Source organism: Streptomyces sp. NPDC002537 (genome assembly GCF_053594975.1).
Genome location: NZ_JBSFWT010000016.1, coordinates 1 through 56,680 on the forward strand (window position 1 = coordinate 1; position 56,680 = coordinate 56,680).

49 protein-coding genes, 1 tRNA gene, 1 other RNA gene and 5 pseudogenes (1 of these 56 cut by a window edge) are annotated in these 56,680 nt (G+C 70.6%); 16 read left to right on the forward strand and 40 right to left on the reverse strand.

What is annotated here, in order from left to right; genetic code table 11:
* Positions 1-48: 48 nt before the first annotated feature.
* On the reverse strand, positions 49-1,179 hold the full coding sequence (gene hppD / locus ACWD4A_RS10130) for a 4-hydroxyphenylpyruvate dioxygenase (RefSeq protein WP_451191848.1): 1,131 nt from the start codon (positions 1,177-1,179) through the stop codon (positions 49-51).
* 121 nt (positions 1,180-1,300) lie between these two features.
* Between hppD and ACWD4A_RS10135 the strand changes: the two genes are divergently transcribed.
* From ACWD4A_RS10135 to ACWD4A_RS10155, 5 genes are all read left to right on the forward strand, one after another.
* The gene (locus tag ACWD4A_RS10135) at positions 1,301-1,780 is read left to right on the forward strand and encodes an Lrp/AsnC family transcriptional regulator (RefSeq protein WP_451191851.1); all 480 of its coding nucleotides are present in this window, start codon (positions 1,301-1,303) and stop codon (positions 1,778-1,780) included.
* Between the two features lie 45 nt (positions 1,781-1,825).
* Positions 1,826-2,473, forward strand: a complete 648-nt coding sequence (locus tag ACWD4A_RS10140) for an ABC transporter permease (protein ID WP_451191854.1) — start codon at positions 1,826-1,828, stop codon at positions 2,471-2,473.
* A complete protein-coding gene (locus tag ACWD4A_RS10145; RefSeq protein ID WP_451191856.1) occupies positions 2,466-3,728 on the forward strand; it encodes an ABC transporter ATP-binding protein in 1,263 nt (420 codons plus the stop codon). The genes ACWD4A_RS10140 and ACWD4A_RS10145 overlap by 8 nt, the downstream gene beginning before the upstream one ends.
* 82 nt (positions 3,729-3,810) lie before the next feature.
* Positions 3,811-4,707 carry an ABC transporter permease gene (locus ACWD4A_RS10150; protein ID WP_451191859.1) on the forward strand — a complete coding sequence of 299 codons (897 nt, stop codon included), beginning with the start codon at positions 3,811-3,813 and terminating at the stop codon, positions 4,705-4,707.
* Between the two features lies 1 nt (position 4,708).
* Positions 4,709-5,683: a glycine betaine ABC transporter substrate-binding protein gene (locus ACWD4A_RS10155; protein WP_451191863.1), complete on the forward strand. Its 975-nt coding sequence runs from the start codon at positions 4,709-4,711 to the stop codon at positions 5,681-5,683.
* 291 nt (positions 5,684-5,974) lie between these two features.
* Here ACWD4A_RS10155 and ACWD4A_RS10160 read toward each other — a convergent pair whose 3' ends face one another.
* The 4 genes from ACWD4A_RS10160 to ACWD4A_RS10175 form a co-directional block, all read right to left on the reverse strand.
* Positions 5,975-6,769 carry a YlbL family protein gene (locus ACWD4A_RS10160; RefSeq protein ID WP_451191866.1) on the reverse strand — a complete coding sequence of 265 codons (795 nt, stop codon included), beginning with the start codon at positions 6,767-6,769 and terminating at the stop codon, positions 5,975-5,977.
* A gap of 69 nt (positions 6,770-6,838) precedes the next feature.
* Positions 6,839-7,480 carry an IclR family transcriptional regulator gene (locus ACWD4A_RS10165; RefSeq protein WP_451191869.1) on the reverse strand — a complete coding sequence of 214 codons (642 nt, stop codon included), beginning with the start codon at positions 7,478-7,480 and terminating at the stop codon, positions 6,839-6,841.
* 626 nt (positions 7,481-8,106) lie between these two features.
* Entirely contained in the window at positions 8,107-9,894 is a 1,788-nt protein-coding gene (locus ACWD4A_RS10170; protein ID WP_451191872.1) for a DEAD/DEAH box helicase, read from the reverse strand.
* 147 nt (positions 9,895-10,041) lie between these two features.
* Complete coding sequence (locus tag ACWD4A_RS10175; protein ID WP_451191874.1) at positions 10,042-11,448, reverse strand: MFS transporter; 1,407 nt, start codon at positions 11,446-11,448, stop codon at positions 10,042-10,044.
* Positions 11,449-11,652: 204 nt separating this feature from the next.
* Here ACWD4A_RS10175 and ACWD4A_RS10180 point away from each other — a divergent pair, with 204 nt between their 5' ends.
* Positions 11,653-12,261 (forward strand): hypothetical protein, encoded by a 609-nt coding sequence (locus ACWD4A_RS10180; protein ID WP_451191877.1) that lies wholly within the window; start codon positions 11,653-11,655, stop codon positions 12,259-12,261.
* Positions 12,262-12,340: 79 nt separating this feature from the next.
* On the opposite strand, the gene ACWD4A_RS10185 is transcribed toward ACWD4A_RS10180, so the two are convergent.
* From ACWD4A_RS10185 to ACWD4A_RS10195, 3 genes are all read right to left on the reverse strand, one after another.
* Positions 12,341-13,402: a YeiH family protein gene (locus tag ACWD4A_RS10185; protein WP_451191880.1), complete on the reverse strand. Its 1,062-nt coding sequence runs from the start codon at positions 13,400-13,402 to the stop codon at positions 12,341-12,343.
* The gene (locus ACWD4A_RS10190) at positions 13,402-13,956 is read right to left on the reverse strand and encodes a cysteine dioxygenase (RefSeq protein ID WP_451191883.1); all 555 of its coding nucleotides are present in this window, start codon (positions 13,954-13,956) and stop codon (positions 13,402-13,404) included. The genes ACWD4A_RS10185 and ACWD4A_RS10190 overlap by 1 nt, the downstream gene beginning before the upstream one ends.
* A gap of 343 nt (positions 13,957-14,299) precedes the next feature.
* Entirely contained in the window at positions 14,300-15,205 is a 906-nt protein-coding gene (locus tag ACWD4A_RS10195) for a LysR substrate-binding domain-containing protein (RefSeq protein ID WP_451191886.1), read from the reverse strand.
* Between the two features lie 88 nt (positions 15,206-15,293).
* Between ACWD4A_RS10195 and ACWD4A_RS10200 the strand changes: the two genes are divergently transcribed.
* Both ACWD4A_RS10200 and ACWD4A_RS10205 read left to right on the forward strand, forming a co-directional pair.
* The gene (locus ACWD4A_RS10200) at positions 15,294-16,202 is read left to right on the forward strand and encodes an alpha/beta fold hydrolase (RefSeq protein WP_451191889.1); all 909 of its coding nucleotides are present in this window, start codon (positions 15,294-15,296) and stop codon (positions 16,200-16,202) included.
* 76 nt (positions 16,203-16,278) lie between these two features.
* Positions 16,279-16,350: transfer RNA gene (locus ACWD4A_RS10205), tRNA-Cys, on the forward strand.
* A gap of 227 nt (positions 16,351-16,577) precedes the next feature.
* Here ACWD4A_RS10205 and ACWD4A_RS10210 read toward each other — a convergent pair.
* From ACWD4A_RS10210 to ACWD4A_RS10235, 6 genes and pseudogenes are all read right to left on the reverse strand, one after another.
* Positions 16,578-17,420 (reverse strand): hypothetical protein, encoded by an 843-nt coding sequence (locus ACWD4A_RS10210; protein WP_451191891.1) that lies wholly within the window; start codon positions 17,418-17,420, stop codon positions 16,578-16,580.
* Positions 17,421-17,667: 247 nt separating this feature from the next.
* Positions 17,668-18,935 (reverse strand): annotated as a pseudogene (locus tag ACWD4A_RS10215) (tyrosine-type recombinase/integrase).
* A 9-nt stretch (positions 18,936-18,944) separates the two neighbouring features.
* Positions 18,945-19,162: pseudogene (locus ACWD4A_RS10220) on the reverse strand (helix-turn-helix domain-containing protein).
* Positions 19,163-19,628: 466 nt separating this feature from the next.
* A pseudogene (locus ACWD4A_RS10225) lies at positions 19,629-21,103 on the reverse strand (ATP-binding protein).
* 2 nt (positions 21,104-21,105) lie between these two features.
* Positions 21,106-21,183 (reverse strand): annotated as a pseudogene (locus ACWD4A_RS10230) (DNA primase); the annotation flags it as partial.
* A gap of 201 nt (positions 21,184-21,384) precedes the next feature.
* A complete protein-coding gene (locus ACWD4A_RS10235) occupies positions 21,385-21,627 on the reverse strand; it encodes a hypothetical protein (protein ID WP_451191893.1) in 243 nt (80 codons plus the stop codon).
* A 178-nt stretch (positions 21,628-21,805) separates the two neighbouring features.
* Between ACWD4A_RS10235 and ACWD4A_RS10240 the strand changes: the two genes are divergently transcribed.
* From ACWD4A_RS10240 to ACWD4A_RS10265, 6 genes and pseudogenes are all read left to right on the forward strand, one after another.
* Positions 21,806-22,045 carry a chaplin gene (locus ACWD4A_RS10240; protein WP_451191896.1) on the forward strand — a complete coding sequence of 80 codons (240 nt, stop codon included), beginning with the start codon at positions 21,806-21,808 and terminating at the stop codon, positions 22,043-22,045.
* A 599-nt stretch (positions 22,046-22,644) separates the two neighbouring features.
* Positions 22,645-22,716, forward strand: a pseudogene (locus ACWD4A_RS10245) (hypothetical protein); the annotation flags it as partial.
* A 175-nt stretch (positions 22,717-22,891) separates the two neighbouring features.
* A complete protein-coding gene (locus ACWD4A_RS10250) occupies positions 22,892-23,386 on the forward strand; it encodes a DUF5753 domain-containing protein (protein ID WP_451191900.1) in 495 nt (164 codons plus the stop codon).
* Positions 23,383-23,565 carry a DUF397 domain-containing protein gene (locus ACWD4A_RS10255; RefSeq protein WP_451191903.1) on the forward strand — a complete coding sequence of 61 codons (183 nt, stop codon included), beginning with the start codon at positions 23,383-23,385 and terminating at the stop codon, positions 23,563-23,565. Before ACWD4A_RS10250 ends, ACWD4A_RS10255 begins: the two co-directional genes overlap by 4 nt.
* Positions 23,566-23,625: 60 nt before the next feature.
* Positions 23,626-23,982, forward strand: a complete 357-nt coding sequence (locus ACWD4A_RS10260; RefSeq protein WP_451191906.1) for a hypothetical protein — start codon at positions 23,626-23,628, stop codon at positions 23,980-23,982.
* Positions 23,983-24,052: 70 nt separating this feature from the next.
* A complete protein-coding gene (locus tag ACWD4A_RS10265; protein ID WP_451191909.1) occupies positions 24,053-25,054 on the forward strand; it encodes a hypothetical protein in 1,002 nt (333 codons plus the stop codon).
* A gap of 27 nt (positions 25,055-25,081) precedes the next feature.
* Here ACWD4A_RS10265 and ACWD4A_RS10270 read toward each other — a convergent pair whose 3' ends face one another.
* The 12 genes from ACWD4A_RS10270 to ACWD4A_RS10325 all read right to left on the reverse strand — a co-directional run bounded on the left by ACWD4A_RS10270 (position 25,082) and on the right by ACWD4A_RS10325 (position 39,897).
* Positions 25,082-25,666, reverse strand: coding sequence for a hypothetical protein (locus ACWD4A_RS10270; RefSeq protein WP_451191912.1), 585 nt, complete (start codon positions 25,664-25,666; stop codon positions 25,082-25,084).
* 20 nt (positions 25,667-25,686) lie between these two features.
* Positions 25,687-27,414, reverse strand: coding sequence for an alpha/beta hydrolase (locus ACWD4A_RS10275; protein ID WP_451191915.1), 1,728 nt, complete (start codon positions 27,412-27,414; stop codon positions 25,687-25,689).
* Positions 27,415-27,420: 6 nt separating this feature from the next.
* Complete coding sequence (locus ACWD4A_RS10280) at positions 27,421-27,801, reverse strand: hypothetical protein (RefSeq protein WP_451191917.1); 381 nt, start codon at positions 27,799-27,801, stop codon at positions 27,421-27,423.
* Between the two features lie 52 nt (positions 27,802-27,853).
* The gene (gene mycP, locus ACWD4A_RS10285) at positions 27,854-29,059 is read right to left on the reverse strand and encodes a type VII secretion-associated serine protease mycosin (protein ID WP_451191920.1); all 1,206 of its coding nucleotides are present in this window, start codon (positions 29,057-29,059) and stop codon (positions 27,854-27,856) included.
* Between the two features lie 809 nt (positions 29,060-29,868).
* Positions 29,869-30,597 (reverse strand): hypothetical protein, encoded by a 729-nt coding sequence (locus ACWD4A_RS10290; protein ID WP_451191922.1) that lies wholly within the window; start codon positions 30,595-30,597, stop codon positions 29,869-29,871.
* Positions 30,598-30,615: 18 nt separating this feature from the next.
* Positions 30,616-31,035 (reverse strand): hypothetical protein, encoded by a 420-nt coding sequence (locus tag ACWD4A_RS10295; protein ID WP_451191925.1) that lies wholly within the window; start codon positions 31,033-31,035, stop codon positions 30,616-30,618.
* Between the two features lie 103 nt (positions 31,036-31,138).
* Complete coding sequence (locus tag ACWD4A_RS10300; RefSeq protein WP_451192029.1) at positions 31,139-33,457, reverse strand: xanthine dehydrogenase family protein molybdopterin-binding subunit; 2,319 nt, start codon at positions 33,455-33,457, stop codon at positions 31,139-31,141.
* Positions 33,458-33,480: 23 nt separating this feature from the next.
* Positions 33,481-35,778 carry a 2Fe-2S iron-sulfur cluster-binding protein gene (locus ACWD4A_RS10305; protein ID WP_451191928.1) on the reverse strand — a complete coding sequence of 766 codons (2,298 nt, stop codon included), beginning with the start codon at positions 35,776-35,778 and terminating at the stop codon, positions 33,481-33,483.
* A complete protein-coding gene (locus tag ACWD4A_RS10310; protein ID WP_451191931.1) occupies positions 35,775-36,671 on the reverse strand; it encodes an FAD binding domain-containing protein in 897 nt (298 codons plus the stop codon). The genes ACWD4A_RS10305 and ACWD4A_RS10310 overlap by 4 nt, the downstream gene beginning before the upstream one ends.
* Positions 36,672-36,968: 297 nt before the next feature.
* Positions 36,969-38,618 (reverse strand): beta-N-acetylhexosaminidase, encoded by a 1,650-nt coding sequence (locus ACWD4A_RS10315; protein ID WP_451191934.1) that lies wholly within the window; start codon positions 38,616-38,618, stop codon positions 36,969-36,971.
* Between the two features lie 311 nt (positions 38,619-38,929).
* Positions 38,930-39,217 carry a DUF3039 domain-containing protein gene (locus ACWD4A_RS10320; protein WP_451191937.1) on the reverse strand — a complete coding sequence of 96 codons (288 nt, stop codon included), beginning with the start codon at positions 39,215-39,217 and terminating at the stop codon, positions 38,930-38,932.
* An 80-nt stretch (positions 39,218-39,297) separates the two neighbouring features.
* Entirely contained in the window at positions 39,298-39,897 is a 600-nt protein-coding gene (locus tag ACWD4A_RS10325; protein ID WP_451191939.1) for a YqgE/AlgH family protein, read from the reverse strand.
* Positions 39,898-40,116: 219 nt separating this feature from the next.
* On the opposite strand from ACWD4A_RS10325, the gene murA reads away from it, so the two are divergent.
* Positions 40,117-41,448, forward strand: coding sequence for a UDP-N-acetylglucosamine 1-carboxyvinyltransferase (murA, locus tag ACWD4A_RS10330; RefSeq protein WP_451191942.1), 1,332 nt, complete (start codon positions 40,117-40,119; stop codon positions 41,446-41,448).
* A gap of 176 nt (positions 41,449-41,624) precedes the next feature.
* Here murA and ACWD4A_RS10335 read toward each other — a convergent pair whose 3' ends face one another.
* The 13 genes from ACWD4A_RS10335 to ftsE form a co-directional block, all read right to left on the reverse strand.
* The gene (locus tag ACWD4A_RS10335; RefSeq protein WP_071961969.1) at positions 41,625-41,906 is read right to left on the reverse strand and encodes an HU family DNA-binding protein; all 282 of its coding nucleotides are present in this window, start codon (positions 41,904-41,906) and stop codon (positions 41,625-41,627) included.
* A 273-nt stretch (positions 41,907-42,179) separates the two neighbouring features.
* On the reverse strand, positions 42,180-43,613 hold the full coding sequence (locus tag ACWD4A_RS10340; RefSeq protein WP_451191945.1) for a malic enzyme-like NAD(P)-binding protein: 1,434 nt from the start codon (positions 43,611-43,613) through the stop codon (positions 42,180-42,182).
* 853 nt (positions 43,614-44,466) lie between these two features.
* On the reverse strand, positions 44,467-46,863 hold the full coding sequence (locus ACWD4A_RS10345; RefSeq protein ID WP_451191948.1) for a HelD family protein: 2,397 nt from the start codon (positions 46,861-46,863) through the stop codon (positions 44,467-44,469).
* A 100-nt stretch (positions 46,864-46,963) separates the two neighbouring features.
* Positions 46,964-47,698, reverse strand: coding sequence for an anti-sigma factor family protein (locus ACWD4A_RS10350; protein WP_451191951.1), 735 nt, complete (start codon positions 47,696-47,698; stop codon positions 46,964-46,966).
* Positions 47,695-48,234: a sigma-70 family RNA polymerase sigma factor gene (locus tag ACWD4A_RS10355; RefSeq protein WP_451191954.1), complete on the reverse strand. Its 540-nt coding sequence runs from the start codon at positions 48,232-48,234 to the stop codon at positions 47,695-47,697. Before ACWD4A_RS10355 ends, ACWD4A_RS10350 begins: the two co-directional genes overlap by 4 nt.
* A 42-nt stretch (positions 48,235-48,276) precedes the next feature.
* The gene (locus tag ACWD4A_RS10360; RefSeq protein ID WP_451191955.1) at positions 48,277-48,810 is read right to left on the reverse strand and encodes a hypothetical protein; all 534 of its coding nucleotides are present in this window, start codon (positions 48,808-48,810) and stop codon (positions 48,277-48,279) included.
* A 481-nt stretch (positions 48,811-49,291) separates the two neighbouring features.
* Positions 49,292-49,876 (reverse strand): CGNR zinc finger domain-containing protein, encoded by a 585-nt coding sequence (locus tag ACWD4A_RS10365; protein ID WP_451191957.1) that lies wholly within the window; start codon positions 49,874-49,876, stop codon positions 49,292-49,294.
* 132 nt (positions 49,877-50,008) lie between these two features.
* Positions 50,009-51,169, reverse strand: coding sequence for a hypothetical protein (locus tag ACWD4A_RS10370; RefSeq protein WP_451191959.1), 1,161 nt, complete (start codon positions 51,167-51,169; stop codon positions 50,009-50,011).
* Positions 51,170-51,345: 176 nt separating this feature from the next.
* Positions 51,346-51,716, reverse strand: a transfer-messenger RNA (tmRNA) gene (gene ssrA, locus ACWD4A_RS10375).
* A gap of 79 nt (positions 51,717-51,795) precedes the next feature.
* Positions 51,796-52,308: an SsrA-binding protein SmpB gene (smpB, locus tag ACWD4A_RS10380; RefSeq protein ID WP_451191961.1), complete on the reverse strand. Its 513-nt coding sequence runs from the start codon at positions 52,306-52,308 to the stop codon at positions 51,796-51,798.
* 18 nt (positions 52,309-52,326) lie between these two features.
* Complete coding sequence (locus tag ACWD4A_RS10385; RefSeq protein ID WP_451191963.1) at positions 52,327-53,577, reverse strand: S41 family peptidase; 1,251 nt, start codon at positions 53,575-53,577, stop codon at positions 52,327-52,329.
* Between the two features lie 67 nt (positions 53,578-53,644).
* Positions 53,645-54,559 carry a permease-like cell division protein FtsX gene (ftsX, locus tag ACWD4A_RS10390; protein ID WP_451191966.1) on the reverse strand — a complete coding sequence of 305 codons (915 nt, stop codon included), beginning with the start codon at positions 54,557-54,559 and terminating at the stop codon, positions 53,645-53,647.
* Positions 54,560-54,568: 9 nt separating this feature from the next.
* Positions 54,569-55,258 (reverse strand): cell division ATP-binding protein FtsE, encoded by a 690-nt coding sequence (gene ftsE / locus ACWD4A_RS10395; RefSeq protein WP_451191968.1) that lies wholly within the window; start codon positions 55,256-55,258, stop codon positions 54,569-54,571.
* A 277-nt stretch (positions 55,259-55,535) separates the two neighbouring features.
* Between ftsE and ACWD4A_RS10400 the strand changes: the two genes are divergently transcribed.
* On the forward strand, positions 55,536-55,730 hold the full coding sequence (locus ACWD4A_RS10400; protein ID WP_451191970.1) for a hypothetical protein: 195 nt from the start codon (positions 55,536-55,538) through the stop codon (positions 55,728-55,730).
* 118 nt (positions 55,731-55,848) lie between these two features.
* On the opposite strand, the gene ACWD4A_RS10405 is transcribed toward ACWD4A_RS10400, so the two are convergent.
* Positions 55,849-56,680, reverse strand: partial view of a hypothetical protein gene (locus ACWD4A_RS10405; RefSeq protein WP_451191972.1) — the 3' portion only. It continues 233 nt past the right edge of the window; 832 of the gene's 1,065 nt are visible here — the last part of the coding sequence; its start codon lies beyond the right edge, outside the window — the gene reads right to left on this strand; it ends in the stop codon at positions 55,849-55,851.

Below are 56,680 nucleotides of genomic sequence, written 5' to 3' on the forward strand. Positions count from 1 at the left end.
GTACTACAGCGACAAGTCGAAGAAGACCGCGCCCAACTTCAGCTACTTCTACGTCGACTCGGTCAAGGCGTGCCTGCAGGCGGCCGGCTGGAAGTTGCCCTTGCCGAAGCCCATCGAGCCGTGGCGCTCGATCATTTCGAAGAAGACCGTGGGACGGTCCTGCACCGGCTTGGTGAAGATCTGGAGCAGGTAGCCGTCCTCGTCGCGGTCGGCGAGGATCTTCAGTTCGCGGAGGGTGTCGACGGGGACGCGGGTCTCGCCGACCCACTCGCCGAGGGTGTCGTAGTAGGAGTCCGGGGTGTCCAGGAACTGCACGCCGGCCGCCCGCATGGCCCGTACGGTCGCGACGATGTCGTTGGTGGCGAGCGCGATGTGCTGGACGCCGGGCCCGTTGTAGAACTCCAGGTACTCGTCGATCTGCGACTTCTTCTTGGCGATCGCGGGCTCGTTGAGCGGGAACTTCACCTTGCGGGTGCCGTCCGCGACGACCTTGGACATGAGCGCGGAGTACTCGGTGGCGATGTCGTCGCCCACGAACTCCTTCATGTTGGTGAAGCCCATGACCCGGTTGTAGAAGCCGACCCACTCGTCCATCTTGCCGAGTTCGACGTTGCCGACGCAGTGGTCGATGGCCTGGAAGCGGCGCGGGCCGGGCTCGACGACCGGGTCGACGGCGACGAAGCCGGGGAGGTAGGGGCCGGTGTAGCCGGATCGGTCCACCAGGGTGTGGACGGTCTGCCCGTAGGTGGCGATCGTTGCGAGTACGACCGTGCCGTGCTCGTCGGTGAGTTCGTGCGGCTCCGTCACCCCGGTGGCGCCGTGCTCGACGGCGTGGGCGTACGCGGCGCGGGCGTCCGGGACCTCGATGGCGAGGTCCACGACGCCGTCGCCGTGCTCGGCGACGTGGTCGGCGAGGAAGCGGCCCCGGTCGGTGGTCGCCTTGACGACGGAGGTGAAGACGAAGCGGGCGTTGCCGGACTCCAGCACGTAACTCGCCGTCTCGCGGCTGCCGTTCTCCGGTCCGGAGTAGGCGACGCGCTTCATCCCGAAGGCGGTGGAGTAGTAGTGCGCGGCCTGCTTGGCGTTGCCGACCGCGAAGACCACCGCGTCCATCCCCTTGACCGGGAAGGGGTCGTCCTGCCGAGCGGTGTGAAGGGTGTGATCCGTGGTCTGTGTCATGGGCGCAGGTTCCCGCCGATCCACAAGGTGCGCAATAGTTTGCGTTTTCACTGGGCAAGGTGCATAGCGTATGCCCGGTGACTCCGGGCGATCTGTACAGGATGACCATTGGGAGGCGGCCATGGCGATCGATCGATTGGACGGCAGGCTCATCGAGCTGCTCGCCGAGGAACCCCGGATCGGTGTGCTGGAGGCCTCTCGCCGCCTGGGAGTGGCCCGCGGTACGGTGCAGGCGAGGCTCGACCGGCTGCAGGCCCAGGGGGTGATCAGGGGGTTCGGGCCCGAGGTCGATCCGGCGGCGCTGGGCTACCCGGTCACCGCCTTCGCGACGCTGGAGATCAAGCAGGGGCAGGGCGCGGACGTACGGACCCATCTGGCCACGGTTCCGGAGGTGCTGGAGCTGCACACCACGACCGGCCACGGCGACATGCTCTGCCGCCTGGTCGCACGCTCGAACGCCGACCTCCAACGTGTGATCGACCGGGTTGTGGGTTTTGATGGCATTGTCCGGGCCTCCACGGCGATCGTGATGGAGAACGCGGTCCCGCTGCGGATCATCCCCCTGGTGAAGCAGGCGGCGGAGGACGCGCACCGGCCCTGACGCGGCTTTTCGGCAAGGCTTCCGACGACGGCGGGAGGTACGCGGGTGAGCTTCTGGGAGTACGTGGGCAACCGGCACGACCAACTGCTGGCCGATACCTGGCAACACGCCAGCGCCGTCTTCCAGTGCATGGTCGTCGCCACCCTCGTGGGGGTGGCGATCGGCGTGCTCACCTACCGCAGCGGCTGGGCCGGGGACCTCGCCGTCACCGCGACCGCGACGCTCCTCACCATCCCCTCGCTCGCGCTGATCGGCCTGCTGATCCCGCTCACCGGGCTGGGTGTCGCGCCCACCGTCACCGCCCTGGTGCTGTACGGGCTGCTGCCGATCGTCCGCAACGCGGTCGTGGGGCTGCGCGGGGTGGACCCCTCGCTGGTCGACGCGGCGAAGGGCATCGGCATGTCCCGGCCCGCCCGGCTGTTCCGCGTCGAGCTGCCGCTCGCCTGGCCGCCGATCCTCACCGGCATCCGGGTCGCCACCCAGATGCTGATGGGGATCGCCGCGATCGCCGCGTACGCCTCCGGGCCCGGCCTCGGCAACGAGATCTTCCGCGGGATCTCCTCGCTGGGCAGCGCCAACGCGCTCAACCAGGTGCTGGCGGGCACGCTCGGCATCGTCGTCCTCGCCCTGCTCTTCGACGCCGCGTACGTACTGATCGGGCGGCTGACCATCCCGAGGGGGATCCGTGCCTGAGCCCTCGGCGGCCGCCGCGCCCTCGGGTGCCACCATCCAGCTGGAGAACCTCAGCAAGCGCTTCCCGGGCACCTCCGCGCCCGCCGTGGACTGCGTCAACATGGAGATCAAGGCCGGGGAACTGGTGGTCTTCGTCGGCCCGTCCGGCTGCGGCAAGACCACCACCATGAAGATGATCAACCGGCTGATCGAGCCGACGTCCGGCCGGATCAGGATCGACGACGAGGACGTCACCGACATGGACCCGGTCCGGCTGCGCCGCAAGATCGGCTACGCCATCCAGTCCTCGGGCCTGTTCCCGCACATGACCGTCGCGCAGAACATCGCACTCGTGCCGCGGATGACCGGCTGGTCCAAGGCCCGCACCGGTGCCCGGGTGGCGGAGATGCTGGACCTGGTGGGGCTGGACCCGGGCGAGTTCCGGGGCCGCTACCCGCGGCAGCTCTCCGGCGGGCAGCAGCAGCGCGTCGGGGTCGCCCGCGCGCTGGCCGCCGACCCGCCCGTCCTCCTGATGGACGAGCCCTTCGGGGCCGTCGACCCGATCACCCGCGACCACCTCCAGGACGAGCTGATCCGGCTCCAGCACGAGCTGCACAAGACGATCGTCTTCGTCACCCACGACTTCGACGAGGCCATCAAGCTCGGCGACCGGATCGCGGTGCTCCGCGAGCGTTCCCACATTGCCCAGTTCGACACCCCGGAGGCCATCCTCACCAACCCCGCCGACGACTTCGTGTCGGGTTTCGTCGGCGCGGGCGCCGCGCTCAAACGGCTCAACCTCACCCGCGTCCGGGACGTGGGCGTGTCCGCCTTCCCGACCGCGACGATCGACGACCCCCTCCAGTCGATCTTCGACAAGCTGCGCACCGGCACGACCAACGAGGTGCTGCTCCTCGACCGGCACCACCGCCCGTACAAGTGGCTGCGCCGCGGCGATCTGATGCGCGCCAAGGGCTCGTTGGCACGCGCCGGGACCCTGGTGCACGACACCGTCACCCGCGACGCCACGCTGCGCGACGCGCTGGAGGCGGTCCTCATCGACAACGCGGGCCGGGTCGCGGTGACCGGGCGGCGCGGGGAGTACGAGGGCGTGGTGGACATGGAGACGCTGATGAACTCCGTGCACGAACTCCTGGAGGAGGACCGCCTGGACGCGGTCGAGCACCAGCACCGCCTGGAGGAACAGCGCGCCCGGCAGACCCGGCAGGAGCAGGAGGGCGGCACGCCCGGCGAGCCGCCCTGGGGCGAGGAGTGAACACGACGCGGCGTACGTGTCCGGCCGGTCGCGCCCAGGCGGCGGAGCCGCGCCCCTGCCGGGGCGCCCTGCGGAGGCGGCCGTGAAGTGGCGCGTGCGCCGGCCGCCTCCACAGGGGGAGCGTCCTGCCGGTGAGCACGAGGTGCACGGGGTCGCCTTCCGCGACCCGGGCGCGCTCGACGACACCGAGCAGGCCGGGGAGCCGCCCCCGGCCGCGGTCCGGGCCACGGCCGCCGGCCTCCGCCGCGTCGGCCCGGCGAAGCTCACCGTCCTCCCCTCGTTCCTGCTCGTGCTGCTGCTCGGCACCTGGCTCTGGTTCCGGGGCGCCCACCTCGACTCCATCGCCCGGAACGCGATCGCCGACGGCAACGTCTGGCTGCGGCTGCGCCAGCACGTCGTCCTCACCGTCGTCTCGACCTTCTTCGTCCTGATCATCGCGATCCCGCTCGGCATCCTGCTCACCCGGCGCAGGCTGCGGCCGGCCGCGCCCCTCGTCATGGCCGTCGCCAACATCGGCCAGGCCACGCCCGCGATCGGCCTGCTGGCGCTGCTGGTGATCTGGATGGGGATCGGGATGCGGGCCGCGCTCGTCGGCATCGTCATCTACGCGGTGCTGCCCGTGCTCTCCAACACCATGGCGGGCCTGCGGGCCATCGACCCGACCCTGGTGGAGGCCGCGCGCGGGATCGGCATGTCCGCCCTCGGGGTGCTGGGCAAGGTCGAACTGCCGCTGGCCGTACCGCTGATCCTCGCGGGCGTACGGACCGCGCTCGTCCTCAACGTGGGCACGGCGACGCTCGCCTACTTCGGCGGGGGCGGCGGGCTCGGCGACCTGATCGCGTCCGGCATCACCAACCAGCGGATGCCGGTCCTGGTGCTGGGGTCCGTGCTGACCGTCGCGCTGGCACTGCTCGTGGACTGGCTGGCGTCCCTGGCCGAACTGCTGCTGCGGCCGCGCGGCCTGGAGGGGGGCGAGTGAGATGAGACGCCGAACGGGCCTGCCGGCCGCCGTCCTGCTGCTCCCCTTCGCACTGGGCGGCTGCGGCCTCACCAGCGGTTCCCCGATGGTCGACCACGTACGGCCCGGCTCGATCGGGCAGGGCCTGCCGCTCAGGGGCGCCGAACTGACCGTGGCCTCGAAGAACTTCAGCGAGAACATCGTCCTCGGACAGATCATGGGCCTCGCCTTCAAGGCGGCGGGGGCGGACGTGCTCGACCGCACCAACATCCAGGGCTCGATCGGCGCCCGCGAGGCGGTCAAGTCCGGTGGCGCGGACGGGATGTACGAGTACACCGGCACCGCCTGGATCACCTATCTGGGGCACGACACACCGATCGCCGACCCGCGCGCCCAGTGGCGGGCCGTCGCGGACGCCGACGCGCGGAACGGCCTGACCTGGCTGGCCCCGGCCGCGCTCAACAACACGTACGCGCTGGCGCTGAACCGCGCGAACGAGAAGCGGTACGGGACGCGGACCCTCTCCGACGTGGCCCGCCTGTCGAAGCGCGACCCCTCCGCCGTGACCCTGTGCGTGGAGAGCGAGTTCGCCGCCCGCAACGACGGGCTGCCCGGCATGGCGAAGACGTACGGCATGTCCGTCCCGGCCTCCCGGGTGCAGAAGATGGACGGCGGCATCGTCTACACCCAGGTCTCGGGCGGCGGCTCCTGCACCTTCGGCGAGGTCTTCACGACGGACGGCCGGATCAAGGCGATGAACCTTGTCGTGATGGAGGACGACAAGGGCTTCTTCCCCAACTACAACGCGGCCCCGGAGATCAACAGCGCGGCCATGCGGAAGTATCCGGCGATCAGGGACGTCCTCGACCCGATCACGGCCCGCCTGACGAACGATGTGGCGCGCGCGCTCAACGCGCGGGTCGATGTGGACGGGGAGGACCCGCACGACGTCGCGAAGGACTGGCTCCTTCGCGAGGGTTTCATCCAGAAGGGCTGAGCGCCGTTGCCTCCCCCAGCCTCCGGCCGGGGGGACCCCCAGCGGCGGGAGCGCCCTTCGGGCGCGTCCTCAATCGCCGGACAGGCTGGATGTGCCGGGCATGACCTTGAGCCTGCGGCCCGCGGGTTCGCTGCCACGGTCCGCGAAATCAGCCCGTCCGGCGATTGAGGACACCGCGCGAAGCGCGGTCGGGGGTCCGGGGGTCTCCCCCGCCACGCGGCGGAGCCGCACCATCGGATGCTGCGGGAAGGGGCGGGGCTGGGGAAAAATCCACCGGCCCGCAGCCGGGACTCAGCAGGTGGGAACCTTGTCCTCACGGCCCGAGGCCAGATCCTTCAGAGAAGCGACGGCATCCGGCAGCCGATCCACCGGCACCAGCCGAAGCCCCTTCGGCAGATCGGCCCGCGCATCACCGCACTCCCCCTTCGGCACCAGGAACACCGTCGCCCCGTCCCGCCGCGCCGCCTGCGTCTTCAGCGGCACGCCGCCGACCGCCCCCACCGTCCCGTCCGGCTCGATCGTCCCGGTCCCCGCGACCGTCAGTCCGCCCGTGAGGTCACCGCCGCGCCCGTCGCCGTCGAGCTTGTCGATGATGCCCAGCGTGAAGAGCAGGCCGGCGCTCGGTCCGCCGATGTCGGCGAGGCTGAGGTCCACCTTCACCTGGCCGGGGGACCTGTGGAGGTAGCGGAGGGCCGCCTCGGACGCGGCATCCTGCGACTTCTTCATCTCGGCGGCGTTGTGCTCCTCGGCCTCCTTGCCGGAGTTGCCGACCGGGTAGACGGAGTCGCGCGGCATCACCGCCTCGTCCTTGCGGAACCAGCCACTGATCACATCGCTCAGGCTGACCTCCGCATCCGGACCGGTCGCCTGGATCGTGGTCATCCGCAGCTGCCCGCTCGTCCGCCTGCTGTCGGCACCGTGGATGGTGATCACCTGCTTGCCCGCGTCCGCCCCGAGCACGTTCACGGTCGTGCCGGGCTGCGCGATGGAGAACGGCAGGGGGACGAACGCGGCCACGGCGAGCAGGGCCACGAAGGGCGCGGCGCAGAGGGCCAGGGTGCGGGTGCGGCGAGTCGGAGCTGGCATGTGACCGAATCTAGTTCACGCCGGGGCTCCGCCCCGGACCCGCACCCGGCGAACGCGCCGGTACGCGCGCTAGCGCAGCGCGTCCGCCACCTCCTTCGCGGCCTCCATCACCCGCGGGCCCACCCGGTCCGGGATGGAGTCCGAGAGCATCACCACACCGACGCTGCCCTCGATGCCGAGGACGCCGAGCAGCGGGGCGGCCGCCCCGCTCGCCCCGGCCTCCAGCTCGCCGTGGGTCAGCGCGTAGCCCGGGTTGTCGGTCTCGCCGCGGCGGGCGGCGAGTATGGCCCGGCCCGCCGCGCCGCGGTCCAGGGGGTGGCGGAAGCCCGCGCGGTAGGCCACGTGGTAGTCCGTCCAGGTCGGCTCGACGACGGCCACCGCGAGCGCCTCGGTGCCGTCGACCAGCGTCAGGTGGGCCGTGGCACCGATGTCCTCGGCCAGTGACCGCAGGGCGGGCAGCGCGGCTTCCCGTACCAGCGGATGGACTTGGCGGCCCAGGCGCAGCACGCCGAGGCCGACCCGTGCGCGGCCGCCGATGTCGCGGCGCACGAGCGCGTGCTGTTCCAGGGTGGCGAGCAGTCGATAGACCACCGTCCGGTTGACGCCGAGTCTGGTGGAGAGCTCGGTGACGGTCAGCCCGTGATCGGTGTCGGCGAGCAGTTTCAGGACCCTCAGTCCCCTGTCGAGCGTCTGCGAGGTTTCCGCGGTCACGACGCCCCTCCTCCGATGAGTGGCGGCCCTCATCACGGTGGGATGCGCCACCGGTCCCGTCCGGCAGCGCGCGAGGAGAGGCCGCCGGCCGTTGGTCGCATGGCACCGGCTGCGCTCCGCGGCGGCGCTGCCACGGGGCGTGTGCGTGACCGGAACCGTAGCGCCGCCGGTCCGCTCAGCGGAAGAGTCTGCCCAACATCCGGGCAGGGTGCGCCGGTTTTACGAATATCGGTGGTCGAGTCCCAGCATTCGGACACGTGCGCACTGCGCGTGCGGCGCATTCTCGAGTGCGGATCCGTCGCCGCCTGCGGCGGGAGCGGGCTCCCTGCGGGGCGTACTCCCGAACCTCCGACTGCGGGTCGTTTGCCTCCCCCAGACTCCGTCCGGGGGGACCCCCAGCGGCGGGAGCGGCCTGCGGCCGCGTCCTCAAACGCCGGACGGGCTGATTTTGCGGGCGTAGCCCGCAGCCTGCGGGCCGCAAGCCTGCGGGCCGCAGGCCAAAGAGCCACGGTCCGGAAAATCCAGCCCGTCCGGCGTTTGAGGACAACGCGGCGAAGCCGTGTTGCGGGGTCCGGGGCGCAGCCCCGTGCGAACGGCGGGGCACCCGGCAGCGGGCGGCGCGACCCCTACTTCATGCGGGTCGCCCACTCGCGCACCTTGCGGATGCGCTCGTGGAGCTGCCCCGCCGTCGCCTCCGCACTCGGCGGGCCGCCGCAGGTGCGGCGGAGTTCCGTGTGGATCACACCGTGCGGCTTGCCGCTCTGGTGGACGTAGGCGCCGACGAGCGTGTTGAGCTGCTTGCGGAGTTCCAGGAGTTCCTTGTGGGTGATCACCGGCCGCCGCTCGGCGGGGATCTCCAGCAGGTCGGCCTGCTCGTCCGGCTTCCGGCGGCTGTGCGCGATCTGGCGTGCCTGCCGCTTCTGGAGCAGCATCTGCACCTGGTCGGGTTCGAGCAGCCCGGGGATGCCGAGGTAGTCCTGCTCCTCCTCGCTGCCGGGGTGGGCCTGCATGCCGAACTCGGCGCCGTCGTAGAGCACCCGGTCGAAGACGGCGTCGGACTCCAGCGCCTCGAAGGGCAGCATGTCCTGCTCGCCGGTGTCCTCGTCCTGCTGCTTCTCGGCCTCGGCGAGGAGCTTGTCCTCCTCCGCGTAGGGGTCCTCCTCGCCCTCCTTCTTGGGCTTGTCGAGGACGTGGTCCCGCTCGACCTCCATCTCGTTGGCGAAGGTCAGCAGCGTCGGGATGGTCGGCACGAAGACGGACGCGGTCTCGCCGCGCCGCCGGGACCGCACGAAGCGGCCGACGGCCTGGGCGAAGAACAGCGGGGTGGAGATCGTCGTGGCGTAGACGCCGACCGCGAGCCGGGGCACGTCGACGCCCTCGGACACCATGCGGACGGCGACCATCCAGCGCGACTCGTCCTGCGAGAAGTCGTCGATGCGCTGCGAGGCGCCGGAGTCGTCGGACAGGACGACCGTCGGGCCCTCGCCGGTGATCTCGCGGAGCAGCTTGGCGTAGGCGCGCGCCGAGTCCTGGTCGGAGGCGATGACGAGCGCGCCCGCGTCCGGGATGGACTTGCGGACCTCGCTCAGCCGCCGGTCGGCGGCGCGCAGCACGTTCGGCATCCAGTCGCCGCGCGGGTCCAGGGCGGTGCGCCACGCCTGCGAGATCGCGTCCTTGGTCATCGGCTCGCCGAGCCGGGCCTCCAGCTCGTCGCCCGCCTTGGTGCGCCAGCGCATGTTGCCGCTGTAGGAGAGGAATATGACCGGGCGGACGACGCCGTCGGAGAGGGCGTTGCCGTAGCCGTAGGTGTAGTCGGCGGAGGACCGCCGGATCCCGTCGTTGCCCTCTTCGTAGACGACGAAGGGGATGGGGTTGGTGTCGGAGCGGAAGGGCGTGCCGGTCAGGCACAGGCGGCGGGTGGCCGGTTCGAAGGCCTCCAGGCAGGCCTCGCCCCAGGACCGGGAGTCGCCGGCGTGGTGGATCTCGTCGAGGATGACGAGGGTCTTGCGCTGCTCGCAGCGGTTGCGGTGGAGCATGGGCCGGACGCCGACACCGGCGTAGGTCACGGCGACGCCGTGGTACTCGCGTCCGAGCGGTCCGGCGCTGTATCCGGGGTCGAGCTTGATGCCCACCCGGGCGGCGGCCTCCGCCCACTGCTTCTTGAGGTGCTCGGTGGGGGCGACGACGGTCACCTGCTGCACCACGTGGTGGTGCAGCAGCCAGGAGGCGAGGGTGAGCGCGAAGGTCGTCTTCCCGGCGCCCGGGGTGGCGACGGCGAGGAAGTCGCGGGGCTGCGTCTGGATGTACCTCTCCATCGCGCCCTGCTGCCAGGCACGCAGCTTGTTCGCGGTACCCCAGGGGGCCCTGCCGGGGAAGGCGGGCGAGAGGTGATGGTTGGCGGTGGTGGTAGTCACGGTCTCCGTCTGGGGGTCGGCGATCGGCAACCGCGTCAGCCTACCCGCGTCCGCGGCGGAACCCGGGGGAGACGGCCCGTCCTCACCCGGCGGTGGGACCGAGGTCACAGATCGCGGTGGCCGGGGAAAGGCCGGGAAAAGGGGGTCCTACTCCCGGGGCCGCAGCCGCGTCGTCACATACGCGCCGACGAGGGCGACCGCCGCCATGGTGAGGAAGACCACGGTGAAGGCGGCCTTCGGCGCGGCCGCGCCGTCCGCCCCGCCGTTCGCCCCGCCGCCGAGCGCGGCGAAGAGGACGCCGCCGACGCCGACGAGGGTGATGTTGCCGAGCGCGTCGGAGATCTGGAGGGAGGCCGAGTCGGTGCCCTCCTCGCCGGGTCGGGAGAGTTTGAGCAGCAGCACGCTCCCGCCGGAGATCGTCAGGCCCATGCCGTAGCCGCCGACGGTCCACGCGACGGCGACGGTCCAGGCGGGCACGCCGTCGATCAGGACCGTCGTCACCAGGGCGACGGCGGCGGTGATCAGCAGCATGCCGAGCCCCATCAGCCGCTCGCGGTGCGGCTCCAGGCGCGGGCGGCTCTGGGTGTACGAGCCGAGCGCCCAGCTCAGGCCGCCGCCGGTGAGGGAGAGCCCGGCCATCGTCGCGGACAGGCCGCGGTCGCTCACCAGCATCAGCGGGATGAAGGTCTCCGAGCCGAGGAAGGCGCCCGCCGCGATGCCGCGCAGCAGGACCACGGACGGCAGGCCGCGGCGGGCCCGGAAGGTGCCGGGCGGCAGCAGCCGCAGGACGGCCGGGGCGAGCAGGGCGAGCCCGGCCGCGGCGGGTATCAGCGCCACCCAGCGGAGGTCCTGTCCGGCGTACTGGAGCAGTCCCGCGCCGGCCGCGACGGCCAGGGCGAAGAGGATGCGGCGGCGGTCCGGGGCCGGGGTGCGCTCACCGGCGGGGAGCTTGCGCAGGGCGGGCAGCATCACGGCGAGCGGCAGCAGGATCAGCACGGGGATGGCCAGGAACACCCAGCGCCAGCCGAACTGTTCGGTCACGGTGCCCGCCACCAGCGGGCCGACGATCACGGGGACCACCCACGCCGCCGAGAACGAGGCCATGACCGCGGGCCGCAGCCGCTCGGGGTAGGCGCGCCCCACCACCACGTACAGCGCGACGATGACGAGCCCGGCGCCGATGCCCTGCACCCCGCGGCCGGCCACGAACATCCACATCCGCTGGGCCGACCCGGCCAGGACGAGCCCGGTGCCGAAGGCGGCGATGCCGGTGAACAGCGGGGCCAGCGGGCCCGCGCGGTCGCACCACTCCCCCGACAGGGTCATCGCGAAGAGGCTCGCCGTGAAGAAGGCGGAGAAGGAGAAGGCGTAGAGCCCGATCCCGTCGAGGGCGCGGGCCGCGACGGGCATCGCGGTGTTGACCGCGCTGGCCTCGAAGGCGATCAGGGAGACGACGGAGATGACGCCGAGTGTCAACGCCCGGTACGAGCGCCCGAGAACGCCCTGCTGTGCGTCCGGTGCGGCGCCGGTGGCTATGGATCCGAGAGCGGTCATTGCCTCAGCGTAAGAACCGAAACCACCGGTGACACCTGTCATGGGAACCAGATCGGCTCGGACTTCGGTCCTAGGGTCCGCTGTTCCGCGTGAGGCTGCCGGGAGCCGCCCGGCGAGAGAATTTGGTCATGATCATGACGAGTTAGACTCTGCCGAGTTCAACAGCCCGGCCACGGCCGGGCACCGCACCACGGGGGATCCACCATGTCCGTTCGCCATGCCTTCGCCGCCGCGCTGGTCGTCACCGGCACGCTCGCCCTGACCGCCTGCGGCCCCGACGACGGCGGGAAGTCCTCGTCCGGCTCATCCGCGTCCCCGTCGTCCCCGTCGCAGAGCGCCCCGGCCGGACCGGGCGGAGCCGCCAGGCCCGCGGACGGCGGCAAGGCCAAGGACCCGGCCAAGGACCCCTGCGGTCCGCAGCCCAAGGGCCACAAGCTCATCCGGGTCAACAACGTCGAGGGCGCGATGGCCAACGTCGTCGCGCGGGACGCCAAGGTCTCCTGCAACAGGGAGATGAACGAGGGCGCCTTCTACCACCCCGAAGGCCCGCTGAAGACCTACTCGTTCGACCCGAACGCCAAGGTGACCGTCATCGGCAGGAACGGCCCCGAGGCCCGCCCGGCGACCACCACCGACAAGACCCTCTCCGGCATCGGCCACGTCAAGGAGTGCGCCGACCCGGACCACAAGCAGTACGACAGCGGCCAGTCGAAGCACAAGAGCGACGAGTTCTGCGCGGGCCAGAACTACTACGACGTGGCGGTCGGCCCCGACAACAAGATCACCGAGATGACGGAGCGCTACGGCTCGTAGGCACGTCGGACGGAGACGAACGGCACGAACGGGACGATACGAACGGGACCTGGCCGTACGGCCAGGTCCCGTCGAGGCGTCAGGTGGTGAGCAGCACTCCCCCGTAGGACGCCCCCGCGATCACCACCCACGAGCACAGCCCCAGCGCCGCGACCCGGCCGCCGGTCCGTACCAGCGTGGGCAGGTGCACCGCGCTGCCGAGGCCGAACAGGGCGGCGGCGAGCAGGAGTTCCTGCGCGTGCTGCGCGAGGTCGAGCGCCCCGCCCGGCACCCAGCCGGTGGTGCGCACGCCGACCATGACGAGGAAGCCGAGGACGAACAGGGGCACGAGCGCGGGCCGCTTGCCCGAGGGGGCCGTCTGCCGACGCTTGCGTACGGACACCGCGACCGCCGCGACGAGCGGGGCGAGCAGCGCCACCCGCATCAGCTTGACGAGGACGGCGTCGGCGAGCGCCTCGGGCCCGGCGGTCTGCGCGGTCGCCACGACCTGCCCCACGTCGTGCACGCCCGCCCCGACCCAGCGGCCGAACTGTGCGTCGTCCAGCCCGAGCGGGTGGTGGAGCAGCGGCAGCACGGCGATGGCGAGGGTGCCGCACAGCGTCACCAGCGCCACGGACGTCGCCACGTCCTCCTCGTCGCTGCCCGACACCTCGCTGACGGCACCGATCGCGGAGGCGCCGCAGATGGAGTAGCCGGTGGCGATCAGCAGCGGCTGGTCGCCGCGCAGCCCGAGCCTGCGCCCGAGCCACAGCGTCCCGGAGAAGGTGGCCGCCACGACGGCGACGACCATCGCGACGGTCGCCCAGCCGAGCCCCAGCACGTCGTCGAGGCTGAGCTTGAGACCGAGCAGCACGATGCCGACGCGCATGAGCCGTTTGCCCGCGAGCGTCAGCCCCGGGCGGCAGGCGCCGCGGACCCGGACCCGTACGCCGGGGGCGTGCGCGGCCGCGATGCCGAGCACGACGGCGGCGGTGAGCATGGGGACGGCGGGCACGAGCCGGTGCACCGCCCAGGCGACGGCGACACCGGCGGCGGCCATGGCGAGCCCGGGAAGCGTGGACTTCCGGGCCGTGGCCGGTCGTTGTGCCCGCTGTTCCGCCTCTTCCGTACTCGGCCCGGTACGAGGAGAGATCAGCGCCATCAGAGTTCGTCGGCCGGCAGGTCGTAGACGCGGCGGACGCTGCTGCCGAGCCGGGAGACGTCCGCGCCGTACACATGGATCGAGATGGCGGTGGACGAACAGGAGTTGCGCACACGGTGGATGTCACCCGGCGGCGCGAAGCCGCAGACGTCGCCCTGGGCGTTGACCACCTCCTCGGCCGCGACGAGGCGGGCGGTGGTGCCGTCGGGGACCAGCCGGTAGCGGCGCTCGCTCTCCGTGCCCTCGTGCACTCCCGTGACGCACCACGAGACGTGGTCGTGGACGGACGTCTGCTGGCCGGGCAGCCAGACGAGCGCGACGACCGAGAAGCTGCCGTCGTGCTCGGCGTGCAGGAGGTGCTGGCGGTAGTGGTCGGGGTGGCCCTCGCGCTGCTCGGGGGTGAGCAGATCGGAGGAACCGAGGTGGGCCGCGAGCCGCTCGCCGACGAGATATGCCGTCGTGTCGGGCGGCAGGCCGCGGCCTACCACCGCGCGTACGTCGTCGACGAGCTGGGCGATGCGCGCGGTCGTCGGGGCTGCGGTGGGAGTGGTCATGCCAGCAGCGTCGGCCGCGCCGATCCATCAGTCCAACGACAGTTTCTTGACGGGATCCCAATGCGGGCTTATGGATCTGTGCGGGGGCCGCACTCCAGCCCGTCCGCGCGGATTCAAGGCCACGGTCCGGAAATCCAGCCCGTCCTGGGGGCACCTCCCAGCGTTAGCTGGGGGAGTTTGAGGACACCGCGGCGAAGCCGTGTTGCGGGGTCCGGGGCGGAGCCCCCACGCGGCGGAGCCGCAAATCGACACAGCCGGGAAGGGGCGGGGCTGGGGAAAAAGCCCGCCGCAGGCGCGACGGCGGGGGCGCCGGGGCCGGGGGCCGGGGGCCGACCCCTAGGGGTCAACAGCCGACGCGACGCGCCGCAACCGCCTTCAACTCGTCCAGGACAAGCACCGTGGCCGGAATCCGCAGATGCTCACGCAGAACGTACGCCGAGACCTGGCGGCGCGAGGCCGGATCCAGCGCCCGCCCCGTGATCTTGTCGTGCCGCAGGAACGACAGCACGAGACCCGGCATCATCGCCACCCCCAGCCCCTCCGCGACCAGCGACTGCACGACGAGGTTGTCGTCGGTGGTGAAGGCGATGTCGGGGGCGAAGCCCAGCTCGGCGCACTCGTGCAGGAAGTTGGTGCGGCAGCGCAGACAGCCGGCGATCCAGCGCTCCCCGGACAGGTCGGCGAGTTTGACGGCCCGTCGGCGGGCGAGGGGGTGCCCGGTGGGCATCAGGACGGTCAGCTGATCCTCCATCAGCCGTATCTCGACCACCTCGTCCGGGATGTGCTCGTGGAGGCCGGGATAGGTGAAGGCCAGGGTGATGTCGCACTCGCCACGCACCAGACGGCGGATCGAGTCGGGCGGCTCGCCCTCCAGCAGCTCGACCCGGACGGCCGGATGGTCGGCGGCGAGCCGGGCCAGGGCCTCCGGCACCAGGGTGGCGCTGGCGCTGGGGAACGCGCAGACCCGGACCCGCCCGGCGCGCAGCCTGGTGAGCGAACTCATCTGCTGCTGGGCGGACGTGAGGCTGTCGAGGATGGTCTCCGCGTGCCGGGTGAGCGCCTCGCCCGCCTCGGTCAGCCGCATCCGGCGGCCGACGCGCACGAAGAGCGGGGTGCCCACGGCCCGTTCGAGTGCCTTGATCTGCTGCGTGATCGCGGGCTGCGTGTAGCCGAGCGCGCGGGCGGCCGCGGAGTACGACCCGGCCGTGACCACCGCGTGGAACGTCTTGATGTGCCGGGTGTCGAACACACCGGAATCATAAGCGGAATTTGGGGGAGCGGGAGAGTGAGCGGGGAGTCACTTCTGGATTGACGGATCATTCAGGCAAAGTGCCCCTATGCCGCGATATATGACGTACGACTCGATGGAGCTGGCGTACCGCGTGCTGGAGGCACGGGAGAGCGGGGGCGGGGGCGGGAATGGAGTCGGGGCCGGGGCCGGGGTCGCGCCGACCGTGGTGTGCCTGGCCGGCGGGCCGGGGCGGGACGCCGCGTACCTCGGCGACCTCGGCGGTCTCGACGCCCACCACCGCCTCGTCATCCCCGACAGCCGGGGCACCGGCGCCTCGCCGCCCTCCCCCGACCCCGCCGGCTACGCCTTCCCGGCCCTCGCCGAGGACGTCGAGGCGCTGCGCGCCCACCTCGGCCTGGACCGCTTCGCGCTCCTCGCACACGACGCCGCGTGCGCGACGGCCCAGGCGTACGCGGCGGCGCACGCCGAGCGGCTGAGCCGCCTGGTCCTGGTCACCCCCGGCTCCCGGCTGCAGGGCGAGCTCCCCGACGACGCCGAGCGGATCTTCGAGTCCCGCGCCACGGAGGACTGGTGGCCGGACGCGTATGTCGCGGTGCACCTGCTCCCCCGGACCACCGACATGGCCGAGGTCCGCGACCTGCTGCGGCGCGCGGCCCCCATGGCGTACGCCCGCTGGGACGCGCCCCAACGAGCCCACGCCGCCGCCGAACCCGACCAGCTCGGCCCGGTCCCCCGCGCGGGCTTCTGGCAGGGCGTCGACGAACCGGCCCGCCGGGACCTGCTGCTGCGCCTCCGCGAAGTGACGTGCCCGACCCTGGTCCTCACCGGCGACCGCGACGCGATCACGGGCATGCGCGCGGGCGAACTCGTCGCCGCCTGCTTCCCCAACGGCACCCTGCGCCCGCTCTACGACGTCGGCCACTACCCCTGGGTCGACGAACCGGACATGTTCCGCCCGATCGTCGAGGAATTCCTCCGCACGGGTACTCCATGAACACGGTGTGTCAGCTCAATGACACCCATTGCCCCCTCCGCCGGGGGTCCCCTATGTTCGAGGAACAGCACAACTTGGCCGTGTGCCCGAGTGGTTGAGGGACTCGCCTGCAAAGCGAGTTACGCCGGTTCGATTCCGGTCACGGCCTCTGGTGGCTTGAGCAGGCAAAACGATAGGTCGGCCCCCCTGGAGGGTGCCGACCTATCGGTCGTCCGTCTCAGTTCCCGTATCATTTGGGCCACGCGACAGTGCCGAGCCAGCTAGCCACCACGCGGCTGTGGGCAGGGCTGCGGTACAACTGCCTTCCGCCAGTCTTCGCCGATGGTGCGTCGGATCAGCTCGGGCCAGCCGTGTAAGGCATAGCCGGGGTCAACTTTACGAGTTCACCACCAGCATTCGTACCAGCCCAGCCCCAGTGGGCATTGCTGTAAGTGCCTTTCCGATGATTGCACCGACTGCACGTGTCCGGTCCGCCACTCGCATGGCGCATCCCTCTGTAGGCGAGGTGGTCAACAGGTCGCCAATGGCAATTGCGCCATAGCCGGCATCTACCTTGACGTAGACCTGCCCCGCCAAGGCGAGGGTCGCCTGAGACGAATGGCTTGCTTCCCCCTGCAAGACGCTGCCCGGCGTGAGTCCCCCGGCTCCCGAGACAACTCCTGATGCACTCGTGTCGTACTCAGAGGTGCATGGGGCAAGGCGGCCGTCCTCCCCGATCACGAGCACTGTCCCGGGCTCCGTGGCCTCCTGCGTATCGAATGACTCCGCGTAGTCGTGCCCACCGCTCGTAATTTGGCCAGCGACATAGAGGTCGTACCCGATTTGCGCTCGCCCGGTGACGTCTAGCCACCCCTCGAAACGCCCGGCTGGACTCCCCCCTCCAGCGGCATACCCAACTACGCCAGCGCCGGCGACGCTGTAGCCGTACACGCCGGGGCAGTCAGACTTGGACTCCCCCCTCACCGCCGCTGCACCAGACGTCCCCGGGGCTGATGTCTCCCCGTAGACGCCGTACCATCCCGAACTGTCGCCTATTACACCGCTGTTCTGGCCACCCTCCCCCTTCACGCCAGCACCACTGTCACCGGTGTTTTTGCCATGGACGCCGAGCCAGGTTGAACTTTCACCGAATACACCGGCACCCTTGGCATGCCCTTCAATTGCAGCTCTATCGTCGGTTTCGGTGTTGATGACTGGTTCATTTTGGTAATCGGGCATGAGATCCTCCGAGGCGGGAGGTGAATGTTTATGGGTGGATCCGGGAGGCGACGATCGCTCACTTCACCTTGGGGTCGCGTCCCATAGTTGGCTGAGCAGACCTCGTTACCTCAACCGTACGACCAGCGGGAAGTGTCCGCAATCGCGCGTCGGGGTCGACACAGGTAGGCCCTAGTCCATTTCTGTACGGTGGCACTCCCGGAAAAATGAAAGGGCGGTCCGTCATGGACCGCCCTTTTGACTCACCTTAGTTGGCCGGTACGAACACGCCTGCCTCACCGTCGTCATCGTCCGGCCGGTCCGTCTCGGTCTTCCAGATCAGACCGTCCACCTGCTTCGCGACGTCGGTCCGCACCGCATCGACCATGTGCTGATAGCGCGCGGCCATGGCGGTAGTCGACCAGCCCATGAGCCCCATCACGGCCCGCTCCGGCACCCCGAGGATGAGCAGCACCGTGGCGGCCGTATGGCGCGCGTCGTGCAGGCGCCCGTTACGGACCTTCGCCTTTGCCAGCAGGGCTTTCCACTCGGTCCAGTCCTCCCGATGGGAAGGAGCGCGGCCGCACTCGTTGGGGAACACCCAACCACCTTCCACCCAGCGACCTCGGGCCGCCTCGCGCTCGACGTCCTGCGCCTGGCGATGGGCGCGCAGCAGGTCCACGAGCTGTTCCGGGAGGCCGACCGCGCGGCGGCCGGCCCGTGACTTGGTGGTGGACGTCTCCGGGTTGACGCGTCGCCGCTGCGGGCAGTACCCGGCGGCCTTGCGCCCGCAGGGCTCTGCGCAGCCGTGCGCATACTGTGGCCGGTGGCGACTACGGCGGACCATGAGAAACCCGCCGTCAAGGTCAATGTCCTCCCACTTCAGCCCCAGCACCTCTCCCTGGCGCAGTCCGAGGGCGAGGGCGACGGCCCACCGAGCGGAATTGCGGTGCTGGTCTGCGGCCTTCAGCAGCCGCTGCACCTCCGCGACGGTGTACGGCTCCACCTCGTTTTGGCCAACTCGACGGGGTTCCTGCCGAGATGGCCGCGCCGTACGGCCTCGTTGAGGGCGGTGCGGAAGGTGCGATGCACCTGGTGAGCGGTCGCAGGCTTGCTGCCGTTGGCCTGCATCTTCGCGTAGAGCACCTCAATGTGCTCCGGCTTGAGCTTGTCGAGGCGGTGGGCCCCCAGCCCGGGGATGAGGTGCTTCCGCACGGCGACGCCGTAGCCCACCATCGTGTTCTGGTTGACGGCGAGCGGGGCGATGGTCTCCACCCAGTGGGTCAGCCACGTCTTGACCGTCCAGGCCCTTCCAGGCTTACGGATGGTCTGGGCGTCACGCTGCCGCTCCAGCTCACGGACGGCCGCGGTCACCTCGGCGCGGGTCTTGCGTTCGACGTGGCGCCGGTCTGGACGGCCGTCGTCCCGTGCACCGACCGTCACACGGCCGTGCCATTTCCCGTCCTTGCCCTGGTAGATGGACGAACGGCCGTTGGGCTGTCGGGTGCGCTTCTTGTCCTTGTTCTCTTCTGTCATTTGTGCTCCTCAGACGGCCGTGACGGTGGCAGTGCGGTGCTTCGCGCGGAGGCGGGAGGCGCATTCGGGTACGGCGTCGGCGGGGACCCTGCGGAGGTGGACTCCAGTTCCCCCGAGCGGATGAGCCGGTAGCAGACAGTGCGGCCGATCTGGAGGCAGCGGGCGGCCTCCTCGACGGTCAGCAGGACGAGAGTGGGGTCGATGGAGTCGGCAAGCGTGACGCTCATTCCGGAATGCCTCCTAGGCAGGAAGGTCTTGGGTACTTCTCATGGCCCGCGTGTGTCCGAGGCACGGATTTCTGCGTCACCACGTCACCTGCGTCACCCAGGTCCCTGACCTGGGGTTTCGGGTGACGCAGAGGTTTCGGGGTGCGTCATCGGGTGACACAGGCATCCGTCACCGGGTGACGTGGGTGACGCGGGGTGACGCAGGATTCGGCTGTCTGCGTCACCGCTGTAGCTCCTGGTCAGGGGCCGCTTTGTGGCTGGTGACGCAGGTGACGCAGCGTCTCTTCTCTTAGGAAAAAGAAGTGGGGTGTCTGTGGTGGTGCCGGTGCGGCTCAAAACGTGAAGAAGGAGCCGCTTCGCGGCACGACCTGCGCAGCGGCGGCAAGCCGCCGGAACAGCAAGAGGAGCACGCCCCCGCGCGGGGTGCTCCTCTTACTTGTTCGGTGGGGCACCGTGGTATCGCAGGTCAGAACGCCGCGTCCTGTTGGTGCGGCGGTGGTGCCGCGGGTCGGGTCATCGTGATGTGCCGGGCGGAGTTGGTACGGCCCCAGTCGATGAGGACGCCGCGGGCGGCGAGGGTCGGCTGCAGCCGTTTGAGGCGGTCGGAGAGGACTTTTCCCGTGGTGGGCCAGCCCTTGGGCAGGGGACGGTAGTCCTCGCCGCTGTAGAGGCCGGTGAGGCAGTGCAGCCACTCCGCCGACGTCTTCCGCACCTCGACACCAGCATCAAGGCCGGCGGCGTGCTTGAGAACCGTCTGGGCGAGGAGGTCACCCTCGATGACGTCGTCGTTGAGGTCGTCCAGGCTGGCCCGGTAGGCGCTCAGCGCTCCGAGACCGGCCGCCGCGTCGAGCTGCGCGCGCAGGTGGGTGAAGTCGGCCATGCGCAGGTCGGTGGGGATGTCAGCATCGGCGGCACGGACCTTGACCGTGAGGTCCAGGAGCGAGCCGAGGACGACGGGCAGGACCTCGTCGAACTCCGCCCACAGCTCCGCCTCGGTGCGCCGGACACTTGGGCGTTCCAGGCGGAGGGGGAGGAGGCGTTCGGCGAGGTCGGGGCGGATGACGCCGACGTCGATGCCGGTCAGCAGCAGCGGGCGGCGGTAGCGGGCCCGTACGACGTCACCGTCGGTGTACAGGGCGCGCTTGATGGTCTCGGCCCCGGTCACGATGCAGCACATCAAGTCCGACAGGTCGGGGGCCAGATGCGAGAGGTTGTCCAGCGCGGTGACCCATCCGGCGGCCACGGCCGCGATCAGGTTCTCCTCGTCCTTCGGGGCGCGGCGCAGGTCGCCGCTCATGCCCTCGATGATCCGCACCAGCATCCGGCCCCCGGTGGACTTGCCCGCGCCCTGGGGGCCGGTGAGGAACGGGGCGGGGACGGGCACGGACGGTCCGAGGCAGCCGATCAGCCAGGCAACAGCCAGGCACTCGGTCTGCGCGTTGGCGAAGTTGCACAGCCTCAGCAGCAGGTCGAGGCCCTTGCCGTCGGTGTCCTTGGCCGGAAGGGGGAGTTCCCCGGTGAGCTGGGTGCGCCGCCAGCACACCTCTTCCGGCCGGGGGGTGAGGATGTCCCAGCCGGTGGGGTGGATGCGGACGGACTTCCCGTCGTTGCGGCCCAGGTCCAGCCAGGTCGCCCCGTCGAATCCGGGCGCGACGCGGATGTGGACGGCTGCACCTCCTGGCTCATCGCCAGTGCCTCGATGAGGTCCAGCGCCTCCTTCAAGGCGGTGCCGTTGAAGGATCCTTGCCCGTCGGTGAACAGCCCGACCATGAGTTCCTGGCGGTGGCTGCCGGCGGTGCCCTGGGAGCGGATCGGGCGGGCCACGGGGTGGCCGTTCTTCTGCGCGTACACGGTCCCGTCGGCGGTGCGGAAGTACCGGAAGTGCTGCTGCGCATAGTCGGTAATGATCACGCGGGCCGGAGTCTTCTCGTCCTCGGACACAGCTACACCCCCAGTACAGTCCGGGCGTTGGCCCACGCGTCGGCGCAGTGCCGGGGTGATTCACCCTTGGCCTGCAAAGCGAGTTACGCCGGTTCGATTCCGGTCACGGCCTCTGTATCGAGTATCCGCATCGAGCTATCCGCGCACGCGCGGAGCGAGTATCCGGCCCGATGCCCGCCCCTCCTGGCGCCCGTACGGTCCTGGCTCGTCGGCCTCGCCCTCGGCCCCCTCGTCACACTCACGACGGGCGGCCTCCTGCTCTGGATGACGCAGACGCAGGGCTACGAGGGCTGACGGGGCGGCGGCACGTCGTCGTACGCCACCGTGTTCGTGGCCAGCTCCTCCGCCGTGATCTCCGTGGCCCACCCTTCGGGCGGCTCTTGATAAGGGCTGCACGCACCGCAGTTGGGACACGTCCACCGCCCGTGGATCCCCTGCACCACCGAACCGCACCCACTGCACGTGTCCGTCGTGTAGTACGGCTCGCCGGGGAGGGCATGGGGGCGCCAGGACTGTTCTTCCATGACCTCCAGAGTGCCACGCCGCGCCGGTTGCGGTAGTGGGGCGGTGAGGCGTGCACCACGGCGAAGCGGGGCCGTTCGGAGCCGGGCGACACGCCCTCGAACGGCCGCAATTCGCCATACCACTCACGGAATGCGATGGGATGCAACATCAGGAGGCCATCACTCAGAGGGAGCAACCATGCGCAAAAAGTTCATTGCCGCCGTCATCCTCGCCGCAGCCGGTGTATTCGCCACTGCCGGCACCGCCGCAGCCGACGCCGACGCCCACGGGGCAGCCGTGGGCTCTCCCGGCATCGTCAGTGGCAACGTCATCCAGGTCCCGATCCATCTTCCGATCAACCTCTGTGGCAACAGCATCGACATCGTCGGTCTGGTGAACCCCACCACCGGAAACACGTGCGCCAACGTTGACCGCTGATCACTGACCGGAGGATCCGCACATACGGCCGGGGCCGGGTGTTCTCGACGAACACCCGGCCCCGGCCGTGCTACGCAGCATGCGCCGCGTCGAAATGGGCGACGATCCCCCGCCGGATATCAGCGCCCTCATCGCCATCACTGTGCCGCCAGGCGAGCTGAAGGGCGGCGACCAGCTCCACGCACCGGGAACAAGGGGGCTCCCACTTCTTCCCGGACACGGCGGGCGGCCCACCCGTATGCGGCAGAGGAATCAACGCCGGGGGCTTCGGGAGCGGAATCAGCACAGGACCCACTCCCCACGAACCTGCTCCAGCTCACCGGAACGAGCAAGCCGCAGCACGTCCGCGCGAGCCCACCATGTACTTCCGCCGCCAGGCGGGCGGAGCCGCACCCCGCCGGGGCGATAGGTCATCACTGTCATCGGGTTCGAACCTCCTTGTTGGACAACCAGAGTTGCCTGCGAGCGGCCCGAGCGACAGAGTTGTCGGCATCACAACTCACCCGTTATCAAGGGGGCGTTGAGCCTTGGCTGGATCGTTCAAAAGTTCGGGATCACCTTACGGTGACGAGGTGCGGGAGTGGCGCCTGCAACGCGGCATGAGCCAGCGAGAGCTGGGCGCAGGCTTGCAGTACGGACAGTCGTACGTGGCCATGCTGGAGAAGGGGGACCGCATCGGAAACCCGAGGTTCGCCGAACACTGCGACGAAGTCTTCGGCACTCCCGGCACGTTCACGCGCCTATGGGAACGAGCATCCCGCCGAGGCCGCCACCCCGAGTGGTTCGCCCCCCTACCTCGACCTGGAGACGAGCGCCACCCACATCTTCGATTTCAGCTCCTATCTCGTGACGGGGATTCTGCAAACCGAGAGATACGCGCGTGCGCTCTTTCGCGGGGCGTGCCCACTCGATGCCCCGGAGACCACGGCCGAAAAGGTGGAAGGCCGATTGCAGCGTCGGGAGGTACTGGACCGAGACCGCCCAGCACATCTGTGGACCGTCCTTGACGAGTCGTGCCTGCGGCGCATGGTCGGCGGCCCGCAAGTCATGCGCGAGCAGCTGACACATCTGGCGGAAACGGCGGCCTTGCCCCACGTCACCATTCAGGTGCTGCCGTTCGACACGGGGGCGCCTGCAGCGGATCAATCCTTCACGTTGCTCCAGTTCGATGACGCACCGGCGAACCTCTACACCGAGACGTTGGGTGTGGGGCGCGTGATCGACTCAGAGGAAAGCGTGGTCACGGCCGATGACGGCTCCGACCGGCTTCGCGCTGACGCCCTCTCGCCGGAGAAGTCCTTGGACGAGATCTGCAGGACGCTGGAGGCACTCCCCGGATGAGCAACGCGTTCGGCCCGTCCAGCGCGGAACGGTCCAAGTCGAGCTACAGCAGCGGCGAGAGCGGGATGTGCGTCAAGTGGGCGCCGAGGCCTGTCGCCGCTTACGGGCTCATCCCCATACGGGACAGCAAGAACCCCCACCATCACGCCCTCGCCGAGGACCGAATAAGCACCGGCTGAGTGGAACGTAGGTACCCCTACGGATGGTGTGCCGTCGACGACCTGCCTACCGTCACGGGCATGACCTCGATGCCTGACACCCAGCCACCGCGAACCGGACAGTACAACGACCCCGCGAGCATTGCCCTCAAAATCGTCGGCGGCGTCACCCTATGGCTCTTCGCGGCCTACACCTTCCTCATACTCCCGCTCTCGGTCATGGCGAGCGACAACTGCAACCAGGGCGACACCCGGACGATCTGCTCCGTAGGAGCCCAACAATCCGTCGGCCTCATCCCGGAGCTCACCGTCCCGATCGCCATCGCCCTCGGCACCTGGGGCCTCTGCTCCCGCCGGAACAGGGCATATCTGGCTTGGGTCGCCGCCGTGCTGTTGCTCCTCGCAGCGTGGGTGGCGGTAGGCGAGATCGCCAAGTGAGTACAACTACTCACACACTTGAGCAGTAGCCCCCTGCTGTCACGGGAACACATCGGCTGGAATTCTCCGCATGGAGACGACACCGCCAACGACAGAATCCACCGCGAGCGAGACAGTGAGTGGCCCCGTCATCGGGTTCCGCCGGATCATCGGTCTACTTTTGATCTCTTTGATCGGTTGGGTAACCGTCTCCATTCCCGAATTTATTGAGAACCTGGAAGGCGGACCTGTACACACCGCCGGTGAATACCGCGAGCGGGACACCCAGACACGTCAGGCCGGCAAGCGGGAAGTGGGACGTCTGGGGCCCAGAGTGGGAGATCCCTATGTCGGAGACGCTAACAGCGAATCGTGTGGGGACGGCCTCGGCGACGACGTTGGCGTGAGCAGCGACCGGCCCACCTACGAATGGAATCTCTCGTTCCCTGATCGAGACGCCTACCTGACGCAGTTGAAGGAGCTCCGAGCCTCCTGGGAGAACCGCGGCTGGAAGGTACGCGACGTGGCAGCTCGTGATTCCGGCCCTGGCAAGGGGCTGCCCGGCATCAAGACCGCCGACCCGGACGGCATCACCATCACGGTCGCCCCCGACTGGTACTCCGATGACGTGGTTCTCAGGACGGACGGCAGCTGCATCCGCCACCACACCGACCTGAAGGCCGATTTCCTGAACGGATCGAGCGGCAGTTACGAGCCGGTACGGACCGGTTCCGTCGCCTACTCGGACGGCGTCAACGTATCGGCCGGGCCCGTTCACCCATTCACTCCGAGCGCCAAGACGACCGGCTACTCACCGGGCACGCACGCCTACAGGGTCGCGGTCACCATAACCAACGGAAGCGACCTCACCCTGAACCTGAGCGAAGGCCGCAGCTGGGGCACCGACGGCGGCTTCATCGGCAACAGGGTCAAGGACCCCCTCCTGCCGACCTGCCCTCAAAAGCTACGGCCCGGCAAGTCCGCCTCTTGCGAGTTCGCGTTCAGCACCGAGAAAGAGATCTCAACGCTGGCATTCGACTTCAGCCCGAGCCAGTTCCATGAAACCGCGATGTGGAACCTGACCACAAAATGAGGATAGACCTGTTCCTGGTCAGCGACCTCACTTCGACGGATTCGAGGACGGCACAGGAGCCCCCACCGACCAGAAGTCCGACCGCTGATCCGGGTACGGGACATCGGAGCCAGCATAGTTTTGGCCATTTGTTTCGCTCTTCGGGGGAGCAACTTCAGACTTGTTCAGACATGGAGTGCTGGCTTCGAAAAACGCCTGACCCTTGTCGCCGAATATCAGACTGACCTGGAAGTCACCCGGTGCGGTCGCAAAAATTGCAGGGTTATCCTTGTGCGCCCTGGTGCCCGTAATGGCGAACCCACTCTTCCGCCAATTGCGCTCGACTACGCCAAGGAAGTTACCACGCCGCTCCGAGGAGATGATCGTCATCACCACGCGCCTGCGCGTAACAGTTCCCTTGGCTACGGCATCCTTATCTGGAGCACCACAGGACACGTCATCAGATTCCCCGTGCGTCCACTGCACCGTTGGGGCAATGGAGGAAAACGTCTGGTCAAGAATCAGATCAGCACGCTCCGCACCTTGCTGCATATTAATTTTGGACTCCTCCTTCGAGGCGCCACCCGAGCGCCCTACAGCACCACAGCCCGACAGAACCAGGGCGATAGCCATCCAGCCAACGATCCGGAATTTCATCGCCGCTTCTCCGAAACAACTAGGTCGGGACGCCCGGCAACCACAGCGGCAATGTTGTCCGCCGACTGCTTGTCTTTGTGAGGGTTGAAATAATTCGAGTGTGCCGGGGTAACCCCATCTCCGTCGAGCACAGGAATCGGACCGTCGTCGACCTTGAATCGGTGCGCCCCGAACCCCTTGCTCGCGGGATCACGTCCGAACCACAGATGGTGATCGTCTCGGCCTAGGACTTTATCTGCGAGATATCGGCCGACCGTCGGAACAATCCCACCCGCAGCAACTTCGTTCACAGTCCCTTTCGATGGGGCCCATGTCACCAAATCATTCTGTGCCGCGCCCACATAAACATGATCCTTCCCCACACCGAGGTCTTCTGCCTTTTCCACTCCGGTGCCAGGGCTTCCGACCAGAACGATGTCATCGACCGGGAGCCCGCCGGACCTCTGGGTAGCCCTTCCCAAAGTCAGGGAACCATACGAGTGCCCGATCGCAGTTACGTGTGCGTTAGGGTTCTCGTTCGCGGCACGAACCCCTTGCAGAAAACTCTGGTACGCCGGGGCCCCTGCTTCCGCGCGCTTCTTGTCCATCACATCCATGCTCTGTGGAGCGTCGTAACCGAGCCAGACGATCGACGCGGTGGACTTGTCGTACACCCGAGCCCCATCCACCGTGTAAAAGGCGCGGTTGAGACCTCCGTCTGCGAAGTCACCATTCAGTTTGGTGCCAAGCCCTGGGACATAGACCGAGACATTCCTCGAGGTATCGGGGTTCCCGTACGACACGACGGCACGCCCATTCCCTTGATCGCCGATTCCCAGGAGGAACATGGGGGGCACGCTACCCTTCCTGAGCTTCTCATCGATCCCCCGCAGCCCCTTGAGCATGGTTTTCGACTCTTCGTCACCCTGGCCGTCCAGCTTCCCCATGAGCATAGGAAGGTAGTCACGGTTGGCCCGGTCACGCACCACAGCCGGAAGGCCGTCGAGACCACCGATCTGGTCGGGAAACGACGCCAGCAGATTGGCCCGCTTCTCCTGGGAGAGCTTCTTCCACCATTCGGCGTTCTCCTTGGGCGACTTCCCCTTGCGGCCCTCCAGCTCTGAGGAGTACTTCCGCGCCGCGGACTGGACGTCCTTCAGGTCCTGGGCGACATCGGTAAAGTCGGTCTGATCGAGCTTGCCGTTCGTGTTGAGCTTCTTGAGAGCCTTCGCGTAACGGCCGTCTATGTCGTTCGCCTCTTGGAGTGCCGTCGCGATGCGGTCGGCGATGTCCTGTGCCTTCGCCTGGTTGGGGTTCGACTTGGTCATCAGAGGGAGGCCACCGGAGCGGGCCGGCTGCTGGAGGAACGGGACCTTCGTCGCTTCGCTCGTCGGGTACTTGACCGAACCGTCCGGGTTGACCGTGAACTTCAGGTCCGCGGCGTCCTTGATGGCCTGCTTGAGCTTGTTCTGCGGGCCTTCCAACTCTTCGGCCAAGCCGCTCAGGGCTGTTCGTATCAGACCGCACTCAGCGTGTATGTACTGGTAGTTCTTGCTCAGCTGGGCGAGTCCCTTCAGGGCCTCATCTGCGGCTTTGCCTTTCTGAGTGCCACGCAGCGTGACCAGCATCTGGTTCTCCACCCGGCCCATCGCCACGCTGGCGCGGTTACTCACCTTGGACCACGCGTCAGCGGCCTTCGTGAACTTGGACCTGTCCAGTTTGGTCAATTCGTCGATCGTGACCATCGTGGATCAGTGCCCCTGCTTCGGCTGGCTGTAGGCATCGATCTTCGACTTGGTCGCGTCGAATGACTCCCGCACCTTGACGTCGTTCTCGCCGAACAGCTTCCCTGCCGTCTTCAAGTCCCCGTCAAGCCCCTTGCACGCATCTCGCACAGCGCCGAGGCGCTCTCCCCACCCGCCGAGTATTCCGCTCAGTGCCGACGCGCTCGCGAAGCCCGCCGTTCCCGACTTGATGCCGTCGTGGGCGTGCTCGAGGTCTGTGAGAGCGGACCTCGTGTCCTCGTGCAGTTCGCCCGCGACACCTCCGGCATCGGTCCAGGGCTTTTGGCTCGCCTTGTGCGTGCCGCTGTCGCCTCCCGCGGAGGCGAGCTGTATTCGGGCATCGGTCATCGTCAGGGCTCCCTCTGTGGGACGGGCAGGGTGAAAGTGGTGGGTTGGTCGTTCAGACCCCGCGACGGCGGGCGATCAGGATCGGGACGGTGACGGCTGCGCCGAGTACGACGGCGGCGCCGATTCCCCAGGCGATCCATGTGCTGTTGGAGCCGCCGTCCTCGCTCTTGGAGTCGGCGGCCTGCTTCTGCACCCTTCCGGCAACGGCCTTGGACTCCGGCGTGGGTGAGGAAGAGATACCAGGGAGCGGGCTCACGCCGGCCGGGCCCGGGTCGCCGGGGTCCTTGAGTGCGACACGGGGGCGTACGGCGCCGTAGCCGACGTAGTCGCTGCGCTTCGTGTTGCCGTCCGAGCCGCCGGCGGTGTTGATGAGGACGCGGGTGACTTGGTTGGCGGTCCAGGTGGGGTGGGCGGACCAGATGAGGGCGGCGGAGGCGGAGGCGAGTGCGGTGGCGTCACTTGTGCCGTGGCTCTTGCAGAGCTCGGTGCCGCCTGTGCACGCGGAAACGATGTCCTCGCCTGGAGCGGCGAAGTCGACCTGCGGTCCGCGCTCGGACTCCTTGGTCGCCGTACCGTTTCTGTCGATGGCCGCTACGCCCAGGACTCCTGGGGTTGCTGCCGGATACTGGACCACGTTGCTCTTGTCGCCCTTGTTGCCCACGCCAGCAAAGATCAGTTTCCCCTTGGCCAACGCGTACTGCACAGCCTCCTCGAGCTGTGCACCGTCCCCCTCGTCAGCCATAGAGATGTTGAGGATTTTCGCATCGGTATCGGCCGCGTAGCGGATGGCTGCGCTCACGGTTGCGGAGAAGTTCCGGGAGCCCTCAGCCTGGTTCTTCGCCTCTGTACCGTTGGTGACCCGTAGCGGCAGGATTTTGGCCCCGGGGGCAAGGCCAAAGGACCCGTTTTCCTTCGAGCGCTTGCCTGTTCCGGCGATCAGTGCGGCCATTTGGGTGCCGTGATTGGCAGTATCGGTGTGTGCGTCACCAGGCTGGTTCGAGAAATCCTTGCCATCGAGTACCTGGCCCTGGAGATCCGGCAATGTGGCATCAATGCCGGTGTCGATCACCGCAACAGTGATGCCTTTACCGGTACTTGTCTCCCACATCTCATCAGCGTGCATGGCATCGAGGTGCCACTGCTGCGAGCGAACGGACTCCGCCTGTGCTGGTACGGCCGCTACGCCGACCAGCAGGCAGCCGAGCGCCCAGCTCGCTGCTCCCAGCATGGTGCGCTCTCGTCTCTCCATGGCCCACATGCCCATTCCCCTTGAAACTGACCGCACGCTGAAATCACTCGATGACCGGCGGAACCACACGGCGCCCTCCCTGACGCCAGGTCTCCTCGTCCTCGACGAGATAGTCAGGGCGCTGGCCTCCGCGCCGCCGCTGAGGAGCAGCGTTGGGCGTCCCATGCATGGGGGCCACGTCGCCGCCACGAGGCAGGCCGGTGCCACCTGGTGTGAAGGCCCCGCCCGCGGGTACTCCGGGACGGTTACCCGGACGTCCACCCACAACGCCACCGGGCTCTGATGCGAAACCTCGCCCTCGAGCGCCGGAGGGCTGCCCTCCCGGGCCTACTCCGCCTACGCCCCCGATAGAACCGGGGCCGTAGGGCCCAGAAGGGCGCCCTATTCCATGACCCGGCTCCGTACCGATGACCGTGCCGCGCGAGGTCGGGTCTGTTGGGCGCCCCGAAGGGGCAGGGAGAGGGCGCCCACCGACAACACCGGGATCGGAGATACGCGGTACAGGCCGCCCGTTCACCGTTCCCTGCCCACCAGGCATGGTCGGGCGAGTCGTTGGGAGGTGATTACCGATCTCCGGCACACCGGGACGGGGCAAAAACGGGACGGCAATGCGTGAATGTGGTCCGGCGCTGTCCGTAGGCCCGTTACCAGGCTCGTGCCCTGGCACGGTCCCAGACGGCGCGGTCGGGGCGGTCGGCGCCGAAGGAATGCTGTCGATCTCGGTATGCGCGGGGTGTTCCGGAGGACGGGGGACCACGCGCCCACTCGTATGGGAGCTCGCCGGAGGTCGGGCTACACCCTCGTGGCCCGGCGTTTGGTTAGTAGATGTCGCAGGGCCCGCCGACTGCCCAGTTGCTGCCCCGTAACCGGTCTGGCCCTGTGCACTGTCCGCACCAGCGGGCTGAAGGTATTCGGAACCGCTGACGTGATCTGCCCGGTTCGGCATCACCACATCCGGCATCACCGGAAACCGAGGCCTCTCGGCCCGAGAGATCTGCACACCCGACTCGTGATACTGCTCCGACAGCGCCTTCATCAGCTCGGCCGCCGCCGCGTGGTCGGAGTCCAGCCGCTGCTGGGCCTGGTAGGCCTCGAACTGGGTCGGGCCGGCGGCCGGGTTGGCGATGAAGCCGGTGTCCGTCTCCATCGGGGACGGAACCTTGCCCTTCACCTGCGGATGGTGCTGCATGAAGGGCCCCCACGACCGCCTTCGCCTCCGGCGAGACCTTCGGCATGCGTGTCGCGCTGCCCAGCGTCGTCGCCGCGTAGTTGATCCAGGTGCCCGCGTTGCCCGCGTACAGGCTCAGGCGATGGGTGGCGTTGGCCATGTCGGAGCCCCAGGTGCGGAACGCCTCGCCGCCCTCGCCCTGCCAATGGACGTGGTCCATGTGCTTCTTGAGGTCGTCCGCGAGGCGTGTGATCGCGTTGGCGGCGCCCTGGAGCTTGATGGCGTGCACCGTGACGCGGTGCACGTCCGCGTGCTCGACCATCGCCTGGAGCTGCTCGTGCGGGATGGTATGGAAGTCCTCGGGGGTGAAGTCGGCCATGATCGGTCAATACCCTCCTCACATCGCCGTCTTCGCGCCGCCGCCGTGCGCGTCGCGGGCGGCGTCACGCCGGCGCTTGAGCTCGTCCTGGACGGCCCACATGCGGTCGCGCTGGTCGGCGTCCGTGTCGGCGTAGCCGCTGCGTGCTTCCAGTACGGCCAGGCTCAGGGCCTCGATCTGGTCGTTGAGAAGGCGGGAGAGGGTGACGAGGTCGTCGTGGACGTTCTTGTAGACACCGTAGAACGCGTCCACGGCGCGGAAGCCGGTGCCCAGGTTCGCCGCGTCCAGGCGGTCGTCGGCGATGCGCGTGGGTGCGGCGTCGGAGTCGCCGAGGGTGGTGAGGAGTTCGTCGACGCGGCCCTTGAAGGTCTTGAGGGAGGCGAGCTCGGCGTAGAGGCCGCTCCCGGGGCCCCCGGGAGAGGGAGAGTCCGTACTCACGCGCGCCTCACTGCCTTTCCCCCCAACCGTCCGGTGTCAGCCATCACTTCAGTCTGCACACACCATACGGTCGGTCACCGACAGCGCACATGAGTACGGGTACTCAGACGGCTCCCGCACCCACCGCGGCCTGCGGGCGGATCGGGAGGCGGTTCACCGGGCGGCCCGTCGCGGCGCGTACGGCGGCGGCCACCGCGGCCGGGGCGGTGACGACCGGTACCGCGCTGATCGCCTTGGCGCCGAAGGGGGCGACGACGTCGCGTTCCTCGACGAGCTTCACGATGCGGATGTCGGGGGTGTCCAGCGAGGTCGGCAGGGCGTAGCCGGTGAGGTCGGGGCGGCGGACGAGGCCGCCGGTGGTGCGGAGGTTCTCCGTGAGGGCCACGCCGACGCCCTGGGTGATGCCCGCCTCGATCCGGGCGTGGGCCTGGCGGGGGTTGAGCACCCGGCCCACGTCCTGGGCCACGGCCATCTCCACGACGCGCACCGAGCCCAGTTCGATGTCGACGTCGACGACCGCGCGCACGGCGCAGAAGGCCATGCCGACGAAGGCGTCGCCCTGGCCGGTGTCGTCCAGGGGCTCGGTGGGGTGGGGGCGGCACTGGGCGGTGGCCCAGAGTTCCTTGCCGTCGAGGGCCTCGGCGACGGTGGTGCTCAGCACGCCGTCGTACGAGGTGATCTTGCCGTCGGCGATCGTCAGCAGCTCGGTGGACATGCCGAACTGGGCGGCCAGCGGCTGGAGCAGCTGGGTGCGGACCATGCGGGCGGCCCGCTCGACCGCGCCGCCGGAGACCCAGGTGTGGCGGCTGTGGGCGCCGGGGCCGGAGGGCGGCTGGTCGGTGTCGACGGGGGCGACGTACACCTCGTCGAGGCCGAGGATCTCCTGGACGATCTGGCGGGCGAGGGTGGCGAAGCCCTGTCCGGTCTCGACGGCGGCGCAGATGACGGTGGCGACCGAGCCGGTGACCTTGACGGTGGCGGTGGACACCTCGTCGGCGCCCTCCGCGCCGAGCATGTGGACCATGCCGAGGCCGTAGCCGACGCCGCGGCGCACCGCGCCCGGCTCGCCGGCGCCGTCCGGTCCGCCGGGCAGCAGCCACTCCTCCTCGGGGTCGTCCACGGGGAGGGCGGGCAGCGGGAAGTCGCGTACGGAGCGCAGGAGTTCGGCGACGGGGGCCGGGCAGGTCACGGTCTGGCCGGTGGGCAGCAGGTCGCCGGTGGCCATGACGTTGCGCAGGCGCAGCTCGGCGGGGTCGAGGCCGAGCCGGGCGGCGAGCTTGTCCATCTGGCCCTCGTACGCGGCGCACACCTGCATGGCGCCCTCGCCGCGGACGTGGCCGGACGGGGGGTTGTTGGTGCGCACGGCCCAGCCCTCGACGAAGGCGTGCGGGACGACATAGGGGCCGCAGGCGAAGGCGACGGCGGCGGCGAGCGCCTCGGCGGAGGAGTCGGCGTAGGCGCCGGCGTCCAGCAGGATCTGTGCCTCGACCTTCACCAACTTGCCGTCGGCGTCCGCGTGGTGGCGGTAGCGGAGCAGCGTCGGGTGGCGGTGCGGGTGGCTGAGGAAGGACTCCTCGCGGGTGGCGGCGAGCTTGACGGGGTGTCCGGTGCGCAGGGCGAGCAGCCCGAGGGGCAGCTGGGTGCCGGGGTCCTCGCGGTCGCCCATGGCGCCGGGGACGCCGGTGACGACGACCTTGACGCGCTCGGGCTCCAGGCCGAAGCAGGCGGCGGCGAGGTCGCGGTCGGCGTGCGGGTCGGTGGAGGCGGTGTAGATCTCGACGCCGCCGTCGGGGCGCGGCACGGCGAGCCCGGCCTCGGCGCCGATGGGGGCGGGGTCCTGGCGTCCGATGCGGTAGAGGCCCTCGACGATGACGTCGCCGGTCGCCTCGGGGTCGCCGAAGCGGAGCGGGATATGGCGGATCAGGTTGCCGTCGGGGTGCAGGGGCTCGGCGGAGAACGCCTGCTCGGGGTCAGTGACGGGCTCCAGGAGCTCGTACTCGACGGCGATGGCGGCCGCGGCGAGCCGGGCGGTGTCCGGGTGGTCGGCGGCGACGGCGGCGATCGGCTCGCCGTGGTGGCGGACGATGTCGGAGGCGAAGACGGGGCGGTCGGCGACGCGGCGGCCGTGGGCGGCGTCGCCGGGCACGTCGGCGTGGGTGACGACGGCCCGTACGCCCGGCATGCGGGCGGCCTCGGCGGTGTCGATCGAGAGGATGCGGGCGTGCGGGTGCGGCGAGCGCAGTACGGCCGCCCACAGCAGGCCCTCCGCCCACAGGTCGGCGGCGTACGGGTAGGTGCCCTGGGTCTTGGCGTCCGCGTCGGCGGCGGGCAGGGAGACGCCGAGGCCGTGCGGGGGCTGCTCGGCGGCGCCGCCCAGCAGGGGGGCGACGGATGCCTCAGCCGTGCCGGCCGTTCCCGTCATTCCGCCCATGCCGCCCGTTCCCGTCATGCCGTTGCCTTTCCGCTGCCGTGCGGGCCCGCCTGGTGCGGGATGCGCGCCTGTTCCGCCTCGGGCTGCGCCTCTTCCTGTGCCGCGGCCGCCGCCGCGCGCTCGTCGGCGACCTGGCGGACCGCGTCCAGCACGCCCCGGTAGCCGGAGCAGCGGCAGAGGTTGCCGCAGATGGCCTGGCGGGTCTCCAGCTCGGTCGGGGCGTGGTTGCCCTCGAGCAGGTCGTGCATGGTCATGGCCATTCCGGGCACGCAGAATCCGCACTGCACGGCTCCGCACTCGGCGAGCGCCCGCTGGACGTCCGAGGGACGGCCGTCGGCGGCGAGGCCCTCGACCGTGCGCACCTCGGCGCCCGCGGCGGTCGCGGCGGGGACGAGGCAGGAGGCGACGAGCCGCCCGTCGACCTGTACGGAGCAGGCGCCGCACTCGCCCTGCGAGCAGCCGTCCTTGGCCCCGGCGAGCCCGAGGCGCTCGCGCAGGACGTAGAGCAGGGACTCCCCGATCCAGGCGTCGGTCACGGGGCGGTCGGTGCCGTTGACGCGGAGGACGTACGAGGCACAGGGGTGCTCGGTGTGAGTGGCGTCGACGGGGGCGGGACCGGGATGGACGGGGTCGGCATGGGCGGGCGGGTCGACGGGGGCGGGTTCGGCCTGCTGCGGGTCGGCGTCCTGGGGGGCTTCCGGCTCGGGGGACGGCGGTTCCGCGGCGGCGACTGCCGGTGTGGGGGCGTCGGTTCCGGCCTCGCTCGGCACGGGCGCCTCGGCGGCGGGCACCCCGGAAACCGGGACCTCGGGAACCAGAGTCTCAGGAACCGGAGTCTCGGCAACCGGCATCCCGGCGACCGGCGCCTCCGGCATGGGCGTCTCGGGCACCGGAGCGGCGGCGGGCTCCGCGGGCGGCGTCCACGCGCCGGTCGGATGATCGCCCGTACCGGTGACCCCGGTGGCGTGCGGTGCGTCGCCGAACGGGCGGGACGGGACGGACGCGAAGGAAGCATCCTCCTGCGGGGAACCGCCGGGGGACGAAGTGGAATCAGCGGCGGGGGCCGGACCCGCGCCCGCGGCAAAGCTGCTGAGCGCGTACTCCCCGGATTCGTCGGCAGGTTCTCCGGGCACAACCGGAACCGACCACTGGCCGGTCGAACCGGCCGCACTGGCGGCGGGCTGCTCCCAGGTGTCGCCGCCCCCAGGGGAGGGCCACTGGGGGGCGGGAGCCTGCGGGACGGGTGTCTGCGGGGCCGCGGCGCCGGGTACGGCGTAGGCGCCGGAATCGTCCGCCGGGCCGTCGACGGCGGCGGCCTGCGGAGCGGGAGCGACGGTGTGGCCGTGCGGAGCGGCGGCCGGTACGGGCCACTGCGCCGTGGAGTGCGGGTCCGCGGCCCCGTGCAGGCCGTCGCGTACGGCGTACTCGCCCGACGCGTCCACCGGCCGGTGCCCGTCGGTCCCGTGCCCGGCCACGGCGTGCTGACCGGCGTACGTGACGGCGCCCGCCGGGATCGCGAACTGGCCCGAGTCGCCCGCCGGCTGATGCGCGCCGGTGCCCGGGGCGGGCACGGCGGGAGGCACGGCAGCGGGCACGCCGGCGGGCGTGCCCGGGTGGCCGTGGGCGACGTGTTCGCCCGCCGCGTCCGGCGCGCCCGCCTGGCCGACGGTGCCGACGGCCGGGGCGTGCGGGCCGGGGTGCGGGGCGACGCCACCGCGTACGGCGAACGACGCGTCCGCCTGCTGGTGCGCGTCGGCGGTCTGCGGGGGCGTGCCCGCGTGGTCGTGCGCGGCCGCGCCCTGCGGTTCGGTGCGGCCGTGCAGGACGTACTCGCCGGACTCGTCCACCGGGTCGTCCCCGGCGGCCGGGACCGTCCAGTGGCCATGGCTCTGCCCCTGGGCCTGGGCTTGCCCCTGACCCTGGCTCGCGTGGTCCGCGGTGTCCGAGGCGAACGGCATCGCCCATTCCGCGGTCGCGTGCGGATCGGGGCCGCGGCCCGCGGGAGTGTGCTCGTAGGGCGCCGTGGTGTGCGATGCCGTGGGGTGCGTGCCCCAGTTCTGGACCGGGGCCGGAGCCGGGGCGCTCGGCTGCTGCTGCCACTGCTCGCCGGTCGGCGGGACGTAGCCGCCCGCGCCGGTGGCGGCCAGGGGGTCCCAGGTGCCGGTGCCGGACGCCGCGGCGCCCGGGTGGGCGAGGAGTTCGGGCGGCAGTTGCAGGAACGTGGTGCCGTCCGCGTCGTACTCCGCGCGCGGGATCGGCTGCCAGCCGCCCTGTCCGGCGGCTCGGTCGTGTCGCTGCTGTTCGTCACTCACGCGAGTGCCCTCCCCAGAGCTCGGCGGGCCAGAGTCGCCACCGTACGCCGCAGATGGAGCGCGGCGGGCGGCAGGGTGCCCGGTTCGCCGCCGTCGGGCGTCGGCGCGGGGTCGGGGATGCAGGCGGCGGCGACGTAGTCGCCGAAGGCGGCGCACGCCTCGGGCGCCAGCGTGCGCTCACCGTCCCAGTCGATGAGCGAGGCCACCCAGCGCTCGGCGTCGAGCGGGCGCAGCGGCATGGGCGCGACGGCGCCCACGGCGCAGCGCACGTTGCGCCGGGCGGGGTCGAGGACGACGGCCACGGACGCAACGGCGCGGCCCGGTCCCGTACGGCCGGTGGCCTTGAGGAAGGTCTGCGGGGCGTGCAGCAGGGGCACGCGCACGTAGCCGATGAGCTCGCCGGGCCGGAGCATGTCGAAGCCGGTCAGCAGATGCCCTATCGGGATCTCGCGCCGTCCGCCGCCGGGACCCGCGATGACCAGGGTGGCCTCGAGGGCGGCGAGCACGGGGAGGGCGTCGCCGGTCGGGGCGGCGGAGGCGATGTTGCCGCCGAGGGTGCCCGCGTTGCGGATCTGCGGCGGGCCGGCGGCGCGCGCGGCGGTGGCGAGCGCCGGGATGAGCGCGGCGAAGTCGGGCCTGCCCATCCGGGCGTGGGTGAGTCCGGCGCCGAGCAGGGCGTGGCCGTCCTGGTACTGCCAGCCGCGGATCTCGCTGATGCGGCCCAGGCCGACGAGACCGGCGGGCCGCAGCAGCCCGGAGTTGACGGCTGCCATCAGATCGGTGCCGCCCGCGACGGGCACGGCGGCGGGCATGGCGGTCAGCGCCGCCACGGCCTCGTCCAGCGAGCCCGGCAACGTCACGGTGTGCGCCGCCCGCGGTGCGTGCGTGGTCAACCCAGTGGCCCCTTCCCCGGTGGTCCCGACTGCTTCACGTCTGATCCCGCCTGATCCCGCCGTACGGTACGTGCTGTCGGCCCGGACGTGGCAACTCTGGCACATCTTCCGCGTCCGCCGTCGCGAGGGTCCGCGAACCGCCGGTCCGTCCTCGGCCCAGCGAATGGTCCGTTTTTCCGCTCTGTCGCCAGTGTGTGCGGATTGCCATTATTTACTGGCCCTTGTGCGGCTTGCGGCCTGTGTGGAAGGACCACCGTGCCAGGGACCCGACGCGGGGGCGGGAAGCTTCGCCGCGGCTCACACGATCGGGGGCGCACCCTCGATCGGGCGTCCGAGGATGCCGGGCCGGCGCTGCCAGGGGCGTGGGCCAGTGGGTGGCCGGTAGTCGACGCCGAGGGCGTCAAGCCGGGCGTAGTGGGCGGTCATTCGGCGTTCGAAGGCGGCGTGGTCGCGGTCCGCGGGGGCGGGCAGGTGCGACCAGGCGACCTCGGCGAAGGCGGCGAGCCGGGGGAACACCTGGTAGTCGACGCGCTGCTGGTTCTCCGTCACCTCGGTCCAGATGTTGGCCTGCGTGCCGATGACGCGGGCGGCCTCGGCGCCGGTGAGCTCCGGCGGGACGGGCTCGAAGCGGTGGACGTCCTCCAGCGTGCGGACGTACCCGATCGGTACGGGCTCGTCGGTCCCGGCGGCCTGCCGGTGGTCGAGGTAGACCTGTTGCTCCGGGCACATGATGACGTCGTGTCCGGCCCGCGCCGCGGCGATACCGCCCGCGTAGCCGCGCCAGGACGAGACGGTGGCGCCCTCCGCCAGCCCGCCTTCGAGGATCTCGTCCCAGCCGACGAGCCGTCGGCCGCGCGCGGTGAGCCAGCGGTCGAAGTGGCGGATGAACCAGCTCTGCAGCCCGTCCTCGTCACCGAGCCCCTCGGCGGCGATCCGCGCACGGGCGGCCGGCGAGGCGCGCCACTGGTCCTTGGGGCACTCGTCGCCGCCGAGGTGGACGTACGTCGAGGGGAAGAGGTCGAGGACCTCGGTCAGCACCTGCTCGTAGAAAGCGAGGGTGTTGTCAGTAGGGGCGAGTACGTTCGGGTTGATGCCCCAGGTGTCCCAGACCGTGAGGGAGGCGGTGTCGATGACATCGGTGTTGCCCAGTTCGGGGTAGGCGGCGATGGCGGCCTGCGAGTGCCCGGGTATGTCGATCTCCGGCACGACGGTGATGTGACGCTCGGCGGCGTACGCGACGATCTCGCGGATGTCGTCCTGCGTGTAGTAGCCGCCGTGCGGCCGCTCGTCCCACAGCGGCGAGTTCCGGTGCCCGAGCTTGGTACGGGCGCGCCAGGCGCCGACCTCGGTGAGCCGGGGGAAGGCGCGGATCTCCAGCCGCCAGCCCTGGTCGTCCGTCAGATGCAGGTGGAGGACGTTGAGCTTGTGGGCGGCGAGCAGGTCGATGTACCGCAGCACGCCGTCCTTGGGCATGAAGTGCCGTGCCACGTCGAGGAGGAGGCCGCGCCAGGCGAAGCGGGGTTCGTCCTCGACGACGACGGCGGGGAGACGCCAGGTGCGCTCCGCGCCGGACGCCCGGCGGAAGGCGGCCGGGCCCAGCAGTTGACGGAGCGTCTGCGCGCCCCAGAAGAGGCCCGCTTCCGTGGCGCCTTCGATGGCGACGAGGCCGGTCTGGACGGAGAGGCGGTACGCCTCGTCGTTCCCGTTCCGGCCGACGGGGCCCGTGCGGAGTGCGATGCGGTTGCCGTGGCCGGCGTACGGGGGGAGGGGGAGGGCGGTGATGGTGCGCAGCCAGTGCGCTACGCGGTGGGTGCCGGGGGCGGCGTCGATCGTGGTGTCGGGGTCGAGGGTGTTGGGGGTGTCTGGGGTGTCTGTGTTTCCGCCGGTTCCGCTGACGCGGCTTCCGCTGACGCGGAGGGGCAGGGGGATGAGGTCGTGGTCGCTCATGGGGGATCTTCTCCCCCGGCCCGGCCTCTCGAATACCGGCCACGGGCCGGTTCGCGCCTGCGGCGGGCTTGTTCCCCAGCCCCGCCCCTTCCCGAAACCGGGGCTCCGCCCCGGACCCCGCAACACGGCTCCGCCGCGTTGTCCTCAAACGCCGGACGGGCTGAATTGCGCGGACCGTAGCCAGCACATCCAGCCCGTCCGGCGTTTGAGGACGCGCCCGCAGGGCGCTCCCCCCGCTGGGGGCACCTCCCAGCGGTAGCTGGGGGAGGCAACGGCGGGACAGCCAGAGGTCCGCAGCCGCCCGTCCGGCGTCAGGACTTCTTGTCGCCGCCCTTGCCCTTGTCGTCACCGGTGCCCATGCCCTCGAAGATTTCCTTGCACATGGGACAGACCGGGTACTTCTTCGGGTCGCGGCCGGGGACCCAGACCTTGCCGCACAGGGCGACCACGGGCGATCCGGAGAGCGCGCTCTCCATGATCTTGTCCTTCTGGACGTAATGGGCGTAGCGCTCGTGGTCGCCGTCGCCGTGCGACACCTGCGGCGTCGGCTCTACGAGGGTGCCGGTCCCTGCCCCGCGCTCGGGCTCAAGAGTGCTCATGGTTTCCAAGCGTACTGGGGGCGGGGCGCATCGGATGAGCCACGGGCCTGCCAGTCGCCCGGCCGGTCGTCGGGCCGGTCTCAGTTGAGGCTCGGGTCGTCCGGGTAGGTCGCGACCATGGCCAGTTCGTTGCGCTGCCGTCGCAGCACGGCCCGCCAGAGCTGGCCCGGGTCCGGGGAGGAGACGTCGCCCGGCTCGGACTCCACGACGTACCAGGCGCCCTCGACCAGCTCGTCCTCCAGCTGACCGGGGCCCCAGCCCGCGTACCCCGCGAAGATCCGCAGGGAGCCGAGGGCCGCGGCGAGCAGTTCGGGCGGGGCCTCCAGGTCGACCAGGCCGATCGCGCCGTGCACCCGGCGCCAGCCGAGCGGGCCGTCCCCGACCGGGGCCGCGCCCTCGCCGTCCTTCCCGCGCCCCTCCCCCGGCACCACGCCCACGCCCAGCGCGGAGTCCAGCGAGACCGGGCCGCCCTGGAAGACCACCCCGGGCTCCCCTGCCAGCGCCGCCCAGGACTCCAGGATGTCGCCGACGCCGACCGGTGTCGGGCGGTTGAGGATCACACCGAGGGACCCCTCCTCGTCGTGGTCGAGCAGCAGCACCACCGCGCGGTCGAAATTCGGGTCAGCGAGCGCCGGTGTCGCGACAAGCAGTCGTCCTGTGAGCGAGGACACCTCGGACATGGGCACATGATCCCGCATTTCGGGCCCGAACGGGGGCCGGACGCAGACTCCGGCAGGAAAGCGGCCGCCCCGCAGATAACCGGTAGCGACCATTCCATTAACGCAGCGTGTTGTTGCGAAGCCATCACACCCCCGAGCCCCCTTTTGCATGCAGGAGGGGGCTCAGGTCGCATTACCCTTTCTTCTTGCCCCCTGCCCAACTCCAGGAACGCGAGATCCATGACCGGCCCTGACGATGTACTGCTTGTCCACGGCGGCGCCCCGCTCGAGGGCGAGATCCGTGTCCGCGGCGCGAAGAACCTCGTGCCGAAGGCCATGGTCGCCGCGCTGCTCGGCAGCGGTCCCAGCCGGCTGCGCAACGTCCCCGACATCCGCGACGTCCGGGTGGTCCGCGGCCTGCTCCAGCTGCACGGCGTCACCGTGCGCCCCGGTGACGAGCCCGGTGAGCTGATCCTGGACCCCTCCCACGTGGAGAGCGCCAATGTCGCCGACATCGACGCGCACGCGGGCTCCTCGCGCATCCCGATCCTGCTGTGCGGCCCGCTGCTGCACCGGCTGGGTCACGCCTTCATCCCGGGCCTGGGCGGCTGTGACATCGGCGGCCGGCCGATCGACTTCCACTTCGAGGTGCTGCGCCAGTTCGGCGCGACCATCGAGAAGCGCGAGGGCGGCCAGTACCTGGAGGCCCCGCAGCGACTGCGCGGCACCAAGATCCGCCTGCCGTACCCCTCGGTCGGCGCGACCGAGCAGGTGCTGCTGACCGCCGTACTGGCGGAGGGCGTCACCGAGCTGTCCAACGCGGCCGTCGAGCCGGAGATCGAGGACCTCATCTGCGTACTGCAGAAGATGGGCGCGATCATCGCGATGGACACCGACCGGACCATCCGGATCACCGGTGTGGACAAGCTCGGCGGCTACAACCACCGCGCGCTCTCGGACCGCCTGGAGGCGGCCTCCTGGGCGTCCGCGGCGCTGGCCACCAAGGGCAACATCTACGTCCGCGGCGCGCAGCAGCGGTCGATGATGACCTTCCTCAACACCTACCGCAAGGTCGGCGGCGCCTTCGAGATCGACGACGAGGGCATCCGCTTCTGGCACCCGGGCGGCTCGCTCAACGCGATCGCGCTGGAGACCGACGTCCACCCCGGCTTCCAGACGGACTGGCAGCAGCCGCTGGTCGTGGCCCTGACCCAGGCGGCCGGGCTGTCCATCGTCCACGAGACGGTGTACGAGTCCCGGCTGGGCTTCACCTCCGCGCTCAACCAGATGGGCGCGCACATCCAGCTGTACCGCGAGTGCCTGGGCGGCTCCGCCTGCCGCTTCGGCCAGCGGAACTTCCTGCACTCGGCGGTCGTCTCCGGCCCCACCAAGCTGCAGGGCGCCGACCTGGTCATCCCCGACCTCCGCGGCGGCTTCTCGTACCTGATCGCGGCCCTGGCGGCGGACGGCACGTCCCGCGTCCACGGCATCGACCTGATCAACCGCGGCTACGAGAACTTCATGGAGAAGCTCCGCAGCCTCGGCGCGAATGTGGAACTGCCCGGCGCCTGACCAGCGCAGAGCACCAGCTGACGGGCCATAAGCGCCTGTACGAGCCATTCAGGGCTTGTACAGGCGCTTTGCCGTACAGGGCGGCTCCGAGGCCCCCAAACGGCCGTACAGCCCGTACAGAACGCCAAAAGGGCGACCACCCCTCGAAGAGGTGGTCGCCCTTTGCGCTTGGGGTCTTACTTGCCCTTCGCGGCTTCCTTGAGCTTGGAGCCCGCGGAGACCTTCACGCTGTAACCGGCAGCGATCTGGATCGGCTCGCCCGTCTGCGGGTTGCGAGCAGTGCGAGCGGCACGGTGGGTGCGCTCGAAGGTCAGGAAGCCGGGGATGGTGACCTTCTCGTCGCCCTTGGCGACGATCTCGCCGACGGTCTCGGCGAGCGCGGCCAGGACGGCGTCGGCGTCCTTGCGGGTCACCTCGGCGCGGTCGGCCAGCGCGGCCACCAGCTCACTGCGGTTCATGTTGTACTCCCGTGTTCTTCTTGCCAATGAGGCGTGAGATCGAAGCCGATGCTGCCAGGGCCCTCGGACAGTCCCCGGACCCGGGTCTGTTGCCAGACCCTCGCGCCCGGTTACGCATCCTGCCCCCACCAGTGGCGGGAAAGCCAATCCGGCACCCTGGAGAGTCACACGGAAAGCGGCACAGCCTCGGATACAGCCGCATTTCTACGGCCTGATTTCTGCCCGACACCTTATGGGCAGGTCGCGGGCGCAAGCACCCGCGACGCGCCGTCGTCAGGCGGTCGTGGTGCCCGTCACAGCCGCGCCCGCGGCCTTCGCGGCCTCGCGGACGGCGCCCGCGACGGCGCCGGCGACCTTGTCGTTGAAGACGCTCGGGATGATGTAGTTCGCGTTGAGCTCGTCCTCGGCGACGACGTTCGCGAGGGCGCCCGCGGCGGCCAGCATCATCTCGGTGTTGACGGTGCGGGACTGGGCGTCCAGCAGGCCGCGGAAGACACCCGGGAAGACCAGCACATTGTTGATCTGGTTGGGGAAGTCCGAGCGGCCGGTGGCGACCACGGCGGCGCTCCGGCGGGCGATCGCCGGGTCCACCTCGGGGTCGGGGTTGGCGAGCGCGAAGACGATCGCGCCGTCGGCCATCGCGGCCACGTCTTCGCCGGTCAGCACGTTGGGGGCGGAGACGCCGATGAAGACGTCGGCGCCGCGCACGGCCTCCTTGAGGGTGCCCGTGATGCCTTCGGGGTTGGTGTTGTCGGCGATCCAGCGGAGCGCGGACTCCGGGCTCGCGTCGACGAGATCGTGCCGGCCCGCGTGCACCACACCGTGGATGTCGGCGACGACCGCGTGCTTGACACCCGCGGCGATCAGCAGCTTCAGGATGGCCGTACCGGCCGCGCCCGCACCGGACATGACGACCCGTACGTCACCGATGGACTTCTCCACCACGCGCAGCGCGTTGGTCAGCGCGGCGAGCACGACGATGGCCGTGCCGTGCTGGTCGTCGTGGAAGACGGGGATGTCGAGGGCCTCGCGCAGCCGGGCCTCGATCTCGAAGCAGCGGGGGGCGGAGATGTCCTCGAGGTTGATGCCCGCGAAGCCGGGGGCGATGGCCTTGACGATCTCGACGATGGCGTCGGAGTCCTGGGTGTCCAGGCAGATCGGCCAGGCGTCGATGCCGGCGAAGCGCTTGAAGAGGGCGGCCTTGCCCTCCATCACGGGCAGCGCGGCCTTGGGGCCGATGTTGCCCAGGCCCAGGACGGCGGAGCCGTCGGTGACCACGGCCACGCTGTTGCGCTTGATGGTCAGGCGGCGGGCGTCCTCGGGGTTCTCCGCGATCGCCATGCACACGCGGGCCACGCCCGGGGTGTAGATCATGGAGAGGTCGTCGCGGTTGCGGATGGGGTGCTTGGACGCCATCTCGATCTTGCCGCCGAGGTGCATCAGGAAGGTGCGGTCGGAGACCTTGCCGACGCTGACGCCCTCGATGCCGCGGAGTTCCTCGACGATCTCGTCGGCGTGGGCGGTGGAGGTCGCGGCGACGGTGACGTCGATCCGCAGCTTCTCGTGGCCCGAGGCGGTGACGTCGAGGCCGGTCACCGAGCCGCCGGAGGACTCCACGGCCGTGGTGAGCTGGCTGACCGCGGTCCCGCTCGCGGGGACCTCCAGCCGGACCGTCATCGAGTACGAGACGCTTGGCGCCGTTGCCATGGCCGCTTTCCTCTGCTTTCCCTGTTTTCGCTTGGTACGCGTGGTACGCGCCGCGGGGCGCGGGGGTCGATCGTCCCACCTACTGATGAGTACGCGGTAACCGACCCCGGATTCCGGAAGGCGGGTTCCGGCATACGGGAGAGGTGACCTGCGGAAACGCCGACGGGCGCTCCTCGTGGTGAGGAGCGCCCGTGGGGACGTTCTGGTGGCACCGACCCGCCATGCTCGCCTCGCGGCAAGTGGTCGCTCGAAGCGACTAAGGTTGGGCCCGGGGGCTTGGATCGAGCCGGTGCCGTGTTCCAGGCTAACAAATGCTCCCCGGAAGTCATGGCCGAACACCGGGGCTCCGCCCCGGACCCCACGACGAACCCCGGCACGGGGCCGCGCCCCCACTCCCCGGACCGGCACACCTCTGAGGCTGCCGCCTCGGCCCCCGGCCCGTACACACCCCGGGGCTACCGCCCCGGGCCCTGGGCAAGGCCTCAACTCTGCGGCCCGCCGGGCCTGCGACTCCCCTGACGTCGTTCCGCCGGACACTGCGTGGGGCTCCGCCCCGGACCCCGATCCCGGGGTTGCACCCCGGTCCGTGCGTACCTCGGGGCTACGCCCCCAGACCCCCCACCCGCCCCGGCTCACGCGCGTCCCGGGCCGTGCCCGTACCCCGCCCGGGACCCCGGGGCAAGGCCTCAACTCCGTTGCCCCGCCCCGGCCTCCGGCCCGCGCTCACCCCGCAGGCCGTCTCCGGGGCCGCGGCCCGGGTCCGGCCCGGGGCAGGGGCTCAACTCCGAGGTTCCGCAACGGACCTCGGGGTCCGGGCCCCGCCCCGGGCCCGGCTCCGCTCCTCCCGGAGGGGTCAGTCCCGTAGCAGGTCCGGGATTCCCTCCGGGTTCGGGTCGTCGCGTTCTCCCGAGAGGACCGTCAGGCGCTGGGTGGCGCGGGTGAGGGCCACGTAGAGGACGCGGAGGCCCGCCGGGGATTCGTCGGCGATCTCGGCCGGGGTGACGACCACGGTGGCGTCGTACTCCAGGCCCTTCGCCTCCAGGCTGCCGAGGACGACGACGCGGTCGCCGAGGCCGGCGAGCCAGTCGCGGGCCTCCGCGCGGCGGGCCATCGGGACGACCACGCCGACGGTGCCGTCGACGTCCTCCAGGAGGTGCCGGGCCTCCGCGCGCACGGCCTTCGGCAGGTCGCCGTCCGTCACGGCGAAGCGCGGCACGACGCCGGTCGACCGTACGGCCGCGGGGGACCGCATGCCCGGCATGGCCAGCGCCAGCACCTTGGCGGCCAGTTCGGCGATCTCCGCGGGGTTGCGGTAGTTCACGGTGAGTTCGAAGCGACGGCGGGGGCGGTTGCCGAGCGCCTCGTCGCGGGCGGCGGCCGCCTCGTCCGGGTCGGACCAGGAGGACTGCGCGGGGTCGCCGACGACCGTCCAGGTGGCGGTGCGGCCCCTGCGGCCCACCATCCGCCACTGCATGGGCGTCAGGTCCTGCGCCTCGTCGACGATCACATGGGCGTAGTCCCGGCGCTCCTCCGCCAGCCGCTCCGCGCGCTCGCGCCTGCTCTCGGAGCGCGTCGGCATCAGCTCCTCCAGCCCGGTGAGATGGGCGAGCGGGTCGAGCTCGCGCGGCTGCTTGGGCCGGGCGGGTACGCCGAGCAGCGTCTCCAGCTCGTCCAGCAGCGCGACGTCGTGCACGGAGAGCGGGCCCCGGCCCCTGGCGTCCAGCCGCTTGAGCGAGCGGGCCAGCAGCCGGATCTCGCGCTGGTTGAGCTCACGGCGCGCCCAGCGGGCGAGCCGCCGTTCGTCCGCCATCGCGGCCAGCACCCCGCGCGGGGTGAGCTCGGGCCACCAGGCGGCGAGGAAGTCGATGAAGACGTCCTCGGTGGTGATGTCCTCGTCGAAGGCCTGCCGGGCCTCCTGCGCGAGCTCGGGGTCGGTGTAGCGCTTGGGCCCGCCCGCCCTGGACCACAGGGCGTCGAGGATCAGCCTGCGGGCGCGCGGGCGCAGCAGGTTGATGGGCGCGGTGCCGCCGAGGGCGGTGTTGCGGATGCGCTTGAGCTCGTCGGCCCCCAGCTCCAGCCGGGCGCCGAAGGCGACGACGCGGAGGCGGTCGGGCGTGCCGGCCACCGGGGGCGCCGCCGGGTCCGCGAACGCCAACTGGCCGTCGTCCGCCCGGCGTGCCGGCGCCGCGGACGGCGTCTCCAGCGCGCCCCGCACCGCCTTGCGCAGCACCTTGAGCATGCGGGAGGAGCCCTTGACGCGGGCGACCGCGGGCTCGTCGTAGGTGTCGGCCTCCGCGCCGTCCACCAGGGAGCCCACCGCGCGGATCGCGACCTGGCCCTCCTCGCCGAGCGAGGGCAGCACGCCCTCGGTGTAGGCGACGAGCAGCGGGGTCGGCGAGACGACGAGGATGCCGCCCGCGTAGCGGCGGCGGTCCTGGTAGAGGAGGTACGCGGCGCGGTGCAGGGCGACGGCGGTCTTGCCGGTGCCGGGGCCGCCCTCGACCTCGGTCACCGAGGCGGCGGGGGCCCGGATGACCATGTCCTGCTCCGCCTGGATGGAGGAGACGATGTCCCGCATCGTGTGGCTGCGGGCCTGCCCGAGCGCGGCCATCAGCGCGCCGTCGCCGACGACGGGCAGCGCGGCGCCGCGCAGGGTGGCCGTCAGCTCGGGGCGCAGCAGGTCGTCCTCGACGCCGAGGACCTTGCGGCCCTTGGAGCGGATGACGCGGCGGCGCACGACTCGGCCGGGCGCCACCGGCGTGGCGCGGTAGAACGGCGCGGCCGCGGGGGCGCGCCAGTCGATGACGAGCGGCGAGTAGTCGGCGTCCAGGACGCCGATGCGGCCGATGTGCAGGGTCTCCGCGATCTCCGCCCGGTCGTCGCGCACGGCGTCGTCGGCGGGTTCGACGGAGGTGTAGGCGCCGTCGGGGCCCTTCTTCCCGTCCTTGCCGAGGAGCAGGTCGACGCGGCCGAAGAGGAAGTCCTCGAACTCGTTGTTGAGCCGGTTGAGGTGCACCCCGGCGCGGAACACCTGGGCGTCCCGCTCGGCGAGCGCCCCCGGCGTGCCGACCTGGCCCCGTTTGGCGGCGTCGTCCATGAGGAACTCGGCCTCGTGGATCTTCTCCTCCAGGCGTCGGTACACCCGGTCCAGATGCTGTTGTTCGGTACCGATCTCGCGGTCGCGGACCCCGTCGGGTTCCGTCACCGGTCCTGTCGCCACCTGCGCGTCCGTGACGTTCTGCGCGGCCACCCAAGCCCCCTTCTGCTGTGCCTAGGGCAGCCGTCAACCGTACGCGAACAGAGGTGCTGAGCGCACCTGTCAGGACATGACGGACTTGATGGCGGTTTGGTCACACCTTGACGGTGGCGAGGAGTTTCCCGGCGAGCGTGCGCACCTCGAAGTGGTCGATGTCGTTCCGCTGGAACGCGGCGCCGCCGTGGGTGTAGAGAGGCTCCTTGCCCCACTTATCGCCTTTGTCCCCGCTGCCGGGCAGCCCGTAGCCCGCGGCCGGTACGGCCCACGTGGTGACGGTCTGACGCTCGCCGTTCTTGCCGACGGCGACGAGGTCGCAGGTCAGCGGGCCCTTGACGTTGGCGAGTCGCAGGGCGACGTGGGTGCCCCAGGGCTTCTCCTCCAGCGAGACGGTGGCGTCGACCTTGGTGGCGGGGTCGACCGCGCCGATCTTCTCGCCCTCCTCGTACATCGCCTTGGCCGCGCTCACGGTGCTGTGGCTCGGCGTGTGCTGCGAGGTGAGGGCCGAGCCGACGAGCGGACCGGCGACGATCAGCACGGCGGCCGCCGCGGCCAGGCAGAGCCGCCGGACGCGCTGGGTACGGCGGACGGCCGTGGCCTCGGCCAGGAGATTGCCGAGGAGCGCGGGACCCGGCCGCGCGGTGAGCACACCGGGGTCCGGCGCGGATTCCCTGAGGTCGGCGAGGAGCGGGGTCAGCCCGAGCAGGCCGTCGAGCTCGGCGGCGCACTCGGGGCAGTCGGCGAGGTGCTCCTCGAAACGGACGGCCTCCGCCTCGTCCAGGACGCCGAGCGCGTAGGCGCCCACGTCCATGTGCGGTGTCGGCTGGGTCATGCCGTCACTCCCCGTTCTTCGAGCGAGAGCTTCATGGAGCGCAGCGCGTAGAAGACCCGGGACCGCACGGTCCCGGCCGGCACGCCCAGCACTTCGGCCGCCTCGCTCACCGTACGTCCCTTGAAGTAGGTCTCGATCAGCGCCTCTCGGTGGGCCTCGGTCAGATCGCCGAGCGCGTCGGAGATGGTCATCAGGCGCAGGGCCCGGTCGATCTCGTCGGCCGCGGGGATCAGTTCCAGAGGGCCCGGGTCGACCTCCCGGGGGCGGGCCCGGCGGCTGCGGTGGTTGTCGATGACGATGCGCCGGGCGACGGTCACCAGCCAGGGGCGTACGGAACCGGGGGCGCCGCGCAGCCGGTCGGCGTTGCGCCAGGCGCGCAGCAGCGTCTCCTGGACGACGTCCTCCGCGCGCTGGCGGTCCCCGGCGACCAGCCGGAGCACGAACGCGAGGAGGGGGCCGGCGTGCTCGTCGTAGAGCGCCCGCATCAGCTCCTCGTCGGGACTGGTCCTGTCAGCCACGACGGCATCCTTGCGCAAGGCCGTTCTCCCGGTCGATAGCAAGATTCGGTGATTGCCCGGTCAGTAGCCGTAGCCTCCGCTGCCGCCGCCGGTGGCCTTGGCCTTCTTGCCCTGCGGGTCGCTGGCGAACCAGGTGCCGCCGATGCCCTGGCCCTTGGTGTCGCCGGGCTGACTGTCGGGCGCGTAGCGGTACAGCGGCCAGCCGCCCAGGGTCAGTTGCCTGCTGCCGTCGGCCCGGGTGACGGTGGAGACGAGGTTCTTGTCGATGCCCTTGAGCCGGACCTGGTCGGTGGCCGTCACGGGCGGCCAGGTGGTGACGCAACTCCCGTTGCAGTTCGAGGCGGACGGCTTGGGCCGGTCCTTGTCGAAGCGGTAGAGAGTGAAGCCCTTGGCGTCCGTGACGATCGTGCCCAGCTTGGCGTCCTGTGCCGTGAGGAGGGCGGCGGGCGCCTGCTGCTGTTGCTGCTGGCTCTGGGATGGTGTGCTCTTGTCCGTGGAGGACGAGCCGCCGCCGGAGTCACAGGCGGTCACGGTCAGCGCGAGCAGCGCTGCGGACACTCCTAGCCGGAGGGGCATGTGGGTGGGTGCGCTCATCTCGGTTCCCCCTGACGGTCCGGTTCCGGGGCGCTGCCGCCCCCTTCGGCCTTGAATACGTACGGGGGTGCCTGCCGTACTCAGCCGCCGCTGAGATTTTCCGCTGCGGTCGGCCGCCGCACCGTTGCCGCCTACGGCGGAAGCGGCCTACGGCCGCGTCCTCAAACTCCCCCAGCTACCGCTGGGAGGTGCCCCCAGGACGGGCTGGTTGTGCGGGCGGACGGGCACAATCCGCAAGGCCCAAGACGCGCATCGCATCGCATCGCGGTGGACGACCCGCAGTCTCCGGGCCCACAGGTCAGCAATGCGCAGGCTGGTTGTGCGGGCGTAGTCCGCATCCTCCGGGCCGCAGACCAAAGAGCCACGGTCCGCAAATCCAGCCCGTCCGGCGTTTGAGGACAACGCGGCGAAGCCGTGTTGCGGGGTCCGGGGCGCAGCCCCGGTACGGGGAACCCCGGGGGCGGAGCCCCCGGACAGGGGGTCAGCCGCGACGGCGCCGGTGCCGAGCCACCCGTTCGCGATTGCCGCAGACCTCACTGGAGCACCACCGCCGCCGGCGCCCACGCGAAGTGTCGAGGTAGACCAGCGAGCACGTCTCCCCCTCGCACCGCCGCAGCTGCCCCCGCGTGGCGGGATCGGTCAGCAGCTCCACCGCGTCGCGGCAGATCTGCCCGACGAGGGCCCCGCAGTCGGGGGGTGCGGCGACCGTGCGGACGAGCGTGCCGTCGTCGGTCCGTACGGCCCGCACCGCCGGGGGCGCGGTCGCGGCGAGCGCGTTGACCCGCTCCAGGTCGGGGTCGGCGGCCCGGCCGTCGACCTCGGCGTGGACGACACGGTGCAGCAGGTCACGGGCGGCGCGGAAGCGCCCGAGCCAGCTCCCGTCGACGGCCCCGAGCGGGGTGCCGGGCGGCACGACCCCCGCGCCGAACAGCCAGTCCCGCAGCCGCTCGGGGGTGTCGAGCCGCTCGACGGGCTCCTCGCTGAACCGGCCGCCGACCGTGGCCACCAGATCCAGGCAGGGCCGCCCGGCGTCGAATCGCAGGTCATAGGAGGCTGTCGCCGCCATGCGCCGGTCACCTTTTCCCTGTTCTCTTCCCTGTTCGCGTTGGTCCGCGGCGGAGCCGCCACCTCCAGGGTGCCCCCTTACGTGCACACCTGTAACCCCCGGATCCGCCGGACAGCCGAGCAGGGAACGCCCCTACGGGCGGCGGGACTTGACGAGGGCGAAGCCCGTCAGGGCGAGGATGCCCGCCGCGCCCGTGGCGACGGTCGCCACCACCAGGGGGTTGGCGGAGCCGCCGGAGGAGGACGCCCCCGTCACCAGGAGCTGCCCTATCCTGCGTACGCGGCCGTGGTGGCTGACCACCGTCACGGGGTAGCTCCCCGAGCCCAGCCCGCGCCGGATCCTCGCGGGCCCGTAGTACCGGGGCGAGTCGCCGTCCCCGGCCTTGCTCTCGTCCCGCCGCAGCGGCACCGGCCGTTCGAAGGCCGGTGAGGTGGCGACGATCCGCCCCTCCTCGCCCGGGTCGGGCGCGCCGTCCCGCCACAGGACGTTGACGGTGCCGCCGACGGCGACCTGGTGGCGCGTACGGGCCCGGTCGGGACCCGATGTCTTCGAGGCGTCGAAGAAGGCGGGGCCGTGCGCCCGGCCCACGTAGTCGCGGTCGCCGGGCTTCGCCGCGCGGATCAGCAGCGGCTTCTCGTCGAGGGTGCGGCCGCCGGGCCCGGTGAGCCGCACCGTGTAGGTGCCGTCCTTCACCGAGGGCGGCAGCTCCACCGAGCCGGAGAACAGCCGGGGGTTGTTCCAGTCGGCGCTCTTCGGGTCGTGGGCGAGCCGCACCGGCGCGGGGAACGCGGGCGAGCGCGCCTCGAAGGCCGCCCCGGTCTCGCCGGGAAACAGGTCGTCGTACGCCATCCACAGTTGCTCCCCGGGCCGCATGACCTCGCCCGGCGAGGTCACCGTGAACTGCGGCCGCCGCGCGGGCCCGACCTCCACCCGGTCCTCCGCGACGACCCGGCCGCCGGCCCGCACGGTGAGCGGGTAGCTGCCCGGCCGGACGGTCATCGCGATGGCGGGCCGGGCGTGGTGGCCGCGCTCGGCGGCCGGTGCCCGGTGCTCGTAGGGCGCGAGCCGGACGCGGTGCGGGAAGACGGGCGAGGAGACGGTGACCTCGCCCCGGCCGCGCACACCCTGGACGTCTATGTCGACGAGCCCGCCGGGCCGGTTGTCGAAGGCGCCGTTGAGCAGCAGGTGCACCCCGCCGCGCCCGTCGTCGGCCACCGCCGTCCCGGCCACGCCCACGGCCGGCCACAGCGCTCCGGCACCCACCACGGCCACCACCGCACGAGTCCAGTTCACCGCGCACCCCCTTGTCGCATTCAGGAAGAGGGCCGTCCCGGCCTCCAGGTTGCCCTCGTCCCGGCAAAACGGCCCGCATGACGGCGTCCACGGCGACATCCACGGCAGCATCCACGGCACACCCGACGACAAAGGCCCCACCGCCGGAGCGGTGGGGCCTTCGCCTCACATGGGATGAGTGGAGATGGCGGGAATCGAACCCGCGTCCAACGGTGCGGAAACAGGGCTTCTCCGAGCGCAGTCCGCTGCGATTTTCTCGGCCCCGGAGATCACACGGACAAGTCTCCGACGGGCTCAGTCACTGTTTGATTTCCCACTCGGCCCCGTGACCGGACCTAGTGGTTTAGTTCCCTAGCTGATGCCAGGATCCGGGTCGGGAACAGCCCCGGGCTGACACTTCGCAAAGTCGCTACTTAGGCAGCGAGGGCGAAGGAATCGCGCTTGGTGTTGGCGATTATTGGTTGCGACATATGGTTTACGAGATCATTGCCGCTTCCTCGGCTCGCTTCCCCTGCTTCGACATCCGCTGTCGAAACCGATCATCCCCATGTTGTTTTTTCAAGGTGCGCCCCTCGCGGGGTGCGATGTCCATCGTACGTGACCCGCGCACGACGGTGCCAGCCTATTTACCCGCGCGAGCTACCGTGCTGGGCCTGCTGACGCCTGCGGGCCGCCGAGATCGCGCGGCTCGCCTCGCGGGTGTCCTGCTTCTCGCGGAGCGTCTGCCGCTTGTCGTACTCCTTCTTGCCCTTGGCGAGGGCGATCTCGACCTTGGCGCGGCCGCTCTTGAAGTACAGCGCGAGCGGCACGATCGTGTGGCCGGTCTCCTGCGACTTGGAGTCCAGCTTGTCGATCTCGGCGCGGTGCATCAGGAGCTTGCGCTTGCGGCGCGCGCTGTGGTTCGTCCAGGTGCCCTGGGCGTACTCGGGGACGTGGACGTTGTGCAGCCACGCCTCGCCGCCGTCGATCTGGACGAAGCCGTCCACGAGCGAGGCCCGGCCCTGGCGCAGCGACTTGACCTCGGTGCCGGTCAGCACCATGCCGCACTCGTAGGTGTCCAGAATGTGGTAGTCGTGGCGCGCCTTCTTGTTCTGCGCGACCAGTTTGCGATCGGTCTTCTTCTCTTTCGCTTTAGCCATAGCGCGCACATTCTCGCACTAGGACCCACCCCTGAGGCCACTCAATACCGTGCGGGCCCGGTGCTCGGCATCGCCCCGTACGACCAGGTCGGGGGCGATGCCCCGGCCGTCGACGGAGTGGCCTGAAGGGGTGCGGTAATGGCCGACGGTGAGCTCCGCGACCGAGCCGTCGGGGAGCCTGCTCGGCAGCTGCACGGAGCCCTTGCCGAAGGTGCGGGAGCCGACGACGACCGCCCGGCCCCGGTCCTGGAGCGCCCCGGCCAGCAGCTCGCCGGCGCTCATGGTGCCGCCGTCGACGAGCACGACGAGCGGCGGCCCGGTGTCCCCGCCGGGCCGGGCCTCCAGGGTGCGCCGTCCGCCCGGCACGTCGTAGGTGGCGACCACGCCGCCGTCGAGGAAGGCGGAGGCGGTGGAGACGGCCTCGGTGACCAGGCCGCCGGAGTTGCCCCGCAGGTCCAGCAGGATGCCCTCGCCCCGGGCCGCGGACCGGGCCGCCCGGCGAACGCGTTCGCCGGTGCCCCGGGTGAAGGAGTCGACCTTGATGCGGGTGGCCGCCGGGCCGTCCTCCCGGCTGTCCGCGAGCCGCTCCACGGCGACGCTCTCGGTGACCAGCCGCGCGCGGTACAGGGTCCGCTCCCAGGACCGCCCGGACCGCTGGAGGCCGATCCGTACGGGTGTGCCCGCCTCGGCGCCGCCCGCGGCGTCGTCACCGCGCAGCAGGGCGACGACCTCGGTGACCGGCAGGCCCGCCGTCGCCACCCCGTCGACCGTGCGGATCGCGTCGCCCGCGCGGACGCCCGCGCGCTCCGCGGGCCCGTCGGGCCGGACGTCCTCGACCTCGGTGCCGCCGTCGGCACCCGGCCGGGCGGAGAGCCCGACCCCGATGTAGGCGCCGTCCAGGGCGCGCTGGAGGCCCTCGTACTCATGGGCGCTGTAGACGGAGCTCCAGAGGTCGCCGCTGCGGCCGATCACCTCGGCGGCGGCCGCCGCCCCGGACCTGCCGTCCTCCTCCGCCCGCTCGGCGGCGTCCTCTACGGCCCGGCGGTCGGGCAGCCTTCCGGCCCCGGCGCCCAGCGCCGCGGCTCCGTCGACGGGTCTCGCGGCCGTACGCGACGGAACGCGGGCTTCCGTCGGCTTCCGGCCGCCCTGCGCGCCGGCGTCCCAGGAGCCTGCGGCGGCGCCCGTCGCCAGCACGCCCGCGAAGACCAAGGTCAGCGCGGCACCGCGCCGCGCACGGCGCTGCGGAAGGAACATCGACGGGCCGGGCATGCGCGTGAGTCTAGGACAAGAGAAGGCGCCGTACGGGGAGTTGTCCGTACGGCGCCCTGGTCACTGCTCAGACCTTGAGGTACTTCCGCAGCGCGGCGAAAGCGGCCAGCGCGGGCATCAGCAGCCCGATGGCGAGCACCAGCGGCAGCTTGGCCAGTACCGCGTCCCAACCGAGGAACTGGATGACGTCGATGTGGTGCACCAGGTAGTTGTCCACCAGGAAGTGCTGGCCGCAGACCAGCAGCACGCAGGCGAAGCCCGCGCCGAGCAGCCCGGCGAAGGCCGCCTCCATGATGAACGGGATCTGGATGTAGAAGCTGGACGCGCCGACGAGCCGCATGATCCCGGTCTCCCGGCGGCGGCTGAACGCCGACACCCGGACGGTGTTGACGATCAGCAGCAGCGCCACGATCAGCATCAGGAACATCAGGCCGAGCGCCGCGCCGTTCATGACGTTGAGGAGGTTGAAGAGGTTGGACAGCGTCGTTTTCTGGTCCTGCACCGTCTGCACACCCGGCCGCTGGGAGAAGGCGCTGGTGATGACCTCAAACTTGGCGGGGTCTTTCAACTTGACGCGGAAGGACTCCTGCATCTGGTCCGGCGTCAGCGAGCTGGCGATCGGGGAACTCTTGCCGAACTGCTCCTTGTAGTGCTTGTACGCCTCGTCGGCCGTCTCGAACTGGACGCTCTGAACGAGATCCATCTTCTGCAGATCAGCGCGGATCTCCTTCTTCTGGTCCTCCGTCGCCGCCCCCTTGGCACAGGAGGGGAAGGACTCCGCGTCGGTCTTGTTGCAGAGGAAGATCGAGACGTTGACCTTGTCGTACCAGTAGCCCTTCATCGTGCTGACCTGCTCGCGCATCAGCAGCGACCCGCCGAACAGCGCGAGCGACAGGGCGACGGAGACGATCACCGCGAAGGTCATCGTGAGATTGCGGCGGAGACCGACGCCGATCTCCGACAGGACGAACTGGGCGCGCATGGCGTCCTTTCAGTGCTGGTAGCCGTAGACGCCGCGCGACTGGTCGCGTACGAGACGGCCCTGTTCCAATTCGATGACGCGCTTCCGCATCTGGTCCACGATCTGCTGGTCGTGGGTGGCCATGATGACGGTGGTCCCGGTCCGGTTGATCCGGTCCAGCAGCTTCATGATGCCGACGGAGGTCTGCGGGTCGAGGTTGCCGGTCGGCTCGTCCGCGATGAGCAGCAGCGGGCGGTTGACGAACGCGCGGGCGATCGCGACGCGCTGCTGCTCACCACCGGAGAGCTCACCGGGCATCCGGTCCTCCTTGCCGCCGAGGCCCACCAGCTCCAGGACCTGCGGGACGGCCTTGCGGATCTCGCCGCGGGGCTTGCCGATGACCTCCAGGGCGAAGGCGACGTTCTCGTTGACCGTCTTGTTGGGCAGCAGCCGGAAGTCCTGGAAGACCGTGCCCAGCTGGCGGCGCATCTGCGGCACCTTCCAGTTGGAGAGCCTGGCCAGATCCTTGCCCAGCACGTGGACCTGGCCCGTACTGGCCCGCTCCTCGCGCAGCAGCAGTCTCAGGAAGGTGGATTTGCCGGAACCGGACGAGCCGACGAGGAAGACGAACTCGCCCTTCTCGATCTCCAGCGAGACATCGCGGAGCGCCGGGCGGTTCTGCTTGGGGTAGGACTTGGATACGTTGTCGAATCGGATCACGAGTGCACCACGCGTCGACCTGGATAGGGGGCACGGAACACCGCGCGCGCGGCTCCCGTCGGTGTGCGTGACCATACGCGAACCACCGGTGTACGCGCAGACGGCGTCCGGTCTTGGCGCGTTTGTTACCGGCTCGGCGGGGACAAAACTGGGGCAATCGGGTCCGCGCTCCGGGGTTCAGCCGACCGGCCGCGCCGAACGGCGCGGAAGCTGGCACAGTGGTAAGGGGAACCGCTCGGCTCTCCCGCGCGTTGGACGTACCGGAGGAGGAGATCGCATGACATGCGACCGACTGGTGTGCGCCAACTGTGCGGCCCCCGTCAGCGAGGGCCGGTGCCCGGTCTGCCGGGCGAGCCGTGAGCGGCTTCAGCACCAGGAAGGCGTTTTCGCCGGGCTGACCCCGGCCACCCTGCTCGTGCTGCTGGTGGCGCTGATAACGGTGGCCGCCGTCGCGCGCGGCTTCGCCGGGTAGCCGCCCGGTCACAGCGGCGCGATGCCTCTCCGCCGTGGACGACGTGAACGACACGAAGGGCCCGGAGCGCCGTCGCGCTCCGGGCCCTCGTCGTCGGGGCTGGGCCCGGCTCCGTCCGTCAGACCGCGCTGGTGCGGGTCATCAGGCGCGGCAGCAGCCGGAAGCCGACGCCGCCCGCGATCATCGTCGCGGCGCCGACGACCAGGAAGGTCGTCTGGCCCGCGCCGGTCTCGGCGAGCTGCTCCTTCGGCTTGGCCTGCTGCACGGGCTTGACGCCCGCGCTGTCGGTGTCCGTGTTGGTGCCGCAGTTGCTGTTGGTGTCCACCGGGCAGGTGCGGGGCTCGCCGGGCTTGTCGCCCTGGTCGCCGCCGGTGGCGGAGCCGCCGGTGCCACCGTTGTGGTCACCGCCCGTGCTGCCGCCGGTGGAACCGTTGTGGTCACCGCCGGTGCTGCCGGACGTGCCCTGGTCACCACCGGTCGAGGTGCCGCCGGTGCCACCCGTGCCACCCGTGTTGCCACCGGTACCGCCCGTGCCACCCGTGCCGCCAGTGTTGCCGGACGTACCGCCAGTACCGCCGGTGCCGCCCGTACCGCCGGTGTTGCCGGAGGTACCGCCGGTGTTGCCACCTGTGCCACCCGTGTTGCCGGACGTACCGCCCGTGTTGCCACCGGTACCGCCGGTGTTGCCGCCCGTGCCGCCCGTCGACGGGCCGCCGGTGGACGGGTCACCCGTCGTCGTACCGCTGGTGGACGGACCGCCCGTCGTCCCGCCGTCCGACTGGCCGCCGCTGGACGGACCGCCCGTGGACGGGTCACCCGTGGTGCCGCTGGTGGACGGGCCACCCGTCGTACCGCCATCGGTCTTGCCGCCGCTGGACGGACCACCGGTGGACGGATCGCCCGTCGTACCGCTGGTGGACGGACCGCCGGACGTACCGGTCGAGGTGGTG

Excerpts from the sequence above, each read along its gene's own strand:
- hppD (WP_451191848.1), bottom strand. The coding sequence starts at position 1,179 with ATGACACAGACCACGGATCACACCCTTCACACCGCTCGGCAGGACGAC.
- ACWD4A_RS10135 (WP_451191851.1), top strand. The coding sequence starts at position 1,301 with ATGGCGATCGATCGATTGGACGGCAGGCTCATCGAGCTGCTCGCCGAG.
- ACWD4A_RS10155 (WP_451191863.1), top strand. The coding sequence starts at position 4,709 with ATGAGACGCCGAACGGGCCTGCCGGCCGCCGTCCTGCTGCTCCCCTTC.
- ACWD4A_RS10160 (WP_451191866.1), bottom strand. The coding sequence starts at position 6,769 with ATGCCAGCTCCGACTCGCCGCACCCGCACCCTGGCCCTCTGCGCCGCG.
- ACWD4A_RS10175 (WP_451191874.1), bottom strand. The coding sequence starts at position 11,448 with ATGACCGCTCTCGGATCCATAGCCACCGGCGCCGCACCGGACGCACAG.
- ACWD4A_RS10180 (WP_451191877.1), top strand. The coding sequence starts at position 11,653 with ATGTCCGTTCGCCATGCCTTCGCCGCCGCGCTGGTCGTCACCGGCACG.
- ACWD4A_RS10185 (WP_451191880.1), bottom strand. The coding sequence starts at position 13,402 with ATGGCGCTGATCTCTCCTCGTACCGGGCCGAGTACGGAAGAGGCGGAA.
- ACWD4A_RS10190 (WP_451191883.1), bottom strand. The coding sequence starts at position 13,956 with ATGACCACTCCCACCGCAGCCCCGACGACCGCGCGCATCGCCCAGCTC.
- ACWD4A_RS10200 (WP_451191889.1), top strand. The coding sequence starts at position 15,294 with ATGCCGCGATATATGACGTACGACTCGATGGAGCTGGCGTACCGCGTG.
- ACWD4A_RS10210 (WP_451191891.1), bottom strand. The coding sequence starts at position 17,420 with ATGCCCGATTACCAAAATGAACCAGTCATCAACACCGAAACCGACGAT.
- ACWD4A_RS10235 (WP_451191893.1), bottom strand. The coding sequence starts at position 21,627 with ATGGAAGAACAGTCCTGGCGCCCCCATGCCCTCCCCGGCGAGCCGTAC.
- ACWD4A_RS10240 (WP_451191896.1), top strand. The coding sequence starts at position 21,806 with ATGCGCAAAAAGTTCATTGCCGCCGTCATCCTCGCCGCAGCCGGTGTA.
- ACWD4A_RS10255 (WP_451191903.1), top strand. The coding sequence starts at position 23,383 with ATGAGCAACGCGTTCGGCCCGTCCAGCGCGGAACGGTCCAAGTCGAGC.
- ACWD4A_RS10260 (WP_451191906.1), top strand. The coding sequence starts at position 23,626 with ATGACCTCGATGCCTGACACCCAGCCACCGCGAACCGGACAGTACAAC.
- ACWD4A_RS10265 (WP_451191909.1), top strand. The coding sequence starts at position 24,053 with ATGGAGACGACACCGCCAACGACAGAATCCACCGCGAGCGAGACAGTG.
- ACWD4A_RS10270 (WP_451191912.1), bottom strand. The coding sequence starts at position 25,666 with ATGGCTATCGCCCTGGTTCTGTCGGGCTGTGGTGCTGTAGGGCGCTCG.
- ACWD4A_RS10275 (WP_451191915.1), bottom strand. The coding sequence starts at position 27,414 with ATGGTCACGATCGACGAATTGACCAAACTGGACAGGTCCAAGTTCACG.
- ACWD4A_RS10280 (WP_451191917.1), bottom strand. The coding sequence starts at position 27,801 with ATGACCGATGCCCGAATACAGCTCGCCTCCGCGGGAGGCGACAGCGGC.
- mycP (WP_451191920.1), bottom strand. The coding sequence starts at position 29,059 with ATGTGGGCCATGGAGAGACGAGAGCGCACCATGCTGGGAGCAGCGAGC.
- ACWD4A_RS10290 (WP_451191922.1), bottom strand. The coding sequence starts at position 30,597 with ATGGCCGACTTCACCCCCGAGGACTTCCATACCATCCCGCACGAGCAG.
- ACWD4A_RS10300 (WP_451192029.1), bottom strand. The coding sequence starts at position 33,457 with ATGACGGGAACGGCCGGCACGGCTGAGGCATCCGTCGCCCCCCTGCTG.
- ACWD4A_RS10315 (WP_451191934.1), bottom strand. The coding sequence starts at position 38,618 with ATGAGCGACCACGACCTCATCCCCCTGCCCCTCCGCGTCAGCGGAAGC.
- ACWD4A_RS10320 (WP_451191937.1), bottom strand. The coding sequence starts at position 39,217 with ATGAGCACTCTTGAGCCCGAGCGCGGGGCAGGGACCGGCACCCTCGTA.
- ACWD4A_RS10325 (WP_451191939.1), bottom strand. The coding sequence starts at position 39,897 with ATGTCCGAGGTGTCCTCGCTCACAGGACGACTGCTTGTCGCGACACCG.
- murA (WP_451191942.1), top strand. The coding sequence starts at position 40,117 with ATGACCGGCCCTGACGATGTACTGCTTGTCCACGGCGGCGCCCCGCTC.
- ACWD4A_RS10335 (WP_071961969.1), bottom strand. The coding sequence starts at position 41,906 with ATGAACCGCAGTGAGCTGGTGGCCGCGCTGGCCGACCGCGCCGAGGTG.
- ACWD4A_RS10340 (WP_451191945.1), bottom strand. The coding sequence starts at position 43,613 with ATGGCAACGGCGCCAAGCGTCTCGTACTCGATGACGGTCCGGCTGGAG.
- ACWD4A_RS10350 (WP_451191951.1), bottom strand. The coding sequence starts at position 47,698 with ATGACCCAGCCGACACCGCACATGGACGTGGGCGCCTACGCGCTCGGC.
- ACWD4A_RS10360 (WP_451191955.1), bottom strand. The coding sequence starts at position 48,810 with ATGAGCGCACCCACCCACATGCCCCTCCGGCTAGGAGTGTCCGCAGCG.
- ACWD4A_RS10365 (WP_451191957.1), bottom strand. The coding sequence starts at position 49,876 with ATGGCGGCGACAGCCTCCTATGACCTGCGATTCGACGCCGGGCGGCCC.
- smpB (WP_451191961.1), bottom strand. The coding sequence starts at position 52,308 with ATGGCTAAAGCGAAAGAGAAGAAGACCGATCGCAAACTGGTCGCGCAG.
- ACWD4A_RS10385 (WP_451191963.1), bottom strand. The coding sequence starts at position 53,577 with ATGCCCGGCCCGTCGATGTTCCTTCCGCAGCGCCGTGCGCGGCGCGGT.
- ftsX (WP_451191966.1), bottom strand. The coding sequence starts at position 54,559 with ATGCGCGCCCAGTTCGTCCTGTCGGAGATCGGCGTCGGTCTCCGCCGC.
- ACWD4A_RS10400 (WP_451191970.1), top strand. The coding sequence starts at position 55,536 with ATGACATGCGACCGACTGGTGTGCGCCAACTGTGCGGCCCCCGTCAGC.